Annotated in this window: 65 protein-coding genes (1 of these 65 running past the window's edge); 9 read left to right on the forward strand and 56 right to left on the reverse strand. The window is 42.3% G+C overall.

Translation table 11 applies throughout. The annotated features are described in order from the left end of the window. The 8 genes from lysA to ACWPWY_RS11820 form a co-directional block, all read right to left on the reverse strand. Nucleotides 1-800, reverse strand: the 5' portion of a protein-coding gene (lysA, locus tag ACWPWY_RS11785) for a diaminopimelate decarboxylase (RefSeq protein ID WP_454191867.1). The gene continues 532 nt to the left of window position 1, outside the view; only the first 800 of its 1,332 coding nucleotides appear in the window; its start codon is at nt 798-800; the stop codon falls past the left edge of the window. Nucleotides 801-926: 126 nt separating this feature from the next. Further along, nucleotides 927-2,498 carry a spore germination protein gene (locus ACWPWY_RS11790; protein WP_454191868.1) on the reverse strand — a complete coding sequence of 524 codons (1,572 nt, stop codon included), beginning with the start codon at nt 2,496-2,498 and terminating at the stop codon, nt 927-929. Between the two features lie 14 nt (nt 2,499-2,512). After that, on the reverse strand, nt 2,513-2,935 hold the full coding sequence (locus ACWPWY_RS11795; RefSeq protein ID WP_454191869.1) for a stage V sporulation protein AB: 423 nt from the start codon (nt 2,933-2,935) through the stop codon (nt 2,513-2,515). Continuing rightward, the gene (locus ACWPWY_RS11800) at nt 2,932-3,591 is read right to left on the reverse strand and encodes a stage V sporulation protein AA (RefSeq protein WP_454191870.1); all 660 of its coding nucleotides are present in this window, start codon (nt 3,589-3,591) and stop codon (nt 2,932-2,934) included. Before ACWPWY_RS11800 ends, ACWPWY_RS11795 begins: the two co-directional genes overlap by 4 nt. A gap of 218 nt (nt 3,592-3,809) precedes the next feature. Next, nucleotides 3,810-4,565 (reverse strand): RNA polymerase sporulation sigma factor SigF, encoded by a 756-nt coding sequence (sigF, locus tag ACWPWY_RS11805; protein WP_454191871.1) that lies wholly within the window; start codon nt 4,563-4,565, stop codon nt 3,810-3,812. An 11-nt stretch (nt 4,566-4,576) separates the two neighbouring features. Continuing rightward, nucleotides 4,577-5,029: an anti-sigma F factor gene (spoIIAB, locus tag ACWPWY_RS11810; protein WP_454191872.1), complete on the reverse strand. Its 453-nt coding sequence runs from the start codon at nt 5,027-5,029 to the stop codon at nt 4,577-4,579. Next, a complete protein-coding gene (spoIIAA, locus tag ACWPWY_RS11815) occupies nt 5,026-5,379 on the reverse strand; it encodes an anti-sigma F factor antagonist (RefSeq protein ID WP_160033373.1) in 354 nt (117 codons plus the stop codon). Before spoIIAA ends, spoIIAB begins: the two co-directional genes overlap by 4 nt. A 113-nt stretch (nt 5,380-5,492) precedes the next feature. Next, complete coding sequence (locus ACWPWY_RS11820) at nt 5,493-6,677, reverse strand: D-alanyl-D-alanine carboxypeptidase family protein (protein ID WP_454191873.1); 1,185 nt, start codon at nt 6,675-6,677, stop codon at nt 5,493-5,495. Between the two features lie 177 nt (nt 6,678-6,854). Between ACWPWY_RS11820 and ACWPWY_RS11825 the strand changes: the two genes are divergently transcribed. The 3 genes from ACWPWY_RS11825 (at nt 6,855) to ACWPWY_RS11835 (ending at nt 10,218) form a co-directional block, all read left to right on the forward strand. Next, on the forward strand, nt 6,855-7,394 hold the full coding sequence (locus ACWPWY_RS11825) for an RNA polymerase sigma factor (RefSeq protein WP_454191874.1): 540 nt from the start codon (nt 6,855-6,857) through the stop codon (nt 7,392-7,394). After that, nucleotides 7,384-9,039, forward strand: a complete 1,656-nt coding sequence (locus tag ACWPWY_RS11830) for a DUF4179 domain-containing protein (protein WP_454192869.1) — start codon at nt 7,384-7,386, stop codon at nt 9,037-9,039. Before ACWPWY_RS11825 ends, ACWPWY_RS11830 begins: the two co-directional genes overlap by 11 nt. A 189-nt stretch (nt 9,040-9,228) precedes the next feature. Beyond that, complete coding sequence (locus ACWPWY_RS11835) at nt 9,229-10,218, forward strand: cation diffusion facilitator family transporter (protein ID WP_454191875.1); 990 nt, start codon at nt 9,229-9,231, stop codon at nt 10,216-10,218. An 83-nt stretch (nt 10,219-10,301) separates the two neighbouring features. Here ACWPWY_RS11835 and ACWPWY_RS11840 read toward each other — a convergent pair whose 3' ends face one another. From ACWPWY_RS11840 to ACWPWY_RS11885, 10 genes are all read right to left on the reverse strand, one after another. Further along, entirely contained in the window at nt 10,302-11,636 is a 1,335-nt protein-coding gene (locus ACWPWY_RS11840) for a pyrimidine-nucleoside phosphorylase (RefSeq protein ID WP_454191876.1), read from the reverse strand. A 52-nt stretch (nt 11,637-11,688) separates the two neighbouring features. Next, nucleotides 11,689-12,555, reverse strand: coding sequence for a purine-nucleoside phosphorylase (locus ACWPWY_RS11845; protein WP_454191877.1), 867 nt, complete (start codon nt 12,553-12,555; stop codon nt 11,689-11,691). A 55-nt stretch (nt 12,556-12,610) separates the two neighbouring features. Then, complete coding sequence (locus ACWPWY_RS11850) at nt 12,611-13,435, reverse strand: purine-nucleoside phosphorylase (protein WP_454191878.1); 825 nt, start codon at nt 13,433-13,435, stop codon at nt 12,611-12,613. 17 nt (nt 13,436-13,452) lie between these two features. Next, nucleotides 13,453-14,646, reverse strand: a complete 1,194-nt coding sequence (deoB, locus tag ACWPWY_RS11855) for a phosphopentomutase (RefSeq protein ID WP_454191879.1) — start codon at nt 14,644-14,646, stop codon at nt 13,453-13,455. 63 nt (nt 14,647-14,709) lie between these two features. Then, nucleotides 14,710-15,615 (reverse strand): site-specific tyrosine recombinase XerD, encoded by a 906-nt coding sequence (gene xerD / locus ACWPWY_RS11860; RefSeq protein ID WP_454191880.1) that lies wholly within the window; start codon nt 15,613-15,615, stop codon nt 14,710-14,712. Between the two features lie 54 nt (nt 15,616-15,669). Further along, nucleotides 15,670-15,912 (reverse strand): DUF4227 family protein, encoded by a 243-nt coding sequence (locus ACWPWY_RS11865; RefSeq protein ID WP_191799186.1) that lies wholly within the window; start codon nt 15,910-15,912, stop codon nt 15,670-15,672. A 251-nt stretch (nt 15,913-16,163) separates the two neighbouring features. After that, nucleotides 16,164-16,625, reverse strand: a complete 462-nt coding sequence (gene fur / locus ACWPWY_RS11870; protein ID WP_160033389.1) for a ferric iron uptake transcriptional regulator — start codon at nt 16,623-16,625, stop codon at nt 16,164-16,166. A gap of 119 nt (nt 16,626-16,744) precedes the next feature. Next, nucleotides 16,745-17,371 (reverse strand): stage II sporulation protein M, encoded by a 627-nt coding sequence (gene spoIIM / locus ACWPWY_RS11875; protein WP_454191881.1) that lies wholly within the window; start codon nt 17,369-17,371, stop codon nt 16,745-16,747. A 77-nt stretch (nt 17,372-17,448) separates the two neighbouring features. Continuing rightward, nucleotides 17,449-18,657, reverse strand: a complete 1,209-nt coding sequence (locus ACWPWY_RS11880) for an endonuclease Q family protein (protein ID WP_454191882.1) — start codon at nt 18,655-18,657, stop codon at nt 17,449-17,451. A 1-nt stretch (nt 18,658) separates the two neighbouring features. Continuing rightward, nucleotides 18,659-19,258 carry an NUDIX domain-containing protein gene (locus tag ACWPWY_RS11885; protein WP_454191883.1) on the reverse strand — a complete coding sequence of 200 codons (600 nt, stop codon included), beginning with the start codon at nt 19,256-19,258 and terminating at the stop codon, nt 18,659-18,661. Nucleotides 19,259-19,356: 98 nt separating this feature from the next. Here ACWPWY_RS11885 and ACWPWY_RS11890 point away from each other — a divergent pair, with 98 nt between their 5' ends. Further along, complete coding sequence (locus tag ACWPWY_RS11890; RefSeq protein WP_454191884.1) at nt 19,357-19,521, forward strand: Z-ring formation inhibitor MciZ; 165 nt, start codon at nt 19,357-19,359, stop codon at nt 19,519-19,521. An 80-nt stretch (nt 19,522-19,601) separates the two neighbouring features. Here ACWPWY_RS11890 and ACWPWY_RS11895 read toward each other — a convergent pair whose 3' ends face one another. After that, nucleotides 19,602-20,729: a M20/M25/M40 family metallo-hydrolase gene (locus ACWPWY_RS11895; protein ID WP_454191885.1), complete on the reverse strand. Its 1,128-nt coding sequence runs from the start codon at nt 20,727-20,729 to the stop codon at nt 19,602-19,604. An 86-nt stretch (nt 20,730-20,815) separates the two neighbouring features. Here ACWPWY_RS11895 and prli42 point away from each other — a divergent pair, with 86 nt between their 5' ends. Then, nucleotides 20,816-20,917, forward strand: coding sequence for a stressosome-associated protein Prli42 (gene prli42 / locus ACWPWY_RS11900; RefSeq protein ID WP_160033399.1), 102 nt, complete (start codon nt 20,816-20,818; stop codon nt 20,915-20,917). A gap of 96 nt (nt 20,918-21,013) precedes the next feature. Here the strand turns inward: prli42 and lipB are convergent, their stop codons facing one another. From lipB to lpdA, 5 genes are all read right to left on the reverse strand, one after another. After that, complete coding sequence (lipB, locus tag ACWPWY_RS11905; RefSeq protein WP_454191886.1) at nt 21,014-21,712, reverse strand: lipoyl(octanoyl) transferase LipB; 699 nt, start codon at nt 21,710-21,712, stop codon at nt 21,014-21,016. A gap of 46 nt (nt 21,713-21,758) precedes the next feature. Further along, entirely contained in the window at nt 21,759-23,120 is a 1,362-nt protein-coding gene (locus ACWPWY_RS11910) for a dihydrolipoamide acetyltransferase family protein (RefSeq protein ID WP_454191887.1), read from the reverse strand. Between the two features lie 48 nt (nt 23,121-23,168). Beyond that, nucleotides 23,169-24,155, reverse strand: coding sequence for an alpha-ketoacid dehydrogenase subunit beta (locus ACWPWY_RS11915; protein ID WP_454191888.1), 987 nt, complete (start codon nt 24,153-24,155; stop codon nt 23,169-23,171). Between the two features lies 1 nt (nt 24,156). Continuing rightward, the gene (locus ACWPWY_RS11920) at nt 24,157-25,173 is read right to left on the reverse strand and encodes a thiamine pyrophosphate-dependent dehydrogenase E1 component subunit alpha (RefSeq protein WP_454192870.1); all 1,017 of its coding nucleotides are present in this window, start codon (nt 25,171-25,173) and stop codon (nt 24,157-24,159) included. Between the two features lie 201 nt (nt 25,174-25,374). Beyond that, nucleotides 25,375-26,796: a dihydrolipoyl dehydrogenase gene (gene lpdA / locus ACWPWY_RS11925; RefSeq protein WP_454191889.1), complete on the reverse strand. Its 1,422-nt coding sequence runs from the start codon at nt 26,794-26,796 to the stop codon at nt 25,375-25,377. Nucleotides 26,797-26,956: 160 nt separating this feature from the next. On the opposite strand from lpdA, the gene ACWPWY_RS11930 reads away from it, so the two are divergent. Both ACWPWY_RS11930 and ACWPWY_RS11935 read left to right on the forward strand, forming a co-directional pair. Then, nucleotides 26,957-27,241, forward strand: coding sequence for a DUF2627 domain-containing protein (locus ACWPWY_RS11930; protein WP_454191890.1), 285 nt, complete (start codon nt 26,957-26,959; stop codon nt 27,239-27,241). Between the two features lie 92 nt (nt 27,242-27,333). Next, nucleotides 27,334-27,711 (forward strand): potassium channel family protein, encoded by a 378-nt coding sequence (locus tag ACWPWY_RS11935; RefSeq protein WP_454191891.1) that lies wholly within the window; start codon nt 27,334-27,336, stop codon nt 27,709-27,711. Nucleotides 27,712-27,753: 42 nt separating this feature from the next. On the opposite strand, the gene ACWPWY_RS11940 is transcribed toward ACWPWY_RS11935, so the two are convergent. Then, a complete protein-coding gene (locus tag ACWPWY_RS11940) occupies nt 27,754-27,975 on the reverse strand; it encodes a Ni2+-binding GTPase (protein WP_454191892.1) in 222 nt (73 codons plus the stop codon). A gap of 176 nt (nt 27,976-28,151) precedes the next feature. Here ACWPWY_RS11940 and ACWPWY_RS11945 point away from each other — a divergent pair, with 176 nt between their 5' ends. Then, nucleotides 28,152-28,748: a thymidine kinase gene (locus ACWPWY_RS11945; protein ID WP_454191893.1), complete on the forward strand. Its 597-nt coding sequence runs from the start codon at nt 28,152-28,154 to the stop codon at nt 28,746-28,748. 93 nt (nt 28,749-28,841) lie between these two features. Here ACWPWY_RS11945 and ACWPWY_RS11950 read toward each other — a convergent pair whose 3' ends face one another. From ACWPWY_RS11950 to ACWPWY_RS12080, 27 genes are all read right to left on the reverse strand, one after another. Continuing rightward, nucleotides 28,842-29,321, reverse strand: coding sequence for a hypothetical protein (locus tag ACWPWY_RS11950; RefSeq protein ID WP_160033417.1), 480 nt, complete (start codon nt 29,319-29,321; stop codon nt 28,842-28,844). Nucleotides 29,322-29,833: 512 nt separating this feature from the next. After that, on the reverse strand, nt 29,834-30,643 hold the full coding sequence (spo0A, locus tag ACWPWY_RS11955; protein WP_454191894.1) for a sporulation transcription factor Spo0A: 810 nt from the start codon (nt 30,641-30,643) through the stop codon (nt 29,834-29,836). A gap of 188 nt (nt 30,644-30,831) precedes the next feature. Beyond that, nucleotides 30,832-32,166 (reverse strand): SpoIVB peptidase, encoded by a 1,335-nt coding sequence (gene spoIVB / locus ACWPWY_RS11960; protein ID WP_454191895.1) that lies wholly within the window; start codon nt 32,164-32,166, stop codon nt 30,832-30,834. A 100-nt stretch (nt 32,167-32,266) separates the two neighbouring features. After that, nucleotides 32,267-34,006, reverse strand: coding sequence for a DNA repair protein RecN (gene recN, locus ACWPWY_RS11965; RefSeq protein WP_454191896.1), 1,740 nt, complete (start codon nt 34,004-34,006; stop codon nt 32,267-32,269). A gap of 149 nt (nt 34,007-34,155) precedes the next feature. After that, entirely contained in the window at nt 34,156-34,605 is a 450-nt protein-coding gene (ahrC, locus tag ACWPWY_RS11970) for a transcriptional regulator AhrC/ArgR (protein ID WP_160033425.1), read from the reverse strand. A gap of 37 nt (nt 34,606-34,642) precedes the next feature. After that, nucleotides 34,643-35,125, reverse strand: a complete 483-nt coding sequence (locus ACWPWY_RS11975) for a hypothetical protein (protein WP_454191897.1) — start codon at nt 35,123-35,125, stop codon at nt 34,643-34,645. 105 nt (nt 35,126-35,230) lie between these two features. Then, a complete protein-coding gene (locus ACWPWY_RS11980; RefSeq protein WP_454191898.1) occupies nt 35,231-36,058 on the reverse strand; it encodes a TlyA family RNA methyltransferase in 828 nt (275 codons plus the stop codon). Between the two features lie 36 nt (nt 36,059-36,094). Then, nucleotides 36,095-38,002 carry a 1-deoxy-D-xylulose-5-phosphate synthase gene (dxs, locus tag ACWPWY_RS11985; protein WP_454191899.1) on the reverse strand — a complete coding sequence of 636 codons (1,908 nt, stop codon included), beginning with the start codon at nt 38,000-38,002 and terminating at the stop codon, nt 36,095-36,097. A 125-nt stretch (nt 38,003-38,127) separates the two neighbouring features. Further along, nucleotides 38,128-39,030, reverse strand: coding sequence for a polyprenyl synthetase family protein (locus ACWPWY_RS11990; protein ID WP_454191900.1), 903 nt, complete (start codon nt 39,028-39,030; stop codon nt 38,128-38,130). Continuing rightward, complete coding sequence (gene xseB, locus ACWPWY_RS11995; protein WP_332085294.1) at nt 39,027-39,281, reverse strand: exodeoxyribonuclease VII small subunit; 255 nt, start codon at nt 39,279-39,281, stop codon at nt 39,027-39,029. The genes ACWPWY_RS11990 and xseB overlap by 4 nt, the downstream gene beginning before the upstream one ends. After that, nucleotides 39,271-40,632: an exodeoxyribonuclease VII large subunit gene (gene xseA / locus ACWPWY_RS12000; protein WP_454191901.1), complete on the reverse strand. Its 1,362-nt coding sequence runs from the start codon at nt 40,630-40,632 to the stop codon at nt 39,271-39,273. Before xseA ends, xseB begins: the two co-directional genes overlap by 11 nt. A gap of 14 nt (nt 40,633-40,646) precedes the next feature. After that, nucleotides 40,647-41,504, reverse strand: coding sequence for a bifunctional methylenetetrahydrofolate dehydrogenase/methenyltetrahydrofolate cyclohydrolase FolD (gene folD / locus ACWPWY_RS12005; protein WP_454191902.1), 858 nt, complete (start codon nt 41,502-41,504; stop codon nt 40,647-40,649). A gap of 23 nt (nt 41,505-41,527) precedes the next feature. After that, a complete protein-coding gene (gene nusB, locus ACWPWY_RS12010) occupies nt 41,528-41,977 on the reverse strand; it encodes a transcription antitermination factor NusB (RefSeq protein WP_454191903.1) in 450 nt (149 codons plus the stop codon). A gap of 144 nt (nt 41,978-42,121) precedes the next feature. After that, nucleotides 42,122-42,355, reverse strand: a complete 234-nt coding sequence (locus tag ACWPWY_RS12015; protein ID WP_454191904.1) for a DUF2273 domain-containing protein — start codon at nt 42,353-42,355, stop codon at nt 42,122-42,124. Nucleotides 42,356-42,368: 13 nt separating this feature from the next. Then, nucleotides 42,369-42,908, reverse strand: a complete 540-nt coding sequence (gene amaP / locus ACWPWY_RS12020) for an alkaline shock response membrane anchor protein AmaP (RefSeq protein ID WP_454191905.1) — start codon at nt 42,906-42,908, stop codon at nt 42,369-42,371. A gap of 105 nt (nt 42,909-43,013) precedes the next feature. Then, on the reverse strand, nt 43,014-43,427 hold the full coding sequence (locus tag ACWPWY_RS12025) for an Asp23/Gls24 family envelope stress response protein (RefSeq protein ID WP_191799159.1): 414 nt from the start codon (nt 43,425-43,427) through the stop codon (nt 43,014-43,016). Between the two features lie 117 nt (nt 43,428-43,544). After that, nucleotides 43,545-44,888 (reverse strand): acetyl-CoA carboxylase biotin carboxylase subunit, encoded by a 1,344-nt coding sequence (gene accC, locus ACWPWY_RS12030; RefSeq protein WP_454191906.1) that lies wholly within the window; start codon nt 44,886-44,888, stop codon nt 43,545-43,547. Nucleotides 44,889-44,955: 67 nt separating this feature from the next. Further along, the gene (gene accB / locus ACWPWY_RS12035; RefSeq protein ID WP_454191907.1) at nt 44,956-45,438 is read right to left on the reverse strand and encodes an acetyl-CoA carboxylase biotin carboxyl carrier protein; all 483 of its coding nucleotides are present in this window, start codon (nt 45,436-45,438) and stop codon (nt 44,956-44,958) included. 139 nt (nt 45,439-45,577) lie between these two features. Next, complete coding sequence (locus tag ACWPWY_RS12040) at nt 45,578-46,288, reverse strand: SpoIIIAH-like family protein (RefSeq protein WP_454191908.1); 711 nt, start codon at nt 46,286-46,288, stop codon at nt 45,578-45,580. A 76-nt stretch (nt 46,289-46,364) separates the two neighbouring features. Next, complete coding sequence (gene spoIIIAG, locus ACWPWY_RS12045) at nt 46,365-47,006, reverse strand: stage III sporulation protein AG (RefSeq protein WP_454191909.1); 642 nt, start codon at nt 47,004-47,006, stop codon at nt 46,365-46,367. Nucleotides 47,007-47,034: 28 nt separating this feature from the next. Beyond that, nucleotides 47,035-47,763: a stage III sporulation protein AF gene (spoIIIAF, locus tag ACWPWY_RS12050; protein WP_454191910.1), complete on the reverse strand. Its 729-nt coding sequence runs from the start codon at nt 47,761-47,763 to the stop codon at nt 47,035-47,037. 85 nt (nt 47,764-47,848) lie between these two features. Continuing rightward, the gene (spoIIIAE, locus tag ACWPWY_RS12055; protein WP_454192871.1) at nt 47,849-49,039 is read right to left on the reverse strand and encodes a stage III sporulation protein AE; all 1,191 of its coding nucleotides are present in this window, start codon (nt 49,037-49,039) and stop codon (nt 47,849-47,851) included. 23 nt (nt 49,040-49,062) lie between these two features. After that, nucleotides 49,063-49,452, reverse strand: a complete 390-nt coding sequence (gene spoIIIAD, locus ACWPWY_RS12060) for a stage III sporulation protein AD (RefSeq protein ID WP_454191911.1) — start codon at nt 49,450-49,452, stop codon at nt 49,063-49,065. Between the two features lie 30 nt (nt 49,453-49,482). Then, nucleotides 49,483-49,686: a stage III sporulation protein AC gene (spoIIIAC, locus tag ACWPWY_RS12065; RefSeq protein WP_191799151.1), complete on the reverse strand. Its 204-nt coding sequence runs from the start codon at nt 49,684-49,686 to the stop codon at nt 49,483-49,485. Between the two features lie 13 nt (nt 49,687-49,699). Further along, nucleotides 49,700-50,218: a stage III sporulation protein SpoIIIAB gene (spoIIIAB, locus tag ACWPWY_RS12070; RefSeq protein WP_454191912.1), complete on the reverse strand. Its 519-nt coding sequence runs from the start codon at nt 50,216-50,218 to the stop codon at nt 49,700-49,702. Beyond that, nucleotides 50,211-51,185 (reverse strand): stage III sporulation protein AA, encoded by a 975-nt coding sequence (spoIIIAA, locus tag ACWPWY_RS12075; RefSeq protein ID WP_454191913.1) that lies wholly within the window; start codon nt 51,183-51,185, stop codon nt 50,211-50,213. Before spoIIIAA ends, spoIIIAB begins: the two co-directional genes overlap by 8 nt. Nucleotides 51,186-51,304: 119 nt before the next feature. Next, a complete protein-coding gene (locus ACWPWY_RS12080; RefSeq protein ID WP_454192872.1) occupies nt 51,305-51,571 on the reverse strand; it encodes a YqhV family protein in 267 nt (88 codons plus the stop codon). Between the two features lie 171 nt (nt 51,572-51,742). Here ACWPWY_RS12080 and ACWPWY_RS12085 point away from each other — a divergent pair, with 171 nt between their 5' ends. Next, complete coding sequence (locus ACWPWY_RS12085; protein WP_454191914.1) at nt 51,743-52,477, forward strand: 2-phosphosulfolactate phosphatase; 735 nt, start codon at nt 51,743-51,745, stop codon at nt 52,475-52,477. Between the two features lie 57 nt (nt 52,478-52,534). On the opposite strand, the gene ACWPWY_RS12090 is transcribed toward ACWPWY_RS12085, so the two are convergent. The 4 genes from ACWPWY_RS12090 to ACWPWY_RS12105 form a co-directional block, all read right to left on the reverse strand. Further along, nucleotides 52,535-53,788 (reverse strand): aspartate kinase, encoded by a 1,254-nt coding sequence (locus ACWPWY_RS12090; RefSeq protein ID WP_454191915.1) that lies wholly within the window; start codon nt 53,786-53,788, stop codon nt 52,535-52,537. Between the two features lie 246 nt (nt 53,789-54,034). Further along, nucleotides 54,035-54,592: an elongation factor P gene (efp, locus tag ACWPWY_RS12095; protein WP_191799146.1), complete on the reverse strand. Its 558-nt coding sequence runs from the start codon at nt 54,590-54,592 to the stop codon at nt 54,035-54,037. Nucleotides 54,593-54,615: 23 nt separating this feature from the next. Continuing rightward, nucleotides 54,616-55,686, reverse strand: coding sequence for a M24 family metallopeptidase (locus tag ACWPWY_RS12100; RefSeq protein WP_454191916.1), 1,071 nt, complete (start codon nt 55,684-55,686; stop codon nt 54,616-54,618). A gap of 307 nt (nt 55,687-55,993) precedes the next feature. Next, complete coding sequence (locus ACWPWY_RS12105) at nt 55,994-56,479, reverse strand: YqhR family membrane protein (RefSeq protein ID WP_454191917.1); 486 nt, start codon at nt 56,477-56,479, stop codon at nt 55,994-55,996. Between the last annotated feature and the right edge of the window lie 29 nt (nt 56,480-56,508).

Here is a 56,508-nt window from a genome sequence, read left to right on the forward strand (position 1 = left end):
TTAACGTATTGTGACACTTCGAGAGGTGTATCTCCTTCTACATAACGAATCCCAAATCCACCGCCAAGATTAACTACCTGGAAGGTAAGTCCGAGCTTCTCTTTTACTTCTCTCGCAAATCCAGCAACACGCTCTACTGCCATCTGGAAACCTTCCACCTCGAAAATCTGCGAACCAATATGAGAATGTACCCCAAGGAGCTGTAAATGAGACTGCTTACTTGCCAGTTCAATAGCTTCAAAAGCAGATCCATTACCGATATCAAATCCAAATTTCGAATCCGTTTGTCCTGTAGAAATATATTCATGTGTGTGAGCTTCAACACCGGGAGTGATCCGCAGCAAAATTTTCACGGTTTGATTCTTCTCTGCTGCCATGGCTTGTAAGAGATGAATCTCAGTAAAGTTATCCACTACAAAACAACCAATCTTTGCATCCAATGCCATTTCAATTTCGTCAGGTGTTTTATTGTTTCCATGAAAATGAATGCGTTCTGCCGGGAAACCCGCTTGCATTGCGGTATAAAGTTCTCCATCTGAAACCACATCCAGGGAAAGACCTTCCTGTTCCACAAGAGTACACATTGCTTTTACACTGAAAGCTTTGCTTGCATAGGCTACTTGAAAGGTGAGTCCTGATGCTTTGAATGCATCCATATATTCTCTTGCACGCTGACGAATCAATTGCTCGTCTACGATATATAGCGGTGTTCCATATTCTTGTTTAAGTTCAACCGTATCGCAGCCACCGATTTCAAGATGACCTAAAGCATTAATTTTGCTAGTACCGTGTAAATACATTATTGGCAATTCCTCACTTTTCCTGGAATGATTCCATCTAATTTTACATCAGTATAGCAGAAATTGGCTTTACGTATATATGGATTAATCGGCACAACATTTGTATTTTAATTACCCTTCTTAACCTTACTCTTCCTTCACTGGCTGCCGTGTATTATCTCGTGGCTTGTTGAAAGATGGTCTCTTTTTAGATGCAAGCACCGGTGAACGAATAATCGTTTCCATCATTGCCTTTGCATTAAAAGGTATAAACGGCCAGAGATACGCCGAATTATATGAACGATGGAGAGCAAGGATTAAGATCAGGACTGTCGTCCCTATGATAAGCCCCGGGGCTTTGAATGCAGCTACGACAACAAGTAAGATCAGCCTGATAATTCGGTTCGCCAGACCGAGTTCATAACTTGGTGTAGCGAACATTCCTATGGCTGCAACTGCCATATACAGGAGCACTTCATTTACAAAGAGTCCTGTTTTGACCGCGACATCTCCGATGAGAATGGCAGCAATCAGCCCCATCGCTGAGGCTAGCGGGGTAGGCGTATGTACGGCTGCCATCCGCATCAGATCGATCCCGACTTCGACGATAAGAAACTGCATGATAATCGGTAGTTTCACATTTTCTTGGGGTCCGATAAATTCCATTCCCTCTGGTTTCAAACTAGGTTCGATGACAAAGAGCATCCATAGAGGTAACAAGAATAAAGAGGCAAAGATCCCTAAAAAACGGACTAGCCGCAAATAAGTTCCCATAAAAGGTGTTTGTCTATTTTCTTCCGCATGCTGACAAAGGTCAAAAAATGTCGTCGGCATAATCATTACACTTGGCGATGTATCTACAAAAACAACAACCCTGCCCTCCAGCAAGTGGGAAGCTACAGAATCAGGCCGCTCCGAGTATCGGACTAAGGGAAACGGATTCCATCCTTCTTTAATAATCGCTTCTTCGAGCTGTTTATCTGCAAGCGGGATTCCATCCATGTTTACCTTTTCAATCTTCTCACGAATACTATCGACTTGAACTTTATCGACAATATCATCAATATAGGCAATACAAACATCTGTTTTTGTCCTACGACCAACTTGGAACAGTTCAAGCTTGAATCCTGGGTCACGCAGCCTTCTGCGGACGAGAGAAACGTTGGTAAGCAGCGTTTCTGTAAATCCATCTCTTGATCCGCGAACTACTCGTTCCAGTGATGGTTCTTCCGGATTTCGGGCCGGATAACTACGTGTATCAATAACGAGTGCGGTTTCTTCGCCTTCAATGAAGAATGCACTCATTCCGCTCATTACCTGAATAAAGATTTTACTAAGTTCCGTATATTTCGTTACCTGGATATGGGGAATGTAATACTCAAAGAAATCTTCTGCTGCATCAACATTCATTCCCCTAGAATTCACATAGGAAAGCCTCTCTAGTATTTCCGTTAGGACGGTGTCTTTGGAAAGACCTGTTACGAATAATAATCCCGTATGTCTTCCGCCAAAAGTCATCTCCCGGAAGTTAATATCAAAACTTTCTCCAAGTCCCATGACATACTTAAAAGTTTCCTTGAGCTTATCAAATTCAGGAAGCACTGTATCTTTTCCCTGCCAGTAAATAACGGACTCTTCAATTGAATCTGACTGTTCACTGTGCTTTTTCTCTTTGAGTTCGGCTTCTCTCATTTTTTCTTTTTCTTTTTCCTCAGCCATAATCAGGTCCTCCTTTATTTATCAAAGACAAACCAATCAAATAATGAACCTGCTACTTTTCCAAAAACCATAGCCATAAGTAATCCAAATAGGTACGGTTTCATTCCCAGCCTTTTCGCTAATATAGGAAGTACGTTGAGCACTTCGGTTAATGCAGCTGCAAGAAGACCTATAAATACACCGCATAATAAACCTACAAAAATTGCTACAATCGGCAACATTTTTATTTTCAAATGCCAAAAATCAGCTACCGTTCCGATCAGTGAGCCGGATATCATTGCGACTTCATATGCGTGTGCCTTGTTGTATGAACGAGTCAATTGTGCAAGACGTGGAATAATATCCAGTACGATAAACAGGGCAATCACACCACTCCCAACTGCAATACCACTGGCGACACCAAGAAACATAAGTATGACGCCGTCAAGTACAGTCATAGCGAATCCCTGCCGCTTACGTTATCCGCACTAATCGTGGATTTAATACGTTCGTATTCCTCACTGATCGTGTATTGATCTACATTTTGCTGATACAGATACATTTCCACTTCAAGTGGAGTAGGCTCATCGTTCCATTTTTTCTTGAATAAGTGGTTAAAAAATACGGCCATACCAAAACCGATCCCAATAGAGTAAGCAATCTGAAACATATAAGGATTCTCATCCCTATATCCAGTAAGCATCTCAACAACACGAACATGAACCTCTTTCATATTGACATCCGCATGGAAGTTCATAATCGTCAGAGCTGACCCGAAAAATAGTAAAAGCCATACCAACACGAAAAGGGATTTGGAAGGCGGTCGCTCACTCGGCATCAATTCAACTAAGGTATGACTGCTCCCAAGCGTCTCGACCTGAGCTCTCGGGACTACTTGTTTAATCCGTGCAATTAGAGGGAGCACGTCAACAAGTAACAATGTTCCATCCTTCTTTTCCGTATGGATCAGTACAGCTTCCCGTAATTGTTTTTCATACTCAGGCGGATCACTCAAAATATTAGCAACATGCTTAATTTGAAGGGTACTGCCCATCTTTATTTTAATTCGGCTGTGTAGCCGAACATACACTACAGGAGTGGATGTTTCATTCATCCTGACGTCACTCCTTATACTGCGAAATTAGACATAGTATGGAGATTTAGTCTCTTATTTATTCCTTCAATAGGAAAGAGAATCGGCTCTACCTAAATTAACATCACAAAAAAGACCCGATCCTATTACTAGGATCGGGTCTCATTCAGTTTTAATTCTCGTTGTTAAACGAATTAACAACTTATTATATTACGCAAATCCAATCTCATATCACGCAGTTACAGCGCAATCTGATCACGAATGACCTGTAAGATTTTCTTCTCTAATCTGGATACTTGTACTTGAGAAATACCGAGCCTTGTAGCCACTTCAGACTGGGTCTGATCCCGGTAATATCGGAGATACACAATCAGGCGTTCTCGCTCTGACAAGTTTCCAATCGCTTCGTTTAATGCAAGTTTATCAAACCAGCGCTCCTGAGATTCGTCAGCAATCTGATCCATTAAGGTAATCGGATCCCCATCGTTCTCAAACACCGTCTCATGAATGGAAGTCGGAGGCTTGTTTGCCTCCTGAGCAAAAACAACTTCCTCAGGTGTAATCCCTAAGGCCTCTGCCACTTCCTTAATTGTCGGTAACCGGTCTAAATATTTAGAGAGCTCATCTTTCTTCTTACGAACTTTGTTCGCTGTCTCCTTAAGTGACCGGCTTACCTTAATTGTTCCGTCATCTCTTAGGAACCTTTGAATTTCACCAATGATCATTGGCACTGCATACGTAGAGAACTTGACGTCGTAGCTGAGATCAAATTTGTCTACTGATTTCAGCAGCCCGATGCAGCCGATCTGAAACAGATCCTCAGGCTCGTATCCACGGTTCATAAACCGCTGTACGACGGACCACACAAGACGTATGTTACAATTGACAAGCGTGTCTCTGGCCACATTGTCCCCGCTTTGGGAGAGAGCAATGAGGCGTTTGACTTCCGCATCTTCTAGATACGTGTGTGTTTTATGTTTCGTTTCTGCTTCCATAGGTCCAACCCCTAATTATACAGTGCTTTCTTGGATTCTATTCTCTTCTTCATGATGATGGAAGTCCCGCGTCCAAGCTCGCTTGACACTTCAAATTCGTCCATGAAGTTTTCCATAATCGTAAAGCCCATACCTGAACGTTCCAGCTCCGGTTTAGAAGTATAAAGTGGCTGCTTCGCCATTTCGAGATCCTCTATTCCGTGTCCATTATCTTCAATAACCAGAGTAATGGTATCGTTTAGAATCTCCGCCTTAATCGTAACCACACCGTTCTCATCACTGTGATAACCATGAATAATACTATTGGTTACCGCTTCCGATACCACCGTCTTCAGATCACTCAGTTCATCCATCGTTGGATCAAGTTGTGAAATAAAGGCAGCAACTGCCACACGAGCAAAAGATTCATTTTCCGACTTCGCAGAGAACTGCAAGTTCATAAAATTCGATTGTCCTGGTTTCATGAGACTACCTCCAAACCCGAGAGGGCACTTCCCTCATTATCAAAAACCGGCATTATTTTGAATAAGCCCGACATATCAAGCAAACGGTGAACCGCCGGATTAGCGCCCGAAATCACCATTTTCCCGCCTTTATGATGGATCAGTTTATAGCGTCCTAGAATTACACCGAGACCCGAACTGTCCATAAACTGAAGATCTTGTAAACTAAGTACGAGATGCTTGCACTGTTGCTTCTGAATTGCTTCATCCATCTGCATACGAACGCCATCTGCCGTGTGATGATCTAGCTCTCCTGTAAGCCGGACAATGAGTACCCCGCGATCGTGCTCCATGTTCACTTGCAAATTCATGCTTGCTCACTCTCCTCCCTGTCATAGCCAACCATTTCTACATCTGTAAAATGGTTTCCTGCTCCGCGACAAAACTAGAAGAAAACTCTCATGAATCTACAAAAGTACTTTTTTTAGCGAAATAGATCGGAGGTTGTCCGTTTAAAGAGTTTCCAGAAACCTGCTTTCTCCACATCTACCGCTGCTTTGATCTCAAATTCTTTCAAAACTTTGTTATCTTGTGAAACGATCAATTTTCCTAAGACCTGACCTTTGACTATAGGTGCTTCAATCTCCGTTGGAATGGTCAGTTGCTGTGTCGTTTCATCCGATGCTCCTCTTTTCATAAGGACGCTGTAAGGTGTGTCGGCAATGATTTCAATCTCTTTGGTATTCCCTTTTTCTATCTGTACTTTGCCTATAACGTCACCTTTTTTATAGATGGTTTTCATCATATACTGAGAAAAAGCGTAATCAAGCATGTTAGAAACTTCACTGTTTCTGGTTTTAGTATTCGGTTCACCAAGTACCACTGCTACCACCCGCATGCCGTCTTTTACAGCGGTCGCAGACAAACAGAATTTAGCCTCTGATGTATAACCTGTCTTGAGACCATCGGCCCCTGGGTAGAATCGTACTAATTTATTTGTATTAACCAACCAAAATGGTTTTTCGGAATCTTTACGCAAGTGATCTTGATAAGCTCCTGTATATTTCGTAACATCCTTATGTTTCAATAACTCTCTGCTCATGATCGCAATATCATGTGCAGATGAATAATGATTATCAACGGGAAGCCCGTTACAGTTAGCGAAATTGGTATCCTTCATCCCAAGTTCCTTAGCACGGTTATTCATCATTTGGACAAATGCAGCTTCCGACCCTGCGATCTTCTCTGCCATGGCCACGGATGCATCGTTACCTGAAGCCATAGCGATCCCTTTGAGCATCTCATCTACCGTCATTTCTTCTCCGGCTTCAAGAAAGATTTGTGACCCGCCCATTGATGCAGCATACTCACTTGTACGAACTTTATCGGTCCATTTCAATTTCCCAGAATCAATCGCTTCCACAACCAATAACATGGTCATAATTTTGGTAATACTCGCTGGAGGAAGTTTCTCATGTCCATTTTTTTCATAGATAATGGTCCCTGTGTCTGCGTCAAGCAGCACCGCCGAAACTGCATTTTCCGCAAGTTCAACGGGAGGGATTACATTATTTTGCTCTTTAATCGGCTCCTCGGCTGTTGCGGTACCTGGAACAATAATGGCGCATGTCAACAAAAGAGCGGTTAGTATTTTTATTCTTTTCTTCATAAGTACCCGTATCCTCCTCTTCGGTCTATCCCTGAGTTAACTGATGTGTGGCGTCATACTGCTATACATTCTCGTCACATTGAATGGAAATTATTCCAATATCGAAGATAAATAATGAACCTTTTTTGCAGCTTATTTGTTTTATATACATCAGCAAACGAAAGGGGGAACAACCAAATGACCGAACGTGAACTGTTTGATACATACAATAAAGAGATCTATAGAACCTGTTATTATCTTCTTCAAAATGCACAAGATGCCGAAGATGCGTGTCACGATGTTTTTGTAACGGTCTTTCAACAAGACTTTCAAAAGGTGGAATATGTAAAAGCATGGCTCATGCGGATTACAACAAATCATTGTCTGAATCTAATCAAAAAAAACCGGAAGAAAAGAGAAAAACAACATCATATACAGCAGTTACATGAGGAGAAAAAAACTTCTTCAAAACTACTGGAAACCATTGTAGAAGAAAAGTCTACGACAGCCGATTGGCAAAAGTTATTCAAGGAGCTTCCAGACAAGTTTCTTGTGGTGATTACGCTAAGGTATATTAATGACCTGACACTCGCTGAGATTGCAGACGTACTTCATATCCCTGTGGGAACGGTAAAATCAAGATTGCATAAAGCGTTGAAAATAATGAGGAACAAGCTCGAAGAGGAAGACTTCTACGATTTGAAGGGAGAGAACTCTATTGAAGCCTATGGAAGATAACAAGATCAGAGAAGCAATACAAATGGCACCCCCTGTCACCTATCCGGATTTTGAAGTGATGTGGAACAAGATCGAACAGAATCAAAGACCTCAGCAAAATTCAAAAATAGAGCGGTCTTCACGTAATAATTACAGCAAAGCAGCAATGATCATTGGAATCTCTGCAGTAATGATCTCAACACCGATATATGCCGCCATTCATTACAATTGGACGGATGTACTTTCTCATAAGGCAGGCATTTATACGTTATGGGAACAGGGACTTGGTCAAACCATCAATCAGTCAGTTACTAAAAACGGAATCACACTTACGGTGGATACGGCTTTTTCCGATGAAAATAGAACCGTCTTCTTGTACACACTGAACCCTGGGGCATCCTATAAAAACGAGACTCTGAGTTACGACAAAGTCGAGCTATTGGATTCAGAGGGGACAATCGTCCCAGGTAATTACTATCAGAGATGGAATGCGGAGATCGGTAAATATCAGGGCTATTTTGAAACCGATTATGTTTTGAGTCATAAGAAAGAAGATCTTCATTTCTCGATTACGGATGTCGTCCTTACAGAAAAAACAGAGGTTCCACTCTCCTATAACGCTGCAAATCAAGAAACCCAGACATTCCAAGTGAAGAAAGATGGGATTAGCACCGTAACCATTGAGACCTTTAAACAATCCGAAAAAGATACGCTTTTACACACCAGTGTTGACTTTGAAGGTCTTAATCAGCCTCAGCGGGAGCGTACCTGGACTACCTTTACCGTATTGGATGCTAAAAATAATATCGTTAGAGGATCAAAAAACGTATACGGCATACCGGGTTCCCGCTCAGAGCAAACCACATCTGAACAGATCTATACCATGGAACAACTGACAGCTGAAGGAACTCATTTCACTCTCTCTTATGAGCGCGAAACAGGCCGTACATCAGGAGATTGGGGAATAGATCTGACCTTGTCTAAATCCAAATTAGAAAACAGTACAATTAGAGAGAAGTTAGACCTACCTGTTCCTGAAATGCTGGAAGGCAGCAAAATTACAGAGATGATCGTAACTCCATCCGAAGTTCGTTTCATCATCACCAATCAAGAAAAATATGCTCATATCCCATTTATCGATTACGAGCTTGAGATCGGTGGGCAACGATTAACTGGCGGTATCAACTATCATAAAAAGCCATCCAAAAAAACGGAACTTCGGTTTGAAATGATGCATATGGATCTTTCTTCTCTTCACGAACAGCCTATTTCTCTTACAGCTAAGAAACGTGTAGACGAGCATCACGGAAACGAAGAAACTTCCATCCAACTTTCCGATATTTCAACCAAACTACAGCATCTTCAAACCGAATACGGCGGTTTTACGGTAGATTGGACTTATTATTTGAAGGATGAGCAGCTATATGTAGAGTCCAGCAGCCAGGATTCTGCATTTGGAGGGATCAACCAAACCTATTATTATGATGGTAAAGAAAAGGTATATGGTAAACCGGTTATCGTTAATTTTAAGGGTGATGGTAAAAACAAAAGTATGGATGTATATGAAAACTTCGCACCAGATCATTTGGATATCTTCGTTAATATGTATACTGTAGATCACTTGAATGAAAAAATAACGATACCAATCAAGCTAAAAGATCAATAAATGTTGTAAGATATCAGGGTAATCCTGATATCTTTTTGTTATACTTTTTTAATACTAATGATGAAATGCTTCACGTCCAAGCCTGTTCAACGTAAGGTAAGTACGGGGTAATATCATGTAACTTGTCTTGTTACATAAAATAAGCGAAGTTTTAGACTACATCCTTGGAATCACATGGAGGCAAACAACATGAAAGAACATCAGCATACAAAAGATCATAAGCATCATCATTCTCATCGTCATGGAGACCACCACCCCAACCATGATCACCACGGACATTCCCATGGCGGCGGAGGTCACAATCACATCCATACAGACAATAAAAAAGTTCTCTTCTTCTCCTTTTTACTAATTACGGCATTTATGATTGTCGAAGTCATCGGCGGCCTATATACGGGCAGCTTGGCTCTTCTTGCAGACGCAGGACATATGCTTAGCGATGCGATCGCACTGGGACTTGCTTTATTTGCATTTAAAATCGGAGAAAAGGCAGCCAGTTCATCCAAAACATATGGGTATAAACGCTTTGAGATCTTGGCTGCTTTTCTGAATGGCTTAACCTTGTTGATCATTTCCATTACGATCATATGGGAAGCCATTCAGCGGTTCTCAGCTCCACCGGAAGTAGCTAGCAGCGGAATGCTAGCTGTAGCGATCATCGGTCTTATTATCAATATCGTTGTAGCTTATATCTTAATGTCCGGCGGCGATGTAAAAGGGAATTTGAATTTACGAGGTGCTTTTCTGCATGTACTAGGGGATTTGCTTGGCTCCATTGGAGCCATTATAGCGGGTCTGCTTATCCTACTTTTTGGATGGTCTATTGCAGATCCAATCGCCAGCTTAATCGTTGCTGTGCTGATCTTAATCAGCGGATACCGAATTACCAAAGACTCTGTTCATGTTCTGATGGAAGGAAAACCTGATTTTATTAACCTTGACGATATTCGGGAAGAGCTTTTAAAACTTCCTTCGGTTCTAAGTCTTCATGACCTTCATAGCTGGTCTATTACTTCTGACTTTCCGGCCCTTACCGTTCATTTAGTTGTCTCTGGAGAGGCGAACCGAGATGAACTATTAATCGAAGTAAAATCATTGTTAGAACAAAAATTTCATATCTCTCACTCCACGGTTCAAATGGAAAGTGAAAAACTCCCCCTAGAAGAGCCTTGTAATTAGAAACAGAAAAAAGAAGCAGATATCCTTTTACGGACATCTGCTTCTTTTCATTGCTTCTAACCATCTATATCGCCTTTTAAAAGCTATACGAAGCGCTCTACGCCATGTTTTGTAACAAGTGCATAAATTAACGGTTGTTTAGGTACGGCAGCATCTGTAATGCTGTAAGCCTGTTTCAGCTTATTCTCCGCCTCCTGCACCTTCGATTCACTCGCCTCATTAATGTGCATAACGGCAAGCGTATCTCCCGCTTTTACTTCATCACTGACTTTTTTCACAAGGGTAACGCCGACTCCGTAATCAATGACAGATTCCTTTGTCTCGCGTCCAGCGCCAAGTAGCATAGCTGCAATACCGATCGCTTCTGCCTCGATACTCGCCACATAACCACTTGTGTCTGCTTTCACCTCAAGTGTGCGACTCGCTCCAGGAAGTTTGCTTACATCTTCTATTTGCCCTACATCTCCATGTTGAGCAGCAACCATTTCTTTCAATTTATCAAAAGCCGCTCCGCTTTTCAGCAGATCTTCAAGAACAATACGTGCTTCTTCTATAGTCTCTGCTTTTCCACCCAATACCAACATATGTGAAGCCAAAATGATACTGACTTCCTGAAGATCTTCCGGTCCGTTTCCTTGCAAGGTTTCAACTGCTTCCTTGATTTCCAGCGCATTACCAATGCCAAAACCAAGCGGCTGATCCATATCGCTGATTACAGCAACCGTATCACGACCGACATGAGTCCCTATATCAACCATCGCTTCTGCAAGACGAATCGAATCATCCAGTGTTTTCATAAAAGCTCCACTGCCTGTCTTCACATCCAGTACAATGGCATCCGCGCCGGCAGCAATCTTCTTGCTCATGACTGAACTTGCAATCAGTGGAATGGAGTTAACCGTCGAGGTGACATCTCGGAGAGCGTATAACTTTTTGTCTGCGGGAGCCATATTCCCACTCTGACCAATAACAGCTGCTCCCACTTCATTCACTTGACTCAGAAACTCATCTCTGGTGAGCTCAATGGTAAAGCCCGAGATCGACTCTAACTTGTCAAGGGTACCACCGGTATGACCTAATCCTCGGCCTGACATCTTCGCCACAGGAACACCCGCTGCGGCAACAAGAGGAGCGAGTACAATTGTTGTCTTATCTCCTACTCCCCCAGTAGAATGTTTATCTACTTTAATGCCTTGAATCGGGGACAGATCCACTTGATCTCCTGACTTTGCCATTTCCATCGTAAGATGACCTGTCTCCTGTGCCGTCATCCCCTGGAAATAAACCGCCATAGCCCAAGCAGACATCTGATAATCCGGTATTTCACCACGGCTGTAGCCCTGAACTAGAAACGTAATTTCTTCTGCTGACAACTCATGTCCATCGCGCTTCTTCTGTATTATATCAACAGCTCTCATATGCTTGACCACACCTTATTACCGTATTTAAAAAAGCTCAGTGAATCGTTGCTTACACTTCACGGACGAAAGCACGTACAAGACCGATAAATTTCGGTTTAGTTCGATTTGCGACAGCAACTACCTGTTCGTGAGTTAGAGGTTCAAGTTCTTCTCCAATCGCCATATCTGTAATACAAGAAATACCCAGTACACGTAGACCTGCATGTCTTGCTGCAATCACTTCACCTACGGTAGACATCCCAATTGCATCTCCCCCAAGAAGAGCAAACATGGTGGATTCTTTTGGTGTTGAATACGTAGGACCACTGATGCCACAGTATACCCCTTCTTGTAGTTCCAAAGAGGTGCCGTCCTCACCTTTAATTTCTTTCGAAAGTTTTTTAGCGAGAGCACGATATTCTGGATCATAGGCAGCAGACATATCAGGGAATCGAACACCAAGCTTCGAATCATTGGGACCAATCAGGGGATTCGCTCCCGTCATATTGAGGTGATCTGTAATTAACATAAGATCTCCTGCTTTAAATCCGCGATTCATACCGCCTGCAGCGTTCGTCAGCATCAGCGTTTCTACACCGATCTGTGCCATCACATATACGGGTAGAACAACAGTACGCATATCATAACCTTCATAGTAATGGAAACGTCCTTGCATAATCACTACATCTTTGCCTTCAAGCTGACCAATAACAAAACGGCCCGCATGTCCTGCAACGGTCGATTCAGGAAAATGAGGAACTTCGTTATACGGAATATAGACTGCATCCTCAATCTGATCACCCAAGTCACCGAGACCGGAACCTAAAACCAGACCAACCTTAGGAGCATACTTGCCTAGTTTTTGCTTGATATAAGCTGCAGCTTCTTCAATACGTGCACCGTAATCTGTTGTCAGATTACCTGTAGTTTGAGACATATTTGTCATTCCCCTTTAGTCAAAATTCTATTGCTATGATCCGTACCGTATTCTTCTACATTTGTGGAATAAGTGACATGACCAGGTTCAAGAATTTTTCTTTTACCATATCAGCCGTTTCCATGACTTCCTCATGAGATAACGGCTGCTCAAGAATACCTGCAGCCATATTGGTAATGCAAGAGATCCCCAGCACTTCTATTCCTGCATGACGAGCTATAATGACCTCAGCCACCGTAGACATTCCTACTGCATCCGCGCCTAGTGTCCGTAACATAACAATTTCAGCCGGTGTCTCATAGTTAGGGCCAAGAAGACCAGCATATACGCCTTCCTTCAACGCAAAACCTTGCTTATCCGCCGTTTCTTTAGCAAGCTTACGGAGTCTTTGGCTATACGCTTCGGACATATCTGGGAAACGAACTCCAAAATCATCATCATTCGGTCCGATCAGCGGGTTACGGCCTGTCATATTGAGATGATCCGATATAATCATCAGATCTCCAGGCGTATAAGACGTATTTACGCCCCCCGCTGCGTTCGTTACAAGCATCTTTTGAACACCAATCGCTTTCATGACACGTACCGGAAATGCGGTTACTTCCGGACCATAACCTTCGTACATATGGAAACGGCCTTTCATCATCACTACAGGACGCCCCTCAATGGTTCCGATCAATAATTCCCCAACATGCCCTTCCACTGTAGAAACTGGAAAATGAGGAATATCTTCATACGGAATTGCGATGGCATCTTGAATCAGTTCAGCAAGAATGCCGAGTCCTGAGCCAAGAATAAGCCCGATTTCAGGAATGATGTTCGTTTTTGATTGAATATAAGTTGCTGCTTCCCCTACGCTGTTCTGCGCTAGCTGTGTCATAATCCTTGTTGTCCCCCTTAAATAAGTTCCCTTAAAAAACTCTCCCCATGCAGTGGAGCTGTAGTGCCAAAATTATCAGATATCGTCGCACCGAGATCAGAATACGTATCTCTTATGCCAATGCTTTTTCCTGGTGTTTGTAAAGACGGGCTATAGATCAGCACAGGTACATACTCTCTCGTATGATCCGTTCCCGCATGCACAGGATCATTACCATGGTCAGCAGAGATGATCAGCAGATCATCAGGACCGATGCGTTCCATAATCTCTGGCAAGGATTTATCAAATACTTCAAGAGCACCTGCATACCCTTCCGGGTCTCTACGGTGACCATACAAGGAATCAAAGTCTACTAAATTGGTAAACAAAAGTCCGTTAAAATCCTTGCCTAGCTGCTCAATGGTTAGTTCAATACCATGTTCATTGCTCTTGGATGGATAAGATGCGGTTACCCCTTCTCCATCAAAAATGTCATTAATCTTTCCTACTGCGATCACATCATAGCCAGAAGTTTGCAGAGAGTTCATTACTGTTGGCTCTGGCGGTTTTACGGCGTAATCGTGTCGGTTAGGCGTTCTTTTGAAAGAACCAGGTTGTCCCACATAAGGACGGGCAATTACACGTCCTACCGAGTGTTCAGGAGCAAGCGTAAGTTTACGAGCAATCCTACAAGCTTTGAATAACTCCTCTACCGGAATAATGTCTTCATGCGCAGCAATTTGGAATACACTGTCTGCGGATGTATATACAATCCAAGAGCCTGTCTTCATTTGCTCTTCACCGTACTCTTCAAGAACTTCGGTACCGGAAGCCGGTTTATTACAGAGGACCTTACGGCCTGTCTGTTTTTCAAATTCAGTAATCAAATCTTGCGGGAATCCGGCAGGATATGTATTAAATGGAGTTTCAATTTTAAGCCCCATCAATTCCCAATGTCCTGTCATCGTATCTTTACCTGCAGATACTTCTTTCATCTTTCCATAGTACCCTGCAGGTGCTTCAGCAGGAGACAAAGGCGGAATAGAAGCAATATTTCCAAGCCCTAATTTTTGCATGTTGGGAAGCTTTGTACCCGGAACACGTTCCAAAATATGACCTAGGGTATGAGCACCTGCATCACCAAACTCAGGCGCATCTGGTTGTTCTCCAATTCCTACACTATCCAGCACAATGAAACAAATCCGTTTAAAGCGTGATTCTCTGTTCGTCATGATGTATTGCCCCTTCCCTAGTTCAAAAATTCATCTTATATACATATAGTGTTCGTTCGAAAATCAGGCACGGGGATGATAATGATCGTAGACATCTTTCATATTACGTTTGACCACTTGATTATAAATTTGAGTAGTCGAGATATCGGCATGCCCCATCATTTCCTGCACTGATCTTAAATCAGCACCATTCTCCAGCAAATGTGCAGCAAAAGAATGTCTAAGCGTATGCGGTGTAATTCCTTCGCCAGCGAGACCCGCTTCTTCTGCGTACTTTTTTATCATTTTCCATATGCCTTGCCGTGTTAACCGGCTACCATTCGTATTTACAAACAAAGCTTGTTCATCGATATGTTCCCTTAATAGTTTGCTGCGAGCAGACTCCAGATATTCAGTCGTTGCCCTGGCCGCAATTCCCGTCACAGGTATTACCCTTTCTTTCGCACTGTCTCTTCCAGTCCGAACATATTTGAGCTGGGTATTCAGGTCTTCTACGTTTAGATGAACAAGCTCTGAAACTTTAATTCCCGTCGCATACAAAAGCTCTAACATGGCCTTGTCTCTCAGGCCCGAAGGCACAGAAGGATCCGGAATGCTGAGAAGCCTGTCCACTTCTGAAATAGAAAGAATTTTGGGCGGGCTTTTTTCTGTTTTAGGTGAATCCAGATGATAGGTCGGATCTTTAGAAACCAAACCTTTAAACATAAGATAATGAAAAAAAGAACGAAGGGAAACGACATTTCGCGCAATGGTTGAAGCCGCCTTCCCTTCTTTTTTCAAATAGGATAGATACAGTACAATATGTGTACGTGTAATCTCAGACGCTTCCACATCCGCATCCATATGCTGTTCTCTAATCATATACCCAATAAACTGTTCGATATCACGTTTGTACGACTCAAGCGTACTGACAGAAGACCCTTTATCCTCCTGCAAATAATCCATGTAGGGCTGCACATACTTCCTCATCGTTTTCCTTACAGCTCCTTACCTTTGAATTTTTAAGTTAACAAGTCCACACTTCTATTCACCATACCAATAGAAAAAACGAAGACGATTCATTAAGTTTGTTTTCTCGGCTGCAAGCTGAATTCCTTCTTCGGGATGAAATACTTTGAGTGCATTACCCTCAGGGATCTTGTAATGATCCACAGGAGTGATCCAGTTTGAGAATAAATCGAACACATTATAAAACATATAAACAAGGGCAGCAAATATGATAAACAAACGAACCATGCGAAGCCATTTGCGAAGTGAAAATACCATGAGTTTCTTCCGCCTTTCCTAAAGTGATATTGTTGCCCTATGAAGGGTTTGGGTAGTATTCCCCGATGACAATTCGGCTATGATTCAGCCTATGAAACTGTCAACCCGACTATGACCACCTTTAGGCATGCGAAAAGCGAAAGTTACCGAATTCATGTTATATTTTACAAGGTATTACCCTATACGTGTACATGCTAAAAAAGCTCCCCCGAACTTGACTCGGTGAGAGCTTGCTCATGCTTGTCTTTATATCAGTTCTTCGGCTTCTGATCGTTCTTGTCTTTGCAACGATGACAGATTCCTTGAAAATCAAGTCTGTGATCTAGAACCGTAAAATTAAACTCACGCTCTAAACGTTCTTCAAGCGGCCCAAGCCAATCTTCTCGTATTTCGTCCATACTGCCGCATTGAACGCATATCAAATGGTGATGATGGTGCTTGCTTGTGTCACCGCGCAAATCATAACGGGCTACTCCGTCACCAAAATTAATCTTCTCAACGACATGCAGCTCACTGAGCAGTTCCAGGGTTCGATATACGGTTGCAAGACCGATTTCGGGAGCTTTTTCCTTAACCAACATGAACACATCTTCTGCGCTCAAATGGTCTTCTTCATTCTCTAGCAAGACTCGAACTGTCGCTTCCCGTTGGGGCGTTAGTTTGTAGCCTTGAGATTGTAATTGTTGTTTTATCTTGTCGATCCGTGCTTCCATATTATCCCTCCCCCTCGGAAATCACTGCATCGTGTACGTAAACCCACTTGTTTATTATAGGGTCACTTACGAAATAAAGTCAACAGTATCAGGGTTTTATGAGAGATTGGGTCCTCAGTTTACACCTTAATAAATAATGGGGTCACCCACTGCATTAACATAGGAGTCACAAAGGTCTCGAAGGAAGAGATTCCGACCATAAGAAGGGCCATGGCCAGGGTTAAAGTAATGTAACTGGTAAGTGGTCTTTTTAAACTTTGATTTCGCTGCATAAAAAAACGGCTGCGAATCATATGAAGCGAAAAGGTGATTGCGGCCACACTGCTGATCATCAGGACAGGGATTAAAAACAGATTATGAGGAGCAATAGACAGCAAGGCGAGCAGCAATCCTTTCCAAGAATACTGAGCAACCAAATATCCAACAGAAAAACCGATCAGCACCCCTTTTAGAAAATCCAGAACCAGAATACCCGGAAGACCGATGACGGATAAGCCAAGAATAAAAATAAGTCCAATCCACTTCAAATGCAGCATCGTAATGTCAAAAAAAGAATGAGATTCATCTACGTTTCCTTGATGGATGCTTACAAAAAAATTATCCAAATAACCCGCAAGATCCTGCTGCTGATCCAGGGTTAGTGCTCCTACCATTAATGCACCGAAAATAACCCCGACCAGAAATAATACAGCAACAAAAACATAAAGTGGCGTTTGGTCTCTGAATGTATGTTTGAGAAATGGCATGGCGAGAGGTCGTCCCCTTTCTGGTTACATACCCTACTCTATGAATTTCTCTCTCATTCTATGACCCGAACCTGAATTCATCTTCTCGAAACTTTCCCGTAGGTTCCTCCACCGCCTGAGTTCAGTAGCAGGTCACCGTTTCTTGCCATCATAATATATCTCGCGAGTTCATCTCCCACAACATTACGTAAATCAGCTTCATTCGTACGATGCAGTATCGCCATTTCACTGCCGAAAGCTTCAAGTAATAAACGTAATTTCACTTTGCCAAGCCCCGGAATGAATTCAAGCGGTACTTGGTATTGATAAGCAGGTCGCTCAGGCGGAATATAAGACTTGTCACGATCCGCAATTGTTACAATCCGATCAAGTACACCTTGAATCAATTTAGTGCTTCCACAATAAGGGCAACGCTCTCCAGTGATCTTGGCTTCATCGAGAATACTGTTACATGCTGCGCAGTAAGTACGGTGATATTTACCGAGCAGCGGATTCAAACCATAATTCGCTTCAATCCGGCGGCCGTCTTTATTTTGTAAAGCATAACAAAACTCATCAAATGAAGGCTCTGACAGCCGAAGACTATTGTACTCTCTCCCAATTTTACCAAGGGAATGCGCATCTGAATTCGTCAGAAAAGGAATGTTGTCCAGTTCACTAATATAACCTGCCATTTCAGAATCCGCACTAAGTCCGAGTTCGATTGCTGATACGTCAGCTATATCTAGAATTTCCTCCATCCGATATACACTGCTTCCATAAATACCTTTATGGGGTGTAAACACATGAGCAGGAATAAACAGTCCACCACGGCGTATAATCTCCCTTTGAAGTTCTTGTACAGGGACGTACACTCGCTGCGAACTAAGATTCACATTTTTCATAAAAGGGGTAATCCAGGCCGTAAAGGACTCCATATCCGATAACGTTCTAAAATAAGCAAGGAAATGGAACTCCTTTCGCCCAGGCTCTCTCACTTCAAGCTCTGTCCCGAGTAAAATCACCGTATTCTGATACGCAATGCCTCCACCTGATATTTCTCTCATCTCACCTGATTCGAGTGCTTCTCTAATATCACGCTGTACCACAGGAGCATGGGCGTCGATGATACCAATCAGTTCAATTCCTTTGCGGGTTGCCGCTTCTTTCGCAATGTTAAGAAAAGTTAAATCCCGGCTGCCGCTGATTTTTACCGCTTCTCCCCTGTTGGTTCTGCCAATATGGATATGAAGATCTGCATAGTATGTGCGAAGCGATGGAGCTCTTTCAGATACTTGCTGAGCCATCTTAGAACTTCCCTGTCAGCTGGTATAAGTGCCACGCGTAGACTGCAAGAATCGTCTTGGCATCGCTGATCCGTCCTTCTTTAATAAGTGAATAAGCTTCATCCAAAGTGATCTCCGATACTTCGAGAAACTCATCTTCATCTAGTTCCATCTCGCCTGCCTCGAGCTCTTCAGCCATATACAGATAGATAACCTCATCAGCAAAACCAGGGGATGTATAAAAAGCAGGCAGGGGTACAAGGGATTTAGCACGGAATCCCGTTTCTTCTCTGAGCTCTCTTTTTGCTGCTTCTTCAGGATCTTCGCCTGGGTCCAGCTTACCTGCTGGGATCTCTAGCTCGGTTCTTCCTAGCGCCTGTCTATACTGATCCACAACCAGCATACGATCTCCGCGAACTGCCAGAACAGCAACCGCTCCCGGGTGTCTTATAATTTCTCTTTTGCCGGTCTGTCCATTCGGTAAGGTTACGGTATCCACGTGAAGAGAAACGACTTTCCCCTCAAAGATAGATTCTGTAGATACGGTTGTTTCCACTAATGCCGGATTAGAATCCGGATGATTAAGTTTTGGATGCTTTTGACGAATAATTGATTCCTTCATAATAAAACCTCCTCATAAATGTAAGCAAACAAAAAGTATTATATTAGACTTCATGGGCATACGGTGTAATATACGACTTTATTTAGGAGTGAGCCCTGATGAAAAGCTATAAGACCCATGAATCGCTATATATGACCGGACAAGCACACCAGATTATGAATACGCTCAGATACTGGTTGTCAGATTACGGACCAGATATGCAGGTCATCGACCTCATTCGAAAGCCTCATAACGTATTACCCTTAATTCGAAATAGTAAATAATAAAGCGGTTTTGCATTTTCATTTACAAAAAAGGTCTGGTGCGTACTCATGCCCAGACCTTCTTATATGCTGTTTTTATATTACGATTTTGCTGATTCTTTCACAATCGATACTACGACACGCGCTGCATCTACCAGACTGCTTACTTTGATTCGCTCATTTGTTGTATGAATATCTTCATACCCAAGTGCAAGATTCACCGTTGGAATGCCAAAACCATTGAAAATATTCGCATCGCTTCCACCGCCGGAAGGGAATGTTTTTGGTGAAAGCACCGCACTTGTGATCGCACGTGCTGCGAGTTTTACAACTTCATCCTCGTCTGTTAATTTAAAAGCAGGATAAGCGATATCACTTTCAAATTCAGCTTTTGCTCCATACTGCTCACAAGTAGCTTGCAGCGAGTTTCTCATGTGTTCAACTTGATTTTCCACTTTACTTTGAACAATACTCCGTGCTTCAGCCAAAATTTCAGCATAGTCACAAACAACGTTCAGTGGACCTGCTCCGGAGAAACTTCCAATGTTCGCTGTAGTTTCATGATCAACACGTCCCAGATTCATCGCCGCAATTGCTTTGGCAGCGACTTGAATCGCGCTGATTCCGTCTTCAGGATTCACACCAGCATGAGCTGATTTCCCCGTAATCTTCATTGTAATTTGCGCTCTCGCTGGTGCCGCAACACAGATTCCACCAACTTCACCGTTAGAATCAAGGGCAAACCCGAATTCTGCGTCAATATCCTCCGCCTTCATTGCTCTTGCTCCAAGCAATCCCGATTCTTCACCTACGGTAATTACAAACTGAATCTGACCATGAGGAATGTTATTTTCTTGTATGACACGGATCGCTTCAAAAAGAGCAGCGATACCTGCTTTGTCATCCGCACCTAAAATCGTTGTCCCATCACTGCGAATAAATCCATCTTCGGAAATCTGCGGTTTGATCCCTTCGCCAGGAGCAACCGTATCCATATGACAAGTAAAGAACAGTTTTGGAGCCTCATCCGCTCCTTGTGCTCTCCATGTAACAATCAAGTTACCTGCGCCGTGCCCTGTTTCTTCTTTGGTGTTGTCTTCCTTGACTTCGAGTCCAAGCTCCGTAAACTTCGTTTTGAGAACTTCAGAAATTTGCTGTTCATATTCGGTTACACTATCAATCTGGACAAGGTCCATAAATTCCTTTGTTATCCGTTCCTGATTAATCATGGTTATCATCCCTTCTAGTTAGACTTTTCACTATGCTATGGATACGTTACAATAGATTATAATTATGGTATAAAAGGAGCTTACTGATGCAACAAAAAAAATGGTTTAAAGTTGTGATCTACTTGATGTTAATTGCGATGATTGCCTCAACACTGTTAATTGTGATTGAACCACTGCTCTTTGGGTAAGCAGATTTAGACAAAAATGAATAGGACAAGCTTAACCCTCTCTAAGCTTCTTTCTCAGAAGAACAGGGAGGGTATTTTCATTTCTTACTTGAAATTTCAAGCGTATACTTTTGCGGCCCAAATCGGATCAAAACCAAATTGATCGGCGAAGATAGGGACCAGTTCCTCTGCTACCTGTTCTGGACTATGAACAAGTCCTGTACAATCTTCCAAAGTAGTTACCCCAAATTCTTCGATTCCGCAAGGAACAATCCCACCGAATCCCTCGCTCTGTAAACCTGATTTGATATTAAATGCAAAGCCGTGACTCGTAATAAAATCTCTCCGGTGCGAAGTACTCCGATTAAACTTAATGCCTATGGCACAAATTTTGAAGTTTCCCACCCATACTCCTGTATACTGCTCTTTGCGTCCTGCTTCAATACCATAGGATCGTAAATACGTTATAATTACTTCTTCCACATTCCTTAAATGAGCATGTAAGTCGATTTCTTTACCTCGGCCCAAAAACATGATGGGGTATGCAACTAGCTGACCGGGTCCGTGATAGGTAATGTCACCGCCTCGATCGATCTGATAGACTGAAATTCCTTTTTTCTTCCGATCTTCCTCACTAATCAGCAGATGTTCCGGATGTCGCTGCGTACCGATCGTATATGTAGGTGGATGCTGTAAAAGCAGCAGGTGTTCCTGCTGCTCTCCGGCATCGATGTCATGGACCATTCTTTTCTGTAAATCCCATGCTTCACCGTAATCCATCATATCGGTATAGCTTACAACAAGCGGTCTATTCATACGAATATACCTCCCCATGATTAACTCACCACATACCACAGATGTTTTAGTATAGCTTCGTGTCTAAAGAATAACTTTCTAAATTCTCTTTTACTCGTTGCAGGAATCTTCCTGAGATGACTCCATCCAAAATACGATGATCCAAGGACAAACATAAATTAGCCATTGACCTTACAGCGATCATATCATTAATAACGACTGGCTTTTTCACAATAGATTCAAACGTAAGAATAGCCGCTTGTGGATAGTTAATAATAGGATAAGACAAAATAGAACCAAACGAACCCGTATTATTTACGGTGAATGTTCCTCCTTGCATATCATCCAGCTTTAAAGTACCTTCTCTAGTTCTTCTCGCAAGATCTTCAATCTCATGAGCGAGTCCAGCAATGTTTTTGGTGTCTGCTCGCTGAATAACGGGAGTCATGACCGAATCTTCTGTTCCTACCGCTAGAGAAATATTAATATCACGTTTTACAATGATTTTATCAACAGCCCATACCGAGTTCATGATCGGATAATCTTTGATCGCATTAACTACTGCTTTCAAAAGGAAAGCCAAATAAGTTAAATTAATCCCTTCTTTACGCTTAAACTCATCTTTCAGTTTATTACGCAACGTAACGAGATTCGTGACATCCACTTCAATCATCGTCCAAGCATGCGGTATCTCTGATACACTCTGACGCATATTTCTAGCGATTGCATTACGAACCGGCGTAATATCGATGTACTGTTCTGCTCTTCCTTGCGTATATCCATCGACTTCAATCTTCGGCAATTTTGGTGTCTCTGATAAATGAATGCCAGAGTGACGGACAGAAATAGATGGATCCATCGATAGATTTTGTGGTTCAGAAGATGCATGACGTGGTGTTTGTTTAGGTTCTTCCTGCACCAGTCCTGACGTTTGCTGCTGTGTATTTCCGCCTTCTGCATAACGGAGTACATCCTTACGCGTAATTCGGCCATTCATTCCTGTTCCCGGCACTTGGCTAAGATCAATCCCATGCTCCGCTGCAAGACTCTGAACGGCTGGTGAATATCGATTGCGCATGGAACCTTCCGTAGCACTCGCTGTAACCACCTGTTGAGCGGAATGATCTGAAGTACTTGTGTCGGAAGTTTCTCCCACAATTCCGGTTCCTGCTGCAGCATGAACTTCCATACGGCAGATCAATTCGCCTACTCCAACCGTTTGACCTTCTTCTGCTGTAAGTTCACCTATAATTCCTTCTACCGTAGAAGGAATCTCTGCATTTACTTTATCCGTAATCACTTCACAGATCGGTTCATATTGGTCTACCCGATCTCCCGGTTTTTTTAACCACTTGGCGATTGTCGCAGATACGAGTGATTCCGCAAGCTGCGGCATAACCACTTCAATCAACTTCTTTTGTCCTGCCATGTTTTGTCACTCCAATTCTTCAACCTCATATCTGAGGAGACCTATTCATTAATACATTGCAAGCTTAAGCATTGCATCTTTCACTTTATCTTTACTTAGCATATAGAATCTTTCCATTGGCGGACTGATCGGCATTGCAGGCACATCAGGACCGCAAAGACGTTCAATCGGAGCATCCAGATCAAACAGGCATTCTTCATTAATAATCGCTGAAACTTCAGCCCCAACTCCGCCTGTTTTGTTATCTTCATGTATGATAAGCACTTTTCCTGTTTGTTTTGCAGCAGCTATAATCGCTTCTTTATCCAGCGGTTGCAGTGTACGCAGGTCCAGAACATGCGAAGTTATTCCGTGTTCTTTTTCCAGCTCTTCAGCGGCTTGCATTACAAAATGCAGCGGCTGTGAGTAAGCGATAACTGTAATATCGTCACCTTCACGAAGTAGATTAGCCTTGCCAATCGGTACGATGTAATCCTCTTCAGGTACTTCTTCCTTCAAGAGACGATACATTTTTTTGTTTTCAAAGAAAAGCACCGGATCCGGATCACGCACAGCCGCTTTGAGAAGTCCCTTCGCATCATATGCGGTATAAGGTGCTACAATTTTAAGCCCCGGGGTTCCGAAGAAAATGGATTCCGGACACTGCGAGTGGTATAGACCACCAAAAATACCGCCGCCGATCGGCGCGCGAATCACAATAGGGCAACTCCAGTCATTGTTAGATCTATATCTGATCTTAGCCGCTTCACTAATAATTTGGTTCGTAGCAGGAAGCATGAAGTCAGAGTATTGCATCTCCGCAATCGGCTTCATTCCATACATAGCAGCACCAATGGCAACCCCGGCAATTGCGGATTCCGATAGAGGTGTATCCATAACGCGCATTTCACCAAACTGATCCATAAGTCCTTTGGTTGTGGTGAACACGCCGCCTTTAACCCCTACATCTTCTCCAAGTACAAATACCGTCTCATCACGTTCCATTTCTTCTTTCATTGCGAGTCTAATCGCATCAATGTACTCCATTTCAGCCATCTTATTGTTTCCCTCCTGACTCATCATCGGCATACACATGCAGCAGGGTATCTTCCGGCTTCGGATATGGAGCATTGTCTGCATATTCCGTCGCTTCTTTCAGTTCCATACTAAGCTGTGCAGCCAGATCTGCATCTCGCTCTTCATCCCATAATCCACAATCAAACAAATATTGTTTCATTTTGGCAAGGCCATCTTTTTCCCAGTTTTCTTCTACTTCTTCTTTCGTTCGATAAGCCAGATCGTTATCTGAAGTGGAATGTGGAGACAATCGGTACATCATTGCCTCAATTAGTGTCGGACCTTCTCCTGCTACAGCACGTTCGCGGGCTTCTTTTACAGCAGCATATACCGCAAGTGCATCATTACCATCAACACGAATTCCTGGGAAACCATATCCTAGAGCTCGATCACTTATTTTTCCGCTAAGTTGTTTATGAACAGGCACAGAGATGGCATACTGGTTATTCTCAACCATGATAATAACCGGAAGTTTATGAACCCCTGCGAAGTTACTTCCTTCGTGGAAGTCCCCCTGATTACTTGATCCTTCGCCAAAAGTAACGAAAGACACAAAATCTTTCTTTTGCATTTTCGCAGCAAGTGCAAAGCCAACTGCATGAGGCACCTGCGTAGTTACAGGACTTGAACCTGTTACAATGCGTAGTCGTTTGCTTCCAAAATGACCAGGCATTTGGCGCCCCCCACTATTTGGATCTTCTGCTTTCGCAAAAGCAGACAGCATAAGTTCGCGCGGCGTCATTCCTACCGCCATAACAAATCCATAATCTCGATAATAAGGCAGGAAATAATCCTTCTCACGATCAAGCGCAAAAGCAGCAGCTACCTGAGCTGTTTCTTGACCGATACCGGAAACGTGGAAATTGATTTTTCCCGCTCTTTGTAAAAGCATGCAACGTTCATCAAATTTACGGGCCAGGAGCATATATTTGTACATATCAATAACCTGACCATCCGATAGACCAAGCTCATTATGTTTGTACTGTTTAGAAGTCATATTATTTAAGTTCAAAACTTGCGAACCCTCCTTTTAGAGTAGCTCAAGCGTCTTAGGTATTGTCTTGTCTTAAAACCTGGTACTAAGACTTGGCTTAAGCTCATTATACTCGTTTTGTTTACAAAAAGAAAAGATATAACACACATTGATGACAAGTGTCATGTTTCGTAACCTTTACTTGATAACGGCAAAAGCAGACATTTACATTCCGATTGCATTACCGTCTACGGCAAGCATCGCTTCTCCCATAATCTCCGATAAAGAGGGATGAGGATGTACAAGCTGTCCTATTTCCCAAGGAGTTGCATCTAATAGCTGAGCTAACGCTGCTTCACTGATTAGATCTGTAACATGAGTTCCAATCATATGAACTCCCAAAATATCATTGGTGTTCTCATCCGCGATTACTTTAACAAAACCTTCTTGATGCCCATGTACTAAAGCTTTACCAATGGCCTGAAAAGGAAACTTACCGATCTTCAGCTTATAGCCAAGTTCTTTAGCTTGTTTTTCTGTATATCCAACACTTGCTGCTTCAGGTCTGGAATAGATAGCCCTTGGAACAAATTGATCCGGTGTCACATGCACCGTTTCGCCTGACATATGATGTACTGCACGGATCCCTTCATGCGATGCAACATGGGCAAGCTGAAGCCCTCCGATACAATCTCCAATCGCATAAATATGAGGAACAGCAGTCTGTAACTGTTTATTCACCTCAATGAATCCATTAGATAATTTGATATCCGTGTTCTCAATGCCAATATTCTCGACATTCGCTATTCGTCCAACGGAGATTAATATTTTTGAAGCTGTTAAAGTTTCGCTTTCCGTTCCGGACTGTATGTCAATAGAAAGTGAATCACCATGGTCTATATATGTATCCGTCTTGACCTGGGAACCTGTTCTTACCTCTACTCCTCGTTTGACAAGCAAACGTTTCATTTCAGCAGCAATCTCTTGATCTTCTTGTGGAAGAATATGATCTGCTGCCTCAACAAGAGTCACTTTTACATTAAAATCAGAAAGCATGGATGCCCATTCTACTCCAATAACTCCGCCGCCAACAATAATTATGGAATCCGGCAGGTCGTCCATTCGAAGAGCCTCATCACTTGTCATAATCTTGTCGCCATCAGGTTCCAGTCCTGGTAGCATTCGGGGACGAGTTCCCGTAGCGATAATTAGATTTGCTGGCACTACATTTTCCATCTCTCCGTTATCAAGTTCCACGGCAAGAGCTCCGCTTTTTGGAGAAAAAATCGAAGGACCAATTACTCTTCCTTTTCCATGTAAAACCGTTATCTTATTTTTACGCATCAAATATTGAACACCCTGATGGAGCTGCTCAACGATTGCTTCTTTTCTCTCTTGCACTTTAGGGAATACTAAAGTCGCTCCCGAGGTTTCAATACCGTAACTCACGCTGTCTTTAATATCTGCATATACTTCTGCGCTTCGAAGTAGTGCCTTACTTGGAATACAGCCTCGGTGAAGACACGTTCCGCCAAGTTTATCTTTTTCTACGATAACGACAGATTTTCCTAATTGCGCAGCTCGGATCGCAGCTACATAGCCGCCTGTTCCCCCACCCAAAATTGCCACATCACATTCTATTGCCATAAAAAATCATTCCCCCAATTCTTCCACGTTGTTATTAATTTATGTTCTATTGTACTCTCACTTCTCTGGAATCACAAAACAAGACCATCCAATAGACAGTAACTAGAAGACAAGGTATCATATAGAAATACTACATGCGTATGAGAAGGGGTTTTGCACGATGAAGCTTATGCTTTCCCGCTTTCTTGCCATTGTCATCCTCGTTATTCCTGGTCTTGGAGCCATGAAAGGTTTTTTAATGATCAAAGATTCGCTATTTCATTATTATGCTGATCATGGTGATGATCTTATCAACGTCCCGCGCTTTGAATGGGTTCACTTCAGCTTAGGGATTCTTCTATTTGCTACGTGCATGGCTTTCCTTGGCGGCTGGATTCTTTTTCGAGATCGAAAACGTAATTATGTCGGACCTCGTTTCAAACAAAGACAAGATATCGATACATAGCCCGGTGAATTCCATGAAAACTTTACCTTTACCGCTGGATTCAATATAATGTTACTCCTATATATCTTTTTCGATGATAGGGGCAGCTGACCATGATTTCATTTTTACTTACACTCAAAAGATTACTCAAAGGATTATTTCATGGTTTTAAAGATAAGAGATTTCTTGCTCTTTTAACCTTGACCCTGGCTACCCTGCTCTCAGGAACTCTTTTTTATTCCAGTGTGGAAAATATGAGCTATATTGATGCGCTATACTTTTCTGCAGTCACTTTAACAACCATCGGTCATCCAACGCTCGCTCCGGTTACGACTTTCGGGAAGTTGTTTACGATCATTTACATGTTTGCAGGGATCGGTATTACGATTGCCATGATCGCTAGAATTACACTGGGAATCGTTTTTCCGGAAAAGTTAAGCGATGAGAGACCGAAAGAAGCAAGATCCGTAGACCAATTGGAAAATAATTAATCTTATGCCTTCTTAACAATTAAGAAGGCTTTTTATCTTCTGCTATTCATACAATGCCTCTCTAAGTTTCGTGGACATTTTCGAATCCCCTGTTGCTTTTTGCAATATTTGTTTTTTTAACCGTTGATTCTGTGCTTGTACAGCAGAAAATTCAGCTAATAAATCAGTTATGAATTTTTCTGCTTCGGGAGTAAGTGTTCCCTTTTCTTGTAATAACTCAAACTTCTTTTGCCAGGCATTATATTTTTCATCATTATTCATCATTATCACCTCATCATTATCAACCATATCATGTTAGGAAGAAATTGTGCATAATTTTACACACCATGATCTAACAAAATAGTGGCTTCTGTGCTTTTATTTATGTTAATCTATAATGGCTCTTTTGGGGAAACCAAAAGTTTTAGAGCGGATTGTGCTAAAGAGAGGAAGATATCGCTGTGTCAAAAGGTCGTATTACTGTTATTACCGGACCCATGTTCAGTGAAAAATCAGGGGAACTGATCAGACGCTGTCAAAAATTAATGAAATATGGACGCCGGAAGGTCGTTGCCTATAAACCTGTTGAAGATGACCGATTTGAAATTGACGAAATCGTTAGTCGGATCGGTTACAAATTACCTGCAATCCCCATTCCAAAACAACTTACTCCACAAATCGTGGAACAAATTCTAGAACAAACAAAAGATGCAGATGTTGTTGCTTTCGATGAGGTACAGTTCTTCAGCAGAGAAATCATGGATATCGCGGAAGAACTCGCTTATTGCGGGAAACACGTCATCGTCGATGGTTTAAATATGGATTATCGCGGTAAAGAATTCGGATTTGTTGGCGGTTTGCTCGCCATGTCTGATGATATTGAAAAACTATCTGCCTTCTGCGCTGTATGTGGAAGCCCTGATGCAGCATTTACCCAGCGTATCGTCAATGGAGAACCGGTCACCCTTGGTCCTGTCGTCATGATCGGAGACTCCGAGGCATACGAACCGAGATGCCGCAAATGTTTTGTTCCTCCTCATAAAGTGAAATGCAATTAAAGAAATGAAATAAAGGAGTGTCCGGCATACGCCCGGCACTCCTTTATTTTTCAGCTGTCGACAAAGCGGTAGCTGTGCACATCATTCTATTCATTATTGTTCCCGTGTAACAAAATACTTATTAGTCATATAGTAAGCATCACCGCGGGATGTCTCTACCATTCCTTTTTTCGGGTCCAAGAATACAATTTCCTTACACTTTGTGCAATACCACTTCGTTCGTTTATACGGAGACTCGGTAACATAAGCAGTTCCACATTTGCAATCAATTTTCATCAAAATTTCATTGGCACGATATGCGGTTGATAGACGATCCATATTATCTTGTTGTTGAACAGGCACGATTACATTCTGATAGTCAGAGAACTGATTTTGAACTTTAAAGTCAGATACAAGTGAAGGATTTAATCCAAAGAATTCTTTACCGATCTCTGCAATAAACTTCGTATCATTCCTGTAACAATGAATCCATTCCTGAATCTGTTTATTGGACAATGGAACTGTCCCCTTAACACCGCTGTTCAGTGTGTATGTCATAATATATAGTGTGTCGTCTTGTTTGCTTGAGTACATTAGAAACCTCCTTATTCTCTGCTAATGTACTACAACTCTTTAACGAAAGCAAAGGCTATTCTCATGTAATTATCACCAAAAGTGGGACTTGTCGTAAACTATGGATTTTGGTTATATTCTAAGCATCTTATTACTTTTATTATTAACTTCACATTCCTTGCATAAACCTGTAATTTTACCAGAAGGACTTGCATAAAAATGAAGTCTTTTATACTTATTGCATTTTTCGCATTTTTGGACTTTTTTCATCGTCTTATTTTGATTCATTTTGCGATAATGATCCAAATAGACCACATTGGAATTATTTTCAATCTTGCCTATGCGATATCGTTTATAAGTCAACCAAACTAAGAATAAAGCAACGATACCTATGATCGACAACCATAACATAGGTCTCTTCCCCTTTCATCATTCCCGAAAAAGCGCCTACCTTCTCTTCCGGTAAGCGCATTTTATTATAAGGTTCGAAGGGCTTTGTCCATGTGTGTCAACAAACCAATTCCAATTCATCATTAAGATACTTTATTTTCGATTCGCAGCTTATCTGCAACCATAGCAATAAATTCACTATTTGTAGGTTTTGATTTGCTGATGTTTATCGTATATCCAAACAAATGACTGATCGAGTCGATATTACCCCGAGTCCAAGCAACTTCAATAGCATGACGAATCGCACGTTCAACCCGTGACGGAGTTGTTTTGAACTTCTCCGCGATCGCCGGATATAATGTTTTGGTAATAGCTCCGAGTATTTCGATGTTGTTGTATACCATAGTAATCGCTTCACGCAAATATTGGTACCCCTTAATATGGGCAGGTACACCAATTTCATGAATGATGGAAGTAATACTTGCATCCAAATTTCTTGATTTTCCGATAGGAACAACATTTGATTTATGGGAGGAGGATATCATTTGAGAACCATTGCTTGCGATTGCTTGTGCACCAAATAGCTGCCTTACTCGATTTGCAAGAACTTCCATATCAAACGGCTTCAAAATATAATAAGAAGCTCCTAACTGTACAGCACGCTGAGTTATATTCTCTTGCCCAAAAGCAGTGAGCATGATGACCTTAGGCTGTGGAGACAAATTCATTTCGCGCAAGCGTTCAAGCACCCCTAGACCGTCAAGATGAGGCATGATGATATCCAGAATTAATACGTCTGGAACAGTTTTTGCTTCTTGAATGATCTGAAGTACCTCCTCACCGTTGTATGCGATCCCTGTTACTTCCATGTCCTCTTGATTAGATATATATTCAGCTAGTAAATTAGTAAACTCCCGGTTATCATCAGCCAATAATATTTCAATATTTTGCAAATGTATTTCCTCCCTTAGACAATTGTTGATTCTCATTCCCTTACAGCTTAAGATTTTCGACACACAAAAGGAAAATCCTTCTGTCGAAAAATATTTTCTTTATTTTTTTTAGCCATTGATTTATAATATTGTATTTTATTTCATTTTATGATGTTCTTCTTTTGTATTCGACAAAAAAATCTTAAGGCTTAACTCGCCTTAAGATTCATTGTTTGCTTATTTGGTATAACTACGCCAGCATCTTCTAACATCCATTCAATGAAGCATCCATAACCCGATTTCGGATCATTTACAAAGACATGGGTTACTGCTCCAATTAGTTTCCCATTCTGGATAATAGGGCTGCCGCTCATACCCTGTACAATTCCACCCGTCTTATCAATTAGACGTTTATCGGTAATTCGAATAACAAGTCCTTTCGTCGCTGCATTTTCTTGAGGTGAGACATGGACAACATCAACCGTGAATCGTTCCACTTTTTGTCCTTCGAGAACCGTTAAAATTTCAGCGGGTCCTTCTTTCACTTCATGTGCAAATGCGACGGGGATTGGCTTTTGATATAAACTGTGTTCTGGATTAACAGCCATCTTACCAAAAATTCCAAAGGGAGTATTTCTCTCGATATTTCCAAGAATTCTGCTTTCTTTAGTAAAGATAGCTCGTTTCTCACCCGGATCGCCCGTTTCGCTCTTCGCGATGGAGGTAACATTAGACTGAACAATCTCGCCGCTGCCAACCACAATTGGCGTTTGCGTATTCATATCCGTGATTACATGGCCTAAAGCTCCATAGACACCTTGATCTGGTGCGTAAAAAGTTAATGTGCCAACACCAGCGGCTGAGTCCCGGATATAAAGGCCAAGACGCCAAACCTGATCTTCTTCATCAAACACAGGAGTTAACTTTGTCTTGATGATCTTCCCTTGACGAGATAAGGTAATATCAATGGGTTTCTTCATTTTTCCTGACTCAAGAACGGTATCAGCAACAGCATTTACTCCCGTAATTGCTTCGCCATTCATATGAGTCAATAAATCACCCAGTTTGATTCCTGCCTCTTCCCCTGGTGACACAGGTTCCTTACTCGTCACGTGTACCAAATGATGACCTACTACCAGAATACCAGCCGACTTTACCTTAACTCCAATCGTTTGTCCCCCGGGTACTACCTTCAAATCAGGCACGACAAGCACATCTGTCGTTTTAAGTGGGATTTTACCAAACAACTTCCATGTAAGTTTCGTCGTTCCCTCTTGTTGAGGGTTCAAATGAATGGAATGTTGCCTGGAAGAAACCGAACGTTTAGAGGAGGTTTCAGTCTTTACTTGCAGCACCTCTGATTGATCAGAGACAGTCGCATCCACAGGCGCAGATACTTCGAGGTGTGTTTCCCGTCCAGCTAACAAACGAAGCTCATCTGGCAATGAGGCATAACTAAACACGGGCAATAGGGTCTGTCCGAACAGACAGATAGATAAGACAACAATAAGTCCAATAAGTTTCTTTCCAAGGTTAAGCTTCAAGTGGCTGTCACACTCCCTTTGCTTCGTTCGCTTGACGAAAGGTGGTCGCCAATTGCGTAACTATAACATAACCTTGGACTTGGTCTTTTATTACTGTCAATCATTGCTCCGTAAGTACTTCAGCCCCTTTTTTGGCTTCCGCAAGTTTAAGCATTTCTTGTGCATGATGTCTTGTTTTTTCTGTAATTTCAACACCGCCAAGCATTCTTGCAAGCTCCATAATCCGTCCCTCTTCAGAAAGTTCCTCGACCTGTGTCATTGTCCGTTCATCGTGCACTTTTTTCTCGATTAAATATTGATGATCTGCCATACAAGCCACTTGTGGTAAATGTGTAATTGAAAAAACCTGACAAGTGGAGGATAGAAGGAACAATTTTTCGGCAATGGATTGAGCTGCTCTTCCGCTTACTCCGGTATCGACTTCATCAAAGATCAATACAGGGATTTGATCATGTCTTGCAAAGATGCTCTTAAGGGCAAGCATAATTCGCGACATCTCACCACCAGAGGCGATTTTACCTAGAGGTCTAAGGGGTTCGCCCGGATTTGCGGATATCAGAAATTCTACACTGTCAATTCCTTGTTTCGTAATTCGAATCCGCTGACCATTCCATTCCACTCCGCGAGGATCTTCTACAACAGAAATCTGAGCCCTCATGGATGTTCGTTCCATCTGTAAATCCTTTAGTTCTCGTTCCACTTTTTCGGATAGCTCTTCTGCACATTTCTTACGAGCCAGACTCATTTTTTCTGCTGTGATGAGTAATTCTGCCAAGTAACGATCACGTTCAGCGAGTAATTTTTCCATGCGCTCATCTTTATTTTCAAGTTGATCCGTTTCCCGTTCGATTTGGGCATAATATTGGAGAATAGACTCCACGTTGTCTCCGTATTTGCGCTTTAATCCGGTAATCATATTCAATCGTTCTTCCACTTCACCAAGTCTTGCTGGGTTAAATTCAATATCATCACGATACCCGCGAAGCTGAAAAGCAGCATCTTCTAATTGATAAAAAGCAGACTGAAGCTGGTCTAATATAGGTTTAATCCCTTTTTGGTCATATCCGCTTATGTCTTCAAGCTTAGAGATCGCGTAACTAACCGCCTCTAGCCCCTGAGACCCTTGGAGAATATCATAAGCTCCTGCAACGGAATCCATCATTTTTTCGCTATGGGATAGTTTGACCTTTTCTTCATGCAGTAATTCATCCTCGCCCGGTTCCAAGTTAGCAGCAGCAATTTCTTCTAACTGGAACCGATACATATCAAGTAATTGATAGGCTTTTTGGCTTGACTCTTGAAGCTGACGAACTTCTTTTTCTACTTTTACAAATGCTTTATATTGCTCTGTATATTTCAGCTTTATCGGACCAATGATACTTTCTCCATATGTATCGAGCAGACCTAGATGCTTCTCTGCCCGCAATAAACTTTGATGTTCATGTTGTCCATGGATATTAATGAGCTGTTCTCCAACCTCACGTAACATGGTCAAGTTTACTAGTTGTCCATTGATTCGAGATACACTTTTCCCTGTTGATATGAGTTCGCGGCGTATAATCAAATGTTCATCTGGTTTAGCCTGGATACCAAGCCCCGATAATGTCTGCCATACGGGGTGAAATCCTGGAAGTTCAAACATCGCTTCCATTTCCGCTTTATCACAGCCATATCGTATGAGATCAGCAGATCCTCGACCTCCAGCAATAAGACCAAGTGCATCTATAATAATTGATTTACCTGCGCCCGTTTCCCCAGTAAGTACATGAAATCCCGAATGGAAATGGACATCCACAGCTTCAACAACTGCTAAATTTCGAATAGATAGTGTAGAAAGCACAGCATTGCACCTCCGATGATCATGTGAATTACGTGTATTTATGTTCCCAAAATTACTCAGGAATGTCCGTTGCTTTTTTCATCTTTGTTTATACTTTACACTATTTTCTCCGAAAAAGAAACGTATGTTCGCTCACTTTTTATTATCATTTACGAAATATATCCCATGATTTGATTAATGAATGACTTACTGTTTTCTTCCGTTCGGCAAATCACAAGAATGGTATCATCACCGCTGATCGTCCCCATAATTTCCGGCCATTCAATGTTATCAAGGAGCGCTGCCACCGAATTTGCTGTCCCAGGAAGGAACTTCATAACCACAAGATTCGTTGTGTGATCAATACTAAGAAAATTATCGACTAAAGCCCGCTTTAATTTTTGGCCCGGGTTATATCTTTGGTCCGTCGGTAAAGAGTATTTATATCTGCCATCTTCTGTAGGTACCTTTATAAGAAGAAGTTCTTTAATATCTCTTGAGACGGTAGCTTGCGTTACCTGATATCCAGACTTACGCAGTGCTTCCACCAGCTCGTCCTGTGTTTCGATGTCATTTTGACTGATGATTTCGCGAATTTTAATATGTCGTTGCCCTTTCATACATGCCTCCAATTGTCGTGCTCTTTATTATTCATGTTTACTCATCGCCTGGATCATACAAATAATCATCTTCATCCAGTAATGATATGCGCTTGACTGTATCTTCCACTGTATCCACATAAAGAAGACCATCACAGGTTGGATATAGCAACAGATACAGAAGCATTCGATCTCTAATCCCTGACCCAGTCCATTCAACGGGCATCCGGCTTCGGGATATTTTAACGATATAAACCTCGTCATCCTTCTCAGCTACATAATCAATAAATAATCTGCTGTAAAGCGTATTTTGATCCACCTGAAAAGAAAGCGGAACCTTTAATTTCCCGCCAATTACTTCATATCCTTCTCTCTCTAATATGCGAAGCGCTGGATGTTCCTGAATTTCTTCGTTTAATACAAGATCCGGCATATGTTCAGGCGCTGGGTCTTGAAGCCATTTACGTACACCATATAATATCCAAATCATCACGGTTAAACCAAAAAAAGCGATAACCACTTTGTCATACTGACCTTCCATGAAACCACCTCTACAGAAAATATTCGTGAACGATGTTCAATTTCCTGTAGTGGTTAATCGGTCAGTATCCCTTTTCAGTAAAAGAAACTCATCCGAAGATGAGTTTCAGGTAAATGTATTCGATGCTTGTTTCACAATAGACTGTATCAAAGCATCTGTATCTATGGATGATTCTGTCCTCATCTCAGGAGGATTCAATCTCCAGTGTGCAAGAAACTCAATATTCCCTTCGCCTCCTGTAATTGGAGAGAAGGTGAGATCTTGGAGTTCAAGGCCGAGTTCCTTTCCATATGCAATAATGGAATGCAGCACTTCTGCATGCACTTTAGGCTCTCGTACAACACCCGTTTTAGGAACCTTCTCACGACCAGCCTCAAACTGCGGCTTGATCAGTGCAGCAATATCTGCGGGTTGCTTAAGCAGATTCAGCAGCGGAGGAAGAATGATTTTTAAGGAAATAAAAGATACATCAATACTCGCCACATCAGGTACAGGGCCTGCAAGATCTTCAGGAGTTACGTATCTGAAATTGGTTCTTTCCATCACTGTTACGCGCGGATCATTACGTAATGACCAATCCAGCTGATTATAACCCACGTCAATTGCATACACATGAGCAGCGCCATGCTGCAGAGCACAATCGGTGAATCCGCCAGTAGACGAACCAATATCGAGCATCGTTCTTCCTTCCATGTTCAGATCGAAGTGTTTGATTGCTTTTTCCAGCTTCAAACCCCCGCGGCCCACGTAAGGATGCACTGCACCTTTTACTTTTATGACGGACTCCCTAGGAACTTTCATTCCTGGTTTCTCGATCCGTTCTTCATCCGCCAGAACAAGCCCCGCCATAATGGCGGCTTTTGCTTTTTCACGGCTTGCATAAAATCCTTGTTCAACCAATAATATATCAATTCGTTCTTTAGGGACTGACATGAGTTTCTCCTGTTCCAAAATATTTAAGTGATGGGCTCAGGAAGGCAGACTTGTTTTTGGAAGATCATAAGCATATTGCAACTTCAGTTTGCGCATTTCCTCACACACTGATTCTGCCGTAAGACCTACCTCTTCCCGTTGTTCCTTCACACTGCCGTGTTCAACAAACAAATCGGGAATCCCCATAAGATGAACTTTCGCTTCATACATTCCTTTTTGGGAGAAAAATTCAAGTATGCTACTTCCGAGACTGCCTGCTTCACAAGCTTCTTCAAGTACAATCATTTTCGTATCATTTTGAGCAAGCTCCATTAGGAGTTCATGATCCAGTGGTTTGAAGAATCGGGCATTAATTACACTTACCTGCATGCCATCTCGTTTCAGCATTTCCGCAGCTTCTTCCGCTACCTGAATCATAGGGCCAGCAGAAATGATGCTGTATTTCTCACCTTGTCTAAGTGTTTCCCACGAACCAATTGGAATCGTCTTCAGTTCCTGATCCATCGGAACACCGACAACATTAAGCCTAGGATAGCGGTAAGCAATCGGTCCATCATTATATTCCAGTGCCGTCTTCATCATATGTCTAAGTTCATTCTCATCCTTAGGCATCATGATTACAATATTCGGAATATGACGCATGAAAGCCACATCATAGACACCTTGGTGAGTCTCCCCATCGGGTCCTACGAAACCGGCACGGTCAATAGCAAACATGACATTGGCATTATGCCGGCAAATATCATGTACGATTTGATCATATGCTCTTTGCATGAAGGTTGAATAAACAGCAAATACAGGTTTAAGCCCCTCCATAGCAAGCGATGCACACATCGTTGCCGCATGCTGTTCGGCAATTCCTACATCGACCATCCGGTCAGGGAACTCTTTACTAAATGGTATAAGTCCTGAACCGCCCGGCATGGCAGGAGTCACAGCTACAATTCGCTCATCCTGTTTTGCAAGTTCAATAAGAGTTTGACCAAATATATCGGTATACATCGGATTTCCCACTGATTTCAGGACTTGCCCTGATTCAATCTTATATGGGGAAATACCATGCCATTTAACAGAATCGGCTTCTGCTGGTTTATAACCTTTACCTTTGGTTGTTACTGCATGAACAAGAACCGGACCATTTACATTATCTGCTTGTTTAAATGTTTCAATAAGTTTCGGCAGATCATGACCATCAACAGGTCCAAGATAAGTAAAACCTAGCTCTTCAAAAAGAACACCGGGTACCATCATATATTTAAGACTATCTTTTAGCCATCCAGCTGATTTAGCTAATCTTCCGCCGATAGCAGGAATTTTATTTAATAAATATTCGACTTCATCTTTAGCTTTCAAATAATGACGGTCCGAACGAATTTTACTCAAGTAATTATGCATAGCCCCTACATTAGGTGCAATAGACATTTCATTATCATTTAATATAACCATCATTTTTTTCTGTTCATGACCGATATGATTCAGTGCTTCAAAAGCCATACCGCCTGTTAATGCGCCATCACCAATAATCGCAATAACCTTATTGTCTTCGCCTTTTAGATCTCTAGCATATGCCATCCCCATGGCAGCGGACAGTGAAGTACTGCTGTGACCGGCTTCCCAGACGTCGTGCTCACTTTCGTTTCGTTTCACAAATCCAGACATTCCCTTATATTTGCGAAGCGTATCGAATCGATCCATCCGGCCTGTAAGTACCTTATGAACATAAGATTGATGACCAACATCATATATCATTTTATCTTGTGGACTGTTATAGCAGTAATGCAGGGCAACCGTGAGCTCTACCACTCCCAAATTCGGCGCCAGATGCCCCCCTGTGTATGATAGCTTCTCAATGAGAAATTGACGTATCTCTTCAGATAGAGAGCCTAGTTCATCCACAGACAATGATTTCAGATCGTTAGGTTCCTTAATTTGTGGAAGCAGCACGTAAATCCCCGCTTTCCTTCATAAATTTTTGATAAGTATCTCCAAACATAGTCTTCATTATATCACATCACAACCTAAATCATAAATTTCGTCATTTTCAGATCATGAATTTAGGCGATTTTCATTTAATGATCCCGTTTCATGAGATAATCTGCTATTTCAAATAGACGCCTCGGGTCAGGAATTCCCCCTTGAATAAGAGCATCCTTTGCCGATTGTGTGAGGCGTTTCACTTCAGCTACGGATTCTTCCATTCCGATAAAGTAGGGGTAAGTTACCTTTTGCTGAGCAACATCACTCTGTGTTTTCTTTCCGAGTTTCTGTTCATCACCGATCAGATCAAGAATATCGTCCTGTATCTGAAAAGCAAGTCCCAAATCTCGTCCAAAAATACGTAAAGCTTGAAGTTGTTTTTCATTTGCTCCCGCGATCCGACCTCCCGCTACAAGTGAAAACATCATTAAATCTCCAGTTTTGTGAAGATGGATATATTCTAATTGAGACATAGAGGTCATTCCTTGCTCACCTTCCATATCTGCAACCTGACCGCCGACCATTCCTCGTGCACCCGCATACTCAGATAAGTCTTCAACGATATCAAGCAAACGATCCGCAGGGATGCCATACTTTCTACCGGACTGAATGATACTGTAAAAAGCATGCGTTAACAGCGCATCTCCCGCAAGAATTGCCATAGCTTCCCCGTACACTTTATGATTCGTGAGTCTCCCTCTGCGATAATCATCATTATCCATTGCCGGAAGATCATCATGAATAAGTGAATAGGTATGCACCATTTCTACGGCAGCGGCTACCGGTAGTGCCGCTTTACGATCGACTCCAAAGGCTTCTGTAGCTGCAATCACCAGTACAGGGCGTAGTCTTTTTCCGCCGGCCATAAGCGAGTACATCATGGAATCTTTTAGATGTGTTGGTACATCCCAATCGGCCGGTATAACATGTTCAAGTTCATTCATGAGTATGTCAGCGATGTTCTGGATATAGAGTTCTACGGAAGGTCTCGTCACAGAGAGACACCGCCCTCTTCTTCCATGCCACCAAATGCTTGTTTTCGGTAAGCCCCATCTTCTTCAACTATAATTTCAATTTTTCGTTCTACTTGCTCAAGCTTATGATTACAGAGCTGAGACAGCTTCATTCCACGTTGGAATAGCTCAATCGCTTGTTCCAACGGAACATCACCCCGTTCGAGCTGGTTAACCACTACTTCGAGTTCAGCCATCGCTGCTTCAAAACTGAGTTCTGCTTCATTTGTCATCCTTATTATCCTCCTTTATTTCCCACACTTGACAGGAGAGTCCGCCATCACTCAGCTTGATCTTAATTACATCACCTAGTAATACATCGTTGGTTGATTTCACAAGCTGTTTTTCGTCCTCATTATAGACAAGGCTATAGCCTCTCGACATTACCTTCAAAGGACTTAATGCGTCCAGATGCCGAAGATTTGATCCTAGCTTCTGACGTGTTTCTTTTATTTGAATCCGCATTGCAGCCTCGAGCTGTCTTCGGTTTTGTACAACCTGCTTCTGAGCTGCGGCAACTTGGTCTGAAGGATTAAATCTGGACAGAGATATCTTCATCCGTTCTTGTTTTTCACGCGCAAAGCGCAGCTTAGAATCTGTAGATCGTGAAAGTCTCATGGTTAACTGATCTAATCGCTCTGTGTGCTGAATCAGAGAACGGCTTGGGTTTACAAGCACGGATGAACGGGATAACTGATTTAGACGTTCTCTTCCATGTCTTGCTCTCGTCATCAAACTTTGCTTGAGCCTACGCTTCATAACGTCAACTTGGTCTTTAAGTTCCAATTGGTGCGGAACGGCAATTTCTGCCGCTGCTGTTGGAGTTGCTGCACGAACATCTGCGGCAAAATCAGCAATTGTAAAATCGGTTTCATGACCTACCGCTGAGATAACCGGAATTACTGACTCCGTAATCGCTCTTGCGACAATCTCCTCATTAAATGCCCACAGTTCCTCTAAGGAACCACCTCCGCGTCCTACAATAACCACATCTGCCTCTGCCATTTGATTCACCGCGCGAAGGGCTCTTACGATTGATGCCGCAGCAGCCTTACCTTGCACAACCACAGGATATAAAATAACCTCAGCAAGTGGATAGCGGCGAGTGATGGTGGTAATAATATCTCTCACTGCTGCACCAGTCGGTGAGGTGATTACGCCAATCGTTTTTGGATATCGTGGCAAAGGACGTTTGCGCTGCGCAGCAAAAAGACCTTCCTGCTCTAATTTCTTTTTTAATTGTTCATAAGCCAAATACAGACTGCCGATACCGTCAGGCTGCATTTGGGTTGCATAAAATTGATATTGTCCATCTCGTTCAAATACGGTGATATTTCCTTGAGCGATTACTCTCGCTCCTTCCTTCGGGATGAAGGGAAGTCGTCGATTATGTGTTGCAAACATAATTGACTTAATACGGCTTCCTTCATCTTTCAGGGTAAAGTACATATGACCGCTCGAATGATGCGTAAAATTCGATATTTCCCCGCGAATCCATACACTAGACAACAGGTTATCTGAATCCATCTTCATTCGAATATACCGATTGATATCTTTTATAGAGTAAATTCGCTGTTCTGCCATCAGAACACTCCTTTTTAATTCAGGCCATGGGCACGTTTTGCAGAAAGCAGCGTATTTTGCATGAGCATCGTAATTGTCATCGGACCTACTCCGCCTGGAACAGGTGTAATCGCACCCGATACTTCTTTTGCACTTTCAAAATCAACGTCGCCTGCGAGTTTACCGGTTTCTAGACGATTCATGCCTACGTCGATGACAACCGCGCCTTCTTTAATATAACTTGCGTCAATGAAATTAGCACGTCCAATGGCCACAACAAGGATATCTGCTTGCTTTGCTAGTTCCCGCATATTCGCTGTCCGTGAATGACACATGGTCACTGTAGCATTTTCGCGTTGTAAAAGCAGAGATACCGGTTTACCTACAATGTTACTGCGACCAATAACAACTGCATGTTTCCCGCTAATTTCTAGTCCTGTACGCTTGATAAGTTCAATAACTCCTGCCGGCGTACAAGGAAGTAAACTGTCGTCTCCAATCACCAAATTACCAACATTGATAGGATGGAATCCATCTACATCTTTGTCCACGGAAATTGCATTTATCACTTTCTTCTCGTCAATATGCCCCGGTAGAGGCAATTGCACCAAAATTCCATTAATACTCATCTGACGGTTCAATCGATCAACTAGTGCAAGAAGCTCTTCTTCAGACGTATCTGCAGAAAGGCGGTGTACTTCAGAATAGAAACCAAGATCATAGCACGCTTTTTCCTTATTGCGTACATAAACTTGTGAAGCCGGGTCTTCTCCAACAAGAACTACAGCAAGCCCTGGAACAACATTTTGTTCTTTCAGCTGTGCCACTTCTTCTGTTATTCCTCTACGAATTTCTTCAGATACTTGTTTTCCGCTAATAATCGTTGCCGTCATGTCTCTTCTCTCCCTTGATTTGACTAGAGGTTTGATTTCAAAGTATCAATATCTTGAATCATTTTTCCAAGTACACCATTAACGAACTTACCGGATTCAACTGTACCAAAATGCTTGGACAACTCGATCGCCTCGTTAACGGATACTTTTGCTGGTACATCTTCACGATACAACATCTCATAAGCTGCCAATCTCAAAATTTGACGATCAACTCTGGATAAACGGCTTACTTGCCACCCTTTCAGATAATCGACAAGAAGTTTATCGAGTGCATCTTTAGTTTCCCATACCCCACGAACATGCTCAAGTACGTAGGCACGCATTGCATCTTCACTCTTAACTTCAACTTCTCCTTCATTCTCTTCCGCGGCTTCATTAAACAGCATATTTACTGCTTGCTCAGCCTCCACAGCGTTCATTTCCATTGAATACAGACTTTGTACTACAAATTCCCTCGCCAAACGTCTTTTCATTTCCTGCCTCCTGCTTCTTTCTCATATACATAACCTATTATCCTTATTCTTTACACAAAAAAAACCTATGGCATGCTGATTTTTCCCAAAAATGGACATGAAGAAACTGCAGCTCTTTTTGGCAAAAATAGCATATCACAGGTCTTATTTGAATGGACGCCAGCGTTCAGATAGATATCCCATCCAGTTTCTCCAAGGAAAAACGATGGGTAATCTCTCATCACTTCTTCTGCCAAGCGTATATCCGATAAACACCACGAGTGCAAAGAACAACATATCCCAAAATCCAAACATCAAATAAACAATACCGAAAAGTAACCCTCCGGCAATTCCAATAATCCGACCTCTATGACTCTCCCAGATTTCTTTCCACGGCATCCGTGAGTCACCTCTATTCTACTCGGCTCTTATAGTTCGGTGATTGCACAAGATTAGCAATGTATACCGATACATGAGATACCGGGATTCCTGTAATTTCTTGTACATAGTCATGAATTGCTTTCTGTAATTCTGTGGTCAGCTGTGGAATCGAACTTTCTCCGTCAACGATCGCACGAATTGTAATCTCTAGACCCGCTTCCGTAACATGGATACGAGACTTTACATCACGTACACTTCGGAATTTAGATGAGGCCTTCAAACACAGATTTTCAATCGTTTCCATCGAAATCTGGACATCGCCATACTCCGTCCGCTGATCAACAGATGGCAGCGAACCTTGGTCTCTGCGAACAGAAATATAGAAGAACCGCATACTAAGTAAAAACAGAACAGCGGCAGCTGAAATAACAATAATGGTTGTCATTTCATTATACTGACTCGGAACAATATTAGGAGCAAGACCGCTTAAAAGGAGGATTATCAGTACCGATATAATGCCAACACTTAAACTGTAGATAAACAGCAAAAGCCTGTCCAGTATTTTAGCCACGAACAGAGTAACCTCCTCAATCAACAAATAAAAAAAGCTTTTAATCCAATCAAAAAGGAAGGACTAAACCCCTGGTGCGATCACCGGGGGTTTAGGTCAACTATTTTATTTCACACGCTGTGGAGTCAGCTCAGTCTGGTCATCCATACGTTCAGCCGTTTTGAACTGAACATCATGTACCTGCACATTGACTTCCACAACAGTTAAGCCTGTCATGTTTTCAATGGAGCGTTTCACATTTTGTTGGATGGAAGAAGCTACATCAGGAATACGATTTCCATATTCGATGATCACAGAAACGTCAACTGCAGCCTCACGTTGGCCAACCTCGACTTTTACACCCTTGGACAAATTTTTACGACCAAGCAGTTCAGCAAAACCGCCAGCGAATCCACCGCTCATTCCTGCTACGCCGCTGACTTCAACGGTTGCAAGACCCGCGATGACTTCAATCACTTCTGGTGCAATCTGAATTTCACCAATCTCAGTTCTTTCGAATTCCGTCGGCAATGTGCTCATGATATCAACACACCTCTCAAAGTTTAAGTTTCCTCACGTCCACAAGAAGACACGCGTACTTATTATTCATACTATAGCATTCGCTGGACATTATGACAAACAAGCTTATTATGACAATTAAATCTCGTTTTCTTCCAAAAATTTAATATCAAAATCGCCTTTGCCAAACACCGGATGCTCAAGCAATCTCATATGGAATGGTATCGTAGTAGGAATACCTTCTACCGCAAACTCAGAAAGCGCACGTCTCATTTTGCTGATTGCCTCATCCCGTGTAGGAGCCCATACAATCAATTTAGCAATCATAGAGTCATAATATGGCGGGATGTTATAACCTTGGTACGCAGCGCTGTCTACTCTTACTCCTGGACCTCCAGGAGGCAAATAAAAATTGATTTTACCTGGAGCAGGCATAAAATTACGGCTTGGATCTTCTGCATTAATTCGGCATTCAATGGACCATCCGTTAATCATGACTTCTTCCTGGGTAAAGGACAACGGATTCCCTTCAATTACAGAAATCATTTCTTTGATCAGATCGACGCCTGTAACCATTTCTGTAACGGGATGTTCTACCTGAATACGGGTATTCATTTCCATGAAATAAAAATCCCCGTCTGGGCTGAGCAAAAATTCAAGGGTTCCTGCTCCAGCATAGTTTACAGCCAGTGCAGCGCGGACTGCAGCATCCCCCATACTTTGACGCGTTTCTTCGCTTAGGATAGGACACGGAGCTTCTTCAATCAGCTTTTGTCTTCTCCGCTGAATGGAGCAATCTCTTTCCCCTAAGTGAACTGCATTACCATGCTTGTCAGCAATGATTTGAATTTCTACGTGTTTCATACCTGTTAAGAATTTCTCGAGATAAACGCCAGCATTTCCGAAAGCTTTTTGTGCTTCCTGTTGAGCTGCTGTAATTTGTTTGACAAGGGATTCTTCATCCTCTGCGATGCGAATCCCTTTACCTCCGCCGCCTGCGGTAGCTTTGATAATAATAGGATAGCCGATATCGCGGGCAATCATAACTGCCTGATCTAAATCTTCAACCAGTCCATCAGATCCCGGAATAACAGGTACACCTGCATCTCGCATCGTCTGTTTTGCAACCGCTTTGTCTCCCATTTTGGTAATAGCTTCTGCTGATGGGCCAATAAACGATATATTGCAAGACTCACAAATTTCTGCAAAATCAGCATTCTCGGCTAAAAAACCATAGCCAGGGTGAATTGCATCACATTCTGTTAGGGTTGCAACACTCATAATATTTGTAATATTAAGATAACTTTCTTTTGAAAGGACAGGTCCGATGCAGTATGCTTCATCTGCAAGTCGCACATGCAGTGCATCTCGATCCGCCTCTGAATAGACAGCTACCGTTGAGATGCCAAGTTCTTTACAGGCACGAATAATCCGAACAGCAATCTCACCACGGTTAGCAATCAATATTTTTTGGAAATTCATTTATATATCCTCCTTTGGAGCTTTACTCTAATGAAACCGTACTACAGAGTGGTTCACCAATAGGAGATTACTCCGATTTAACCAAGAACAATGGTTGACCGTATTCAACAAGTTGACCATTTTGTACAAGAATTTCAACGATCTCGCCTTTAACGTCCGCTTCAATCTCGTTCATAAGTTTCATTGCTTCCACAATACATACCGTTGTTTTCTCCGTCACTTTGCTGCCTGGACTTACAAAGGCTGCTGCTTCTGGCGATGGTGAAGAATAGAATGTACCAACCATTGGCGAAACAATCTTATGTAAATTTGATTCCGTCTTCTCAGATGGTTCTTGAACAGGCGCTGCTTGGTTTCCAGGTGTATAATTTTGCTGCATCATCTGAGTTGCAGGCGGATATGTGCTTACGTTCACTGGCGCTTGTACATATTCAGTCGGGCCAGGCTTACGTATGGTCAGTTTAGAACCTTCGTTTTCAATCTCAAGCTCTTGCACTGAAGTTTCATCGATCAGCTTTATTAATTCTTTAATTTCATTTAATTTAAACATTAATTATAGTTCACTCCTTCGGCATACTGCCATCTTCACTCGGACAGTGATAACGTTATGTATTATATCACAATCATTAAAAATGGAAAGAGCCCGGAAACGTTGTCCCGAGGCTCTTTCCTAAAAGTGAGCACGCTGTTTATTCTTTTACATACTGTACTCGAACTTTATCTTGTGTTACATCAAGCTCGTTAATGACCATATCAACGATCGTAACTGCATCTTTAGCTTCCAGTTTTTCGCTGATCACTACCACTTTATATTGATCGTTATCCTCTTCTACTATTGCATTTGTATATTGCTGAGAAAGCTGCTCTTCAATCCCAGTAATCTTTGAATTTTTCTCTTCTAGTATACGCAATTGCTCCACTGCTTTTGCATTCTCTTCCGGTGTTTTACTATTATCGCCTGCTGTTGCAAGCAGTTCACTTTCTATTCTGGAATTCTCAGCAGTACGCTCCCATTGATAATTCTCAAATATGTTAGCAGCAGAAGCAGATGTATTTTGAGCTTCCATTTCTTTTAATACTTCTTCATCTGTCTTTGCCTCATCCGTTTTTTCTGAGGTTACTTCTTCTTCTTTGACCGCATCAGGAGCAACGGGAGCTCCGGTCTCATCTATTTGTTCCCCTGTTACCAGACCTTCTGTAACGACTTCGTTCACAACAAGTCCATCCAGCGGATTATTTGCGGAAGCTTCCTGTGCATCACTAGGGGTACCTTTGATTTGCTGTGTTTCTGCTACCTGGCTAGATGTCCCCGTATCTTCTGTGAACAAATAGTACGCCGAAAGTACGACCATTAGACTCAGCATGGACACGAGCCATATCGTTTGTCTTTTGTTAGTCATTGTTTTATTCCTCCCAAAATGATTTAAGTTTTTTTAAATCTCCCACCTATAGGTGAGAAGCTTTGCGTCTATTCATCTACTCTTGTTTCCTGGGTACAACCGATATTCGATAGGATTCGACGTTTAATCCTTTTTCGATAGCTTCTGTAATGAGATCTTTAACAATCTTATTTTCTGCCCCTTTTGCAACAACAAGTACACCACGGATTTGAGGTTTTATCTTCTTTGTAATGATGGGAGTTTGGTCCCCTGAAATATCATAGGTTACAATTTCTCCATCTCTTGTGTACTGAGTTATACTGCGTTTCCCACCATTTGCGTCTGTTTCCTCCGTATTTTGCTGTGTGTCCTGCCGGTTTCTCTCGACCACAATCTCCTCTGTAGAGTCAATGGTAACCATGACATCCACCGTACCGACGCCTACAATTTGTTCGAGTATCCCTTTGATTTTGGATTCAAAAGCGTGCTCGGTGGTATCAAAAGGGGTCATCTCACCTTCCGTTGAACCAAAAGCAGATTGTACACTATTGTCCAGCGGGGGTTCTCTCCCCACGTTTTCTGTATCGATCTCTTTCACATTAATGAAAGAACTAATAATGATGATAGCCACACCGATCAAGCCTACAATAATTAACCACCGAAAGGTTTGAGTTCGTTTTGTTGATCCTTCTTCAGAAGACCCAATCCATTTATTCAAACTGTTTCTCAGTTTCCCCATTTCAGCTCCTCCTTCCGGTTTAATAGGCTTACAGTTCTCCGCTGCTTTCAGGCTTCAAAATAATGATATGTTTGGCATCGACCTTCCACTGTCCTTCAATCAAAGAAGTGATTTGATCTGCTGCTGTTCCTGTCATAACAGAGATTGCTTCTTCTGAATCATATTGCTTCTCTTCAGGTGCATCCTCTTCTTTTGCAGGATCAGATATTCGGACTGTAATGGGATTCTGATCTACAGGAGTAATTTCAATGGGTCCGTTTTCTGGGCTCCTCGTTACCTGTCTATCTTCCTTACTTTGTCCCATCGTGACTTTTACACGGGTGATGGAGGTTAGTTCAGCACTTTTCTCCGTTTTTTTCTCGGTTCCAAGGATAACGCTGACCGATTCAACCGGAAGCTCCGTTTCTCGTTCGATCTGCTCTTTGATCTGATCTGCTACTTCTTTAGCCGCCCATTCTTTTGCCTTTATATCTTGTTGCTTCTGGAGCTTTTCCCCTTCATCCAGGATGTCATCCAGTGTCATCGCCTGTGTCTGTCCCCCATCTTTAGTCCAGTCCCTAAGCGCTTCCTTAAGTCTTGCATCTGGTTCACTGCTGAGCAGATTGATTAAGGGGGTGATTAATGTCAGCAAGACAAGTAAACTCAGTACAAGCTTGACATACCGCTCCATGGAACGATTCGGAAGCAGCATATCCACAAAGGTAGCCAGTAAAACGACCAGTATCAGTTCTCGTAACCATCCGCTCAGCCATTCCACTGCATCCACCTCCGTGCTGTACGTTTTTACCTTCTCTTGTTATTAGGTCCTCTAACCGAAGGGTACCTCTGATTCTTCATTTGGATCACCTCAACATTACGGTCATATTTCCAGCTGTCAGCATGATCGTTATTGCAAGAAAAAACATAAGACTGACCGCTGCAAGCGCTGCGAAGACATAGATAAGACTTTTGCCAATCGCCTGCAAACATCCTACGATCGGTGTATCGCCGAGGGGCTGCATTAGGGCTGCCGCGAGATTATATATAAAAGCGAGAGTCAAAATTTTTAGAGCTGGGAATGCACATAAGAACAAAATAATAATGACTCCCGCAAGACCAATCGAATTTTTAACTAGCAGTGATGCGGTAATGACCGTATCGGTTGCATCTGCGAGAACTTTTCCCACGACGGGAACAAAATTGCCTGATACATACTTTGCTGCTCGAATCGTAACTCCATCTGTAACCGAACTTGTAGCCCCTTGAACAGAGATAACGCCTAGAAAAATAGTTAGTACGACTCCAAGCACTCCAATTCCAATCAGTCTAAGCAGGTTGGCGAGCTGAGTAAGTTTATACTTGTCCGTTAAAGAACTGACTAAGTGCAGAACAGCTGAGAAGAACAAAAGCGGAAATACGATTTTATAGATCAGTACTCCAATCGTGTGAATCATGAATACAATAAGCGGATGTGTGACACTGACGGTAACGATGTTCCCCATAGATGCAAGTAAGGCAAACAGTAAGGGAATCATAGCGAGCATAAAATTAATCATTCGATCAATTGCATCTTCGGCGTAACCAATGGCGACACTGAAGCTGTTAATCGAAATTACGATAATAACCATATAACAAATGGCGTAAGCCACTTTACTGATCGTACTTTTTTCGAAGGCCGTTTGCAGTGTTTCCAGAATCATACTCAAGATGTTTAGCATAATGATCGTAACGAGAAGTTTTGCATTGAAGAGAACTTCATGTAACAAATATTGACCTATAGCTCCAAACATATTTTTGACACTTAGTCCTTCTCCGCCGGGCATCAGCATGTCCATAAAAGAGGGCAACTTGCCTTCCGGGAAAAATCCTCCGTATTCATCAATAAGAGACTGCCAGTACCGTTCCACCTGCTCTGTCGGTAGCTGCTCAACTTGCTTGTTTGCCCAGTCGGTTACAGGGGAGTCCGCAAAAACCTGGTTTGCAAGAGCAAAGAAAAAACACAACATCAGTGTGACAATCACGATCTGATTGCGGGAACCACTGGAATTTTTCATCACATCTTACTTCCTCCACCTCTTTATACCGGCAACAGCTTCATCACTGTTTCGATAATAATGCTGATAATGGGTACAGCTAGTACCAGAATCAGCACTTTGCCGGCAAGTTCAATTTTGGATGCAATGCTGTCTTGTCCCGCATCCCGTACAATTTGTGCGCCAAACTCTGCGATGTAGGCAATACCGATGATTTTCAGTATTGTTTTTAGATGGATCTCATCCATTCCGGAGGATTGGGCCATCCTCTCGAGTACCTGAAGCACAGCACCAATTTTACCGATAACAAACATGAAGATTAGGATCCCTGCTGTCGTTGCAATTAGAAAAGCAAACAGCGGCTTTTGTTCTTTTACTATAAGAATCAGAATGGTCGCTATGAGTCCAAGTCCTACGATTTGAATGATTTCCATTTCTAATCACCTGTTTAGATAAGGCTCTATTTAATGAAAAAGGAAAATAGATTTAATCTCCTGCAACAAGTTGTCGAGCATTCGAATTACCATAAATAAGACCACCACAAAGCCGATTAACGTTACCCAGTGCGCCATATCTTCTTTTCCCATTTGCTTTAGTACCGTATGAATCATGGCGATAATAATGCCGATACCTGCGATTTGGAAAATCGCATTCACTTCTAAATTCATCTCTGGCACCTCACTATAAGATCAGGATGACGATCAGCGCCCCGACCAGAAGACCAAGACTGCGGCTCATCTTTTCATACTTCAGTTGATCTTCCCGAGCCGTGATTTCTTCATGATTCAATTGCTGGATGGCAAGCGTAATGTGTTTATTTTGTTCCTCTCTGTCGCTTGTCCCGAGACTTAAACTCAGCTGAAGTATCACGTCTTTCTCTGGTTGTTTCATAGCCGTCTGGCTCCAGTATTTGTCTATTGCATAATGAAAGCTTTCGTTAGCCGAATGCCCTTTGGGAGAGTTCATATGCTCTGCAGCTGCTATGAAAAGACGTCCGAGTGGTTTACTCGCTTGCGATCCTATCTTTTGCAGTGCATCGGCAAGCGGACTATAACTATAATTAATTTCCGTCAGCAGGCGTTGGAAGATAAGAACAAGCTCTCTAATCTGCTTGGGCCTAGAAGCAAAAAGATTGGCTTGATACATGCCTAGAAGAGTTCCTGAAAGCAGGATCATCAGTGCACCTATCAGTTTAAGCATGAGCACCACCTACGTTCGTAATGCCTTGCTGCTGTATGGTTCTGTTTTTGCTATCTGCCAGTTTGTACGTCACTTTTTTACCGAAGCGATCAATCATAACGTACAGCTGAAACAATTCTTCCTGAATTAGCTCCTTAATGAATGGGCGTTTGCTCAGGTCAGCCATATCCCTCGCATGTGCGCTTGCAATGACGGAAATACCCGCATTCAGTGCCTCTTTTATCGCTTCTGCATCTTCTTCTCTGCCGATCTCATCTACAATCAGCACTTCGGGTGACATGGATCTCAGCAGCATCATCATCCCTTCTGCTTTCGGACAAGCATCCATAACGTCTGTTCTTGGTCCAACATCGAAGGTAGGAACACCTTTATAACTCCCGGCAATTTCGGAACGCTCGTCCACAATGCTCACTTTAAAGCTTCTTCTTTTCTCGCTTCCATGACTGATTTGTCTAGCTAAATCTCGAAGCAGTGTCGTTTTCCCTTGCTGTGGAGAAGAAACGATGAGCGTATGTTTGATTCGAGAAGTTCGGTGGTCTATAAGATGTGGAATAATCTGATCCGCTGCACCGTTTATCTCCTTGGCTATCCGAACATTAAATCCGCTGATATCTCTTAAATGTTCTACTTTTCCGTTTTTAAGTACCGTTCTTCCAGCAAGTCCAATTCGATGACCGCCTGGGATCGTTATGAAACCTTTGCGTAGTTCTTCTTCCATGGTGTACAGCGAATGATTACTGATTACTTCTAAAAATCGGTGAGTATCCTCCCTAGATGGACAATACGCTTCTGACTGTATTTTTGAGGGCACAGAAAGCCGGGTTACAAAATAATGCTCCCCATTCGTGTTAATTTCGAGAGGTCTTCCTTCGCGAATCCGAACTTCTTCTAATGTTTCTAAAAGCGGCCTAGGAAGATGCATCAGCAGTATTTTTAGCGACTCAGGAAACAACTCAAGCCATTTCATTATCCGGCACCCCCATTCCCTAGATGATAGGGCTTTTTCCAAGGCCCTTTCTGGGGGCCCGTGTTTGTTGGTCATACCCCATATTTATGCCTGTACACGTTTTTTATGACGGGAATCTATCATTTTTTTAAAATACCAATTAAGAGACAAGTTACTCCCATAAATACCCACGCCAATTTACCAAAGGAAAGCTTGTCTGCCATCCCTACTAGTCCAATGGTTGTCGTTAAAATAAGGATCATCGGACCAACAAATGCAAGTGCGGAATTCACGGCAAGTGCTTTCTCGACCTGATTAAACTTCAGCATAAGCAGGGCGGCAATCAATTCAGCAGATCCTGAGAATATACGTAAAATAGCCATCGACAGTACATATTTGTCCAATATAAATTTCCTCCCTGAAGCAAGTTGTCTTAGAACATATGCCAAAACTAGTCTATTTATATCCACAGAAAAAAAAGAGGTAGGCACCTGCCCCCCTCCTGATGCATATAGTAAGAATAGATAGGCTGGATGATGTAGAGAAACAGTGCAAAAACAAGTTAGGGAGGTACACCTATGCGTATCGATGTTGTTGCCAGTGCCAGTGAAATACGCACAGAAGATGTGATTCACCGCAGCGCAGTGGTTATCGATGTATTTCGAACAACGAGTACCATTGTTACTGCACTAGCACAAGGGGCAATCTGCATTACGCCCGTAGAAACGGTGCCTCAAGCTAAACAACTTGGGCATGAAGGGATGTTTCTAGGCGGTGAACGATTCTGTAAAAAAATAGCTGGATTTGATGCGGGGAACTCACCTTTGGAATATACAAAAGATTTAGTAGAAGGACGAAAAGGAATTATGACTACCACCAGCGGTACTAGAGCTTTAATTAAAGCAGGAAAAGCTTCCTATATATTCACAGCAGCTTTTTTGAATGCAAAAGCTTGTGCACAGGTACTCACGGAAGTTGATCTGGATATCGCTATTTTATGTGCGGGTCAACAGGACAGGTTAACTATGGAAGATGCACTTTGTGCGGGAATGCTTATTGAATATATAAAACAATCAACTGTAGCGCCTGTGCGTCTAAATGACCTAGGATTGGTTGTCCATCAAGCCTATCTAGGCTGCGAGGCAGACCTTCGAAATAAGCTAAAAGAGAGCAGTGAGGCGAAAAGATTAACCAAGCAGGGACATGAAAAAGATGTGGATTATTGTTTAATGAGGAATGCGTTTACAATTGTTCCTTTTATGGAGGATCATCTTTTAATCCCATGGAAATCACAAGAACAAAAATTAATATAGAAAGAGGCTTACACGTTATTCATCGTGTAAGCCTCTTTTTGTGCTGTACTGCCGTAATTATCTTCGATCTTGTGGTCCGCCTACAAAAGCTTGCACTTCTGTGTCAAGTTTATAAGCTGTATGGAGTGCACGTATAACTTCATTCAGTTTTGTACCTTCCACTACACAGGAAACTTTAATCTCTGATGTACTTACCATTTTGATATTGACACCTTGGCTTGAAATGACATCAAACATTTGAGCAGCAACGCCTGGATGGCTGACCATGCCTGCACCAACAATTGATATTTTCACAAGCCCATCCTCCGATGTTATTTCACGAAATGGTAGAATGCTTTCCATTCCTTGAATGACATCAATAGCACGCTGTCTATCGTCTAAATTAACAGTAAAGGAGAAGTCCGCTTTGCCATCACTGATACCGCTTTGTACGATAATATCGACATCGATTTGTTCTTTTGCTAACGCACCAAACATACCTGCAAGCACGCCCGGAATATCTTCAACTCCCAAAATACTGATACGCGCTACATTTTTATCGTAGGCAATACCGCTTACCACTACGCCTTGTTCCAATGCTGCTTCCTCCTTCACTACCGTTCCTTCATTATAAGTAAAGCTGGATCGAACCACTAAAGGCACTTTCGAATGTTTCGCATATTCAACTGCACGCGGGTGCAACACAGCGGTACCCAGGTGAGCAAGCTCCAGCATCTCATCATACGAGATTTCACTTAGTTTTCGAGCAACCTTGACGATTCGAGGGTCAGTAGAATAAACCCCGTCAACATCTGTATATATTTCGCAAGCGTCGGCTTTGATCGCAGCCGCTAGTGCCACTGCTGTCGTATCAGATCCACCGCGTCCGAGTGTTGTAATTTCTCCTTCTTCGGATATACCTTGGAATCCGGCAACGATTACAATTTTGCCTTCTTTCAAAGATCGTAATACCCGTTCTGGCTGTATATCCGTAATCCGTGCTTTTCCATGAATCGGCTCCGTCCGGAATCCTGCTTGCCATCCTGTATAGGAGACGGTTTCCCGGCCTAAGCTCTGAATTGCCATTGATAATAAAGCGATCGAAATTTGCTCACCCGTTGTGAGCAGCATATCCATTTCACGTGCGGGAAGCTTATCGTTTAATATTTTTGCCTGGTCAATGAGTTCGTCTGTTGTATCCCCCATAGCGGAGACGACAACGACACATTGATGTCCTTCATCTTGTTTCTGGGCTACGCGTTTTGCTACTCGCTGCATTCGTTCCGTATCACCGACGGAACTTCCTCCGAATTTCATTACAAACAAAGACAAACCAAACTCACTCCCTACCCTTACAAGTATAAAACATCATTTTATATAGGCGATAAGCTGGCTTACGCTTACCTTACTTTTAAACAGTATAATACGAAATTTGGAAACTGGTAACCCTTTTTTACTGTAAATCATTGAAGAAGTCTCTGTAAGCTCCTCTTTTCTCCTCATAACACAACAAAGTCCCCTGCTGATTAGCAGAGGACTTTGTATATAAACGTATCTCAAAAAAGAATGTCGTCTTTATTATGCGCGGGAGCTGTATTTACCTTCACGAGTATCAATGATCAGAACATCGCCTTCATTAATAAACAAAGGTACTTGTACATTCAGACCTGTTTCTACTTTTGCGTTTTTAGTAGCACCTGTTGCTGTGTTACCTTTAATTCCTGGCTCTGTTTCAATAACTTTCAATTCTACAGAGTTCGGCAGGTTAATTCCAAGAATTTCACCTTTGTAGCTGATGATGTTTACATTCATGTTTTCTTTAAGGAAGTTAAGTTCCCATTTCAATTGGTCACTAGTGAGCGTGAATTGATCGTAAGTTTCGTTATCCATAAAAGTATGCTCATCTGCACTTGCGTACAGATAAGAAACACCACGGTTGTCGATTTGTGCACGACCGATTGTTTCACCAGCACGGAATGTTTTTTCTACCGTGTTACCATTACGAAGGTTTTTAAGCTTAGAACGAACAAATGCCGCTCCTTTACCTGGCTTAACGTGTTGGAAATCAAGAACTGTAAAAATGTCACCGTCAACTTCAACGGTCAAACCTGTTTTAAAATCATTAACTGAAATCACTAAAAAACCCCTCCTAATTATAATTACAACGTTATTAATTCTTTCTTTGAATGCGTCAAAATAGAAATTCCAGATTCAGTCATTACGACATCATCTTCAATTCGAACGCCTCCGATGTCAGCAAGGTAGATTCCTGGCTCTACGGTAACGACCATTCCTGGTTCGAGAATATCATCACTATGTCTGGATAAACGAGGTGACTCATGAACTTCCATACCGAGACCATGTCCCGTGCTGTGACCAAAATGGTCGCCATATCCATATTTCGTAATTATGTCTCTTGCGAGCGCATCTGCTTCCCGTCCTGTCATACCCGGCTTCAAATGTTCCAAAGTATGTAATTGAGCTTCAAGTACGATATCGTAAATCTCTAGCAATTTGGCTGCTGGTGTCCCCACTGTAATTGTACGTGTCAAGTCTGAACAGTAACCATCTAAAAGTGCGCCAAAATCAAAAGTGATAAAATCACCTTTCTCAATTACCTTATTGCTGGCAACGCCGTGCGGCATTGCTGAACGAATCCCAGAAGCTACAATCGTATCAAAGGAAGAAGATGTTGCACCATGCTTGCGCATAAAGAATTCAAGTTCAAGGTCTGCTTCGCGTTCTGTCATGCCTGGTTTTACAACTGTCAAGATATGAGCAAAAGCAGCATCCGCCAAATCTGCAGCACGCTGCATGATCGCAATCTCGTTCTCATCTTTATATAACCGAAGTTTTTCAACAAGTCCGCTCACGGGAACCAATTTCACAGGTTTCACTTGATCTGTGTACGCCTCATACGTTGCGAACGTAATCAAATCCTTCTCAAATCCCAGAGACTGAATTCCTTCTTCACTCAGTAATTCTTTTACTGTTTCCATTGGTTTCGCAGCGTGCTCAAGAACAGTAAATTCTTTTGCTTGTTGCGGAGCCTGTGTCATATAACGAAAATCAGTAAGCAAATACGCTTTTTGGAGCGTTACGAGTACGTAACCTGCTGAACCAGTGAAGCCGGTAATATACCGTCTGTTAATCGGGCTCGTCACCAGAATGGCTTCCAGTCCTTGTTCTTTCATTGCCTTACGTAGTTTCAACACGCGGTTGTTCTCCATGATTATACCTTCTTTCTTCGCCTTCAAGCCAGTTCCTTATCTCACTCTCTTCGTGAATCTCCAGATCGTCAAATCATGGTCTGTAGATCAGATGTAAAGCTGTAGAATGAACCCAGCAAATAAGGCTATGTTTCTGGTGCCATCATAACGTGTGCAAAAAACGATGGTACGTTCATGAAAGTCTGCAGTACGTGTAGCTCACAAACCGAAATACCGCTTCATCCTTGTGTACTACCTTCCCTGCCGATAACCATTTGCTATTTTAACACAATGAACGAGGGATTGAGAAGTTTTTTTGATTGCAGCCTTATGCCATTTCTGGCTCCCGTTTCCGTTCGTCCGTATACTCGACAGCTACAGAATAACCGATAAACAATCCCCACAGTAAAAACAAACAAAATTCTGCATAAATCGTATCCCACGTCACCTCTGTAATGGGTTTCACCATACCGAGGATTGGACCAGGCCACATGAAAATGAGAAACCACCAGACGATACCGTATAGTAATCCAGGAATTGGCCCTCTAAGTTTACGCAAAGTTAATATGTAAAGTAGGGTGGCAAGGATCGAAAATCCGATGAAAAATGCCCATCCTAGCCATTGTCCCGGTGCCGAATAAATAAAAGAGTGTTTGAAAAAAGGTTCCGCAATAAATCCAGTCGGAATCACTGTAAAATGAAAAATATAGAAAACCCACTGAATTCCTCCCCAAAATAATCCGGCAAAAAATCCAATTTCCAAACCGAAAAGCAGCGGGTTTGTTCGTTTTGTTCTTTTCTGCTGATGGTTCACTCCAAATCGTCTCCTTATTATTAAAAATA

The sequence above is a fragment of the Paenibacillus sp. Marseille-Q7038 genome, assembly GCF_965111595.1.

What these genes read in the sequence shown, in the direction of transcription:
- ACWPWY_RS11790 (WP_454191868.1), bottom strand. Translation starts at nt 2,498, where the DNA reads ATGGCTGAGGAAAAAGAAAAAGAAAAAATGAGAGAAGCCGAACTCAAA.
- ACWPWY_RS11795 (WP_454191869.1), bottom strand. Translation starts at nt 2,935, where the DNA reads ATGACTGTACTTGACGGCGTCATACTTATGTTTCTTGGTGTCGCCAGT.
- ACWPWY_RS11800 (WP_454191870.1), bottom strand. Translation starts at nt 3,591, where the DNA reads ATGAATGAAACATCCACTCCTGTAGTGTATGTTCGGCTACACAGCCGA.
- sigF (WP_454191871.1), bottom strand. Translation starts at nt 4,565, where the DNA reads ATGGAAGCAGAAACGAAACATAAAACACACACGTATCTAGAAGATGCG.
- spoIIAB (WP_454191872.1), bottom strand. Translation starts at nt 5,029, where the DNA reads ATGAAACCAGGACAATCGAATTTTATGAACTTGCAGTTCTCTGCGAAG.
- spoIIAA (WP_160033373.1), bottom strand. Translation starts at nt 5,379, where the DNA reads ATGAATTTGCAAGTGAACATGGAGCACGATCGCGGGGTACTCATTGTC.
- ACWPWY_RS11820 (WP_454191873.1), bottom strand. Translation starts at nt 6,677, where the DNA reads ATGAAGAAAAGAATAAAAATACTAACCGCTCTTTTGTTGACATGCGCC.
- ACWPWY_RS11825 (WP_454191874.1), top strand. Translation starts at nt 6,855, where the DNA reads ATGACCGAACGTGAACTGTTTGATACATACAATAAAGAGATCTATAGA.
- ACWPWY_RS11830 (WP_454192869.1), top strand. Translation starts at nt 7,384, where the DNA reads ATGGAAGATAACAAGATCAGAGAAGCAATACAAATGGCACCCCCTGTC.
- ACWPWY_RS11835 (WP_454191875.1), top strand. Translation starts at nt 9,229, where the DNA reads ATGAAAGAACATCAGCATACAAAAGATCATAAGCATCATCATTCTCAT.
- ACWPWY_RS11840 (WP_454191876.1), bottom strand. Translation starts at nt 11,636, where the DNA reads ATGAGAGCTGTTGATATAATACAGAAGAAGCGCGATGGACATGAGTTG.
- ACWPWY_RS11845 (WP_454191877.1), bottom strand. Translation starts at nt 12,555, where the DNA reads ATGTCTCAAACTACAGGTAATCTGACAACAGATTACGGTGCACGTATT.
- ACWPWY_RS11850 (WP_454191878.1), bottom strand. Translation starts at nt 13,435, where the DNA reads ATGACACAGCTAGCGCAGAACAGCGTAGGGGAAGCAGCAACTTATATT.
- deoB (WP_454191879.1), bottom strand. Translation starts at nt 14,646, where the DNA reads ATGACGAACAGAGAATCACGCTTTAAACGGATTTGTTTCATTGTGCTG.
- xerD (WP_454191880.1), bottom strand. Translation starts at nt 15,615, where the DNA reads ATGAGGAAGTATGTGCAGCCCTACATGGATTATTTGCAGGAGGATAAA.
- ACWPWY_RS11865 (WP_191799186.1), bottom strand. Translation starts at nt 15,912, where the DNA reads ATGGTATTTTCACTTCGCAAATGGCTTCGCATGGTTCGTTTGTTTATC.
- fur (WP_160033389.1), bottom strand. Translation starts at nt 16,625, where the DNA reads ATGGAAGCACGGATCGACAAGATAAAACAACAATTACAATCTCAAGGC.
- spoIIM (WP_454191881.1), bottom strand. Translation starts at nt 17,371, where the DNA reads ATGCCATTTCTCAAACATACATTCAGAGACCAAACGCCACTTTATGTT.
- ACWPWY_RS11880 (WP_454191882.1), bottom strand. Translation starts at nt 18,657, where the DNA reads ATGGCTCAGCAAGTATCTGAAAGAGCTCCATCGCTTCGCACATACTAT.
- ACWPWY_RS11885 (WP_454191883.1), bottom strand. Translation starts at nt 19,258, where the DNA reads ATGAAGGAATCAATTATTCGTCAAAAGCATCCAAAACTTAATCATCCG.
- ACWPWY_RS11890 (WP_454191884.1), top strand. Translation starts at nt 19,357, where the DNA reads ATGAAAAGCTATAAGACCCATGAATCGCTATATATGACCGGACAAGCA.
- ACWPWY_RS11895 (WP_454191885.1), bottom strand. Translation starts at nt 20,729, where the DNA reads ATGATTAATCAGGAACGGATAACAAAGGAATTTATGGACCTTGTCCAG.
- prli42 (WP_160033399.1), top strand. Translation starts at nt 20,816, where the DNA reads ATGCAACAAAAAAAATGGTTTAAAGTTGTGATCTACTTGATGTTAATT.
- lipB (WP_454191886.1), bottom strand. Translation starts at nt 21,712, where the DNA reads ATGAATAGACCGCTTGTTGTAAGCTATACCGATATGATGGATTACGGT.
- ACWPWY_RS11910 (WP_454191887.1), bottom strand. Translation starts at nt 23,120, where the DNA reads ATGGCAGGACAAAAGAAGTTGATTGAAGTGGTTATGCCGCAGCTTGCG.
- ACWPWY_RS11915 (WP_454191888.1), bottom strand. Translation starts at nt 24,155, where the DNA reads ATGGCTGAAATGGAGTACATTGATGCGATTAGACTCGCAATGAAAGAA.
- ACWPWY_RS11920 (WP_454192870.1), bottom strand. Translation starts at nt 25,173, where the DNA reads ATGACTTCTAAACAGTACAAACATAATGAGCTTGGTCTATCGGATGGT.
- lpdA (WP_454191889.1), bottom strand. Translation starts at nt 26,796, where the DNA reads ATGGCAATAGAATGTGATGTGGCAATTTTGGGTGGGGGAACAGGCGGC.
- ACWPWY_RS11930 (WP_454191890.1), top strand. Translation starts at nt 26,957, where the DNA reads ATGAAGCTTATGCTTTCCCGCTTTCTTGCCATTGTCATCCTCGTTATT.
- ACWPWY_RS11935 (WP_454191891.1), top strand. Translation starts at nt 27,334, where the DNA reads ATGATTTCATTTTTACTTACACTCAAAAGATTACTCAAAGGATTATTT.
- ACWPWY_RS11940 (WP_454191892.1), bottom strand. Translation starts at nt 27,975, where the DNA reads ATGATGAATAATGATGAAAAATATAATGCCTGGCAAAAGAAGTTTGAG.
- ACWPWY_RS11950 (WP_160033417.1), bottom strand. Translation starts at nt 29,321, where the DNA reads ATGTACTCAAGCAAACAAGACGACACACTATATATTATGACATACACA.
- ahrC (WP_160033425.1), bottom strand. Translation starts at nt 34,605, where the DNA reads ATGAAAGGGCAACGACATATTAAAATTCGCGAAATCATCAGTCAAAAT.
- ACWPWY_RS11975 (WP_454191897.1), bottom strand. Translation starts at nt 35,125, where the DNA reads ATGGAAGGTCAGTATGACAAAGTGGTTATCGCTTTTTTTGGTTTAACC.
- ACWPWY_RS11980 (WP_454191898.1), bottom strand. Translation starts at nt 36,058, where the DNA reads ATGTCAGTCCCTAAAGAACGAATTGATATATTATTGGTTGAACAAGGA.
- xseB (WP_332085294.1), bottom strand. Translation starts at nt 39,281, where the DNA reads ATGACAAATGAAGCAGAACTCAGTTTTGAAGCAGCGATGGCTGAACTC.
- xseA (WP_454191901.1), bottom strand. Translation starts at nt 40,632, where the DNA reads ATGGCAGAACAGCGAATTTACTCTATAAAAGATATCAATCGGTATATT.
- folD (WP_454191902.1), bottom strand. Translation starts at nt 41,504, where the DNA reads ATGACGGCAACGATTATTAGCGGAAAACAAGTATCTGAAGAAATTCGT.
- nusB (WP_454191903.1), bottom strand. Translation starts at nt 41,977, where the DNA reads ATGAAAAGACGTTTGGCGAGGGAATTTGTAGTACAAAGTCTGTATTCA.
- ACWPWY_RS12015 (WP_454191904.1), bottom strand. Translation starts at nt 42,355, where the DNA reads ATGCCGTGGAAAGAAATCTGGGAGAGTCATAGAGGTCGGATTATTGGA.
- ACWPWY_RS12025 (WP_191799159.1), bottom strand. Translation starts at nt 43,427, where the DNA reads ATGAGCACATTGCCGACGGAATTCGAAAGAACTGAGATTGGTGAAATT.
- accC (WP_454191906.1), bottom strand. Translation starts at nt 44,888, where the DNA reads ATGAATTTCCAAAAAATATTGATTGCTAACCGTGGTGAGATTGCTGTT.
- accB (WP_454191907.1), bottom strand. Translation starts at nt 45,438, where the DNA reads ATGTTTAAATTAAATGAAATTAAAGAATTAATAAAGCTGATCGATGAA.
- ACWPWY_RS12040 (WP_454191908.1), bottom strand. Translation starts at nt 46,288, where the DNA reads ATGACTAACAAAAGACAAACGATATGGCTCGTGTCCATGCTGAGTCTA.
- spoIIIAG (WP_454191909.1), bottom strand. Translation starts at nt 47,006, where the DNA reads ATGGGGAAACTGAGAAACAGTTTGAATAAATGGATTGGGTCTTCTGAA.
- spoIIIAE (WP_454192871.1), bottom strand. Translation starts at nt 49,039, where the DNA reads ATGAAAAATTCCAGTGGTTCCCGCAATCAGATCGTGATTGTCACACTG.
- spoIIIAD (WP_454191911.1), bottom strand. Translation starts at nt 49,452, where the DNA reads ATGGAAATCATTCAAATCGTAGGACTTGGACTCATAGCGACCATTCTG.
- spoIIIAC (WP_191799151.1), bottom strand. Translation starts at nt 49,686, where the DNA reads ATGAATTTAGAAGTGAATGCGATTTTCCAAATCGCAGGTATCGGCATT.
- spoIIIAB (WP_454191912.1), bottom strand. Translation starts at nt 50,218, where the DNA reads ATGCTTAAACTGATAGGTGCACTGATGATCCTGCTTTCAGGAACTCTT.
- spoIIIAA (WP_454191913.1), bottom strand. Translation starts at nt 51,185, where the DNA reads ATGAAATGGCTTGAGTTGTTTCCTGAGTCGCTAAAAATACTGCTGATG.
- ACWPWY_RS12085 (WP_454191914.1), top strand. Translation starts at nt 51,743, where the DNA reads ATGCGTATCGATGTTGTTGCCAGTGCCAGTGAAATACGCACAGAAGAT.
- ACWPWY_RS12100 (WP_454191916.1), bottom strand. Translation starts at nt 55,686, where the DNA reads ATGGAGAACAACCGCGTGTTGAAACTACGTAAGGCAATGAAAGAACAA.